Raw genomic sequence first — 54,316 nt, 5'->3', positions numbered from 1 at the left:
AGAAGCGCGTGCCCACTACGGTCACGCGGGTATTGGCAGTCAACACATCGAAGGGATGCTGCGCGTCGTGATGCACGGCGAAGAACACCTGCCCGGTGGAGAGGCGCACTTCGCGCCGCGTGCGGTACAGGCTCACATCGGCACGGGTCGCGGTATCCAGCCACAGCATGCTGCCATCGGGCAGCAGCACCTGGCGCTGCTCGCCGCGCACCGTAGCGAATGACTGCTCGAACGTTGGCTGGCGTTGCCAACTGTTCCAGGCGAACCAGGCACCCCCCAACGCAACGAAGGCCACAAAGGCAGCAGCGGCGCGCGGGAACAGGCGGCTGAGGGCTGGCGACCGGGCGTGGCGTGCTGACGATGCAGCCGACGCGCGCCTGCGCGGACGCGGCACAGCGGACGCGGATGATGGCGGTGCGGGCAGGCTTGCCTTCAGCGCCTCCACGGCTGCAGCGGGCAGCTGCGCCAGGCTGTCCCAGGTGCCCTGCAGCCGTGCAAGCGCCGGCGCGTTCGCCGGGTCTTCGGCCAGCCATTGCTCGAACTCGTCCTGCTCCGCGGCGGTCAGCCCATCCTGCAGTCGCACCATCCAGGCGGCCGCCGCTACATCGAGCGGATCTTCATCCTGCAGGGCGCCAGCCATTTCGCGCGCATCGGCCTCCTCCTGCTGGCGAGGCGGTGCATCAGGGCGATCGACGGCGTGGCGGGAATCAGGCTGGCTCATGGGGCGGGATGCAGGCTCTTGTCTGGGTAGACGCACGTAAGCGCGATCAGTGTAGGTCGGACGGTGACAGCGTCCTGCCCTACCCGCTCCGCTTCGTCGTCTCCTGGCAGTGGTCTTCGCAGGCCTTGCAGGCCAGTACAGCGCGGATCACGTGCTGGGCCACCATGTTGCGCGAAATGCCCATGCGCTCGGCGACCTGTTGGTGCGACAAGCCCTCGAAGCGATTGAGCACGAACGCCTCACGGCAACGCGGCGGGAGGCTTTCGATGGTGGCCTGCAGCGCCTGCGCGTACTGGCATGCACCAAGCACTTCGTCGGGCTGCAGGTGCGCGGGCGCTGCGGGTTGCTCCTCCTCCGGCAGCGCCTCCAGGCTGGCGTGGCCGCGCACTTCGTTGCGCCGGTACTGGTCCGTAAGCAGGTTGCGGGTGGTCCGGTACAACAAGGCGCGGGGGTTCTCGACAGCGGCACCGGACTGCTGCGCACCCAGCAGGCGCGCATAGGCCTCCTGCACCAGATCGGCTGCCGCCGCCCTGTCCCGCAGGTTGCGGGCGCAGAAGTTCAGAAGTTCCTTGTAGTAGTGCGCTGCCAAAGCAGAGTCGCTCCAGACCCGTCTGTCGTTGTTGTCGACGACGCACGATTCTAAATGAGACGTACTCGCGTTTATAGCGTTGTGTTGATGATCTGCCCGCCTGCCGTTCCGTAAGCGAGAACTGCGCATCGTGATCCGGATGGGTAGCAATGGTGTGCTGATTGATCAAACACATGTGCACGGGCACGTCGTGACATGCACGCGCGGCATCTTTCTGGAAGCGCGTCATCACTGCGGTGTACGGCGCGACAGATACCTGCGCGGAGAAAATACGCGCACAACGAAAAACGCCCGCAGATCGAAGATCTACGGGCGCTTTCTTGTATCTGGCGGAGCGAGAGGGATTCGAACCCTCGATAGAGCTTTTGACCCTATACTCCCTTAGCAGGGGAGCCCCTTCAGCCACTCGGGCATCGCTCCGGGGTTTTCTCCGCGTCTGGTGCGGTGCACCTCAGCGGGGCGTGAATCATAACGTTAATCAGACGCGAAGGTAAAGCTTTTATTCGCCGGAATTTTCGCTTCCGGTGCTGCCGGCTTCGTCACCACGCTGGATGCGCTGGTAGATCTCTTCGCGATGCACAGCAACGTCCTTCGGCGCGGTGATACCGATACGCACCTGGTTGCCCTTGACGCCGAGCACGGTGACGCTCACCGAGTCTCCGATCATCAGGGTTTCGCCGACGCGGCGAGTCAAGATCAACATTTTTGCAAGTCTCCATGGAACCGTGTGGAAGGGTATCCCCCACCGGCTTGACGCTCCGTCAAGAAGCGTCCCCACGACAAAGGGAAAAGATTTCGCAATGGTACCGTCAGCCGTCCCGCTCCTACAAGGAGGGGGACGGCAGGGGTTCACATCACAGGCGGGGGCTGACCCATTCGACGACCGCGGCCAGAGCGGTAGCAAGGGCGGGCCCGTCCTCGCCACCACCCTGGGCGAGGTCCGGGCGTCCGCCGCCCTTGCCCCCGATCTGACTGGCGATGTGGGACAACAGTTCCCCGGCTTTGACCTTGCCCATTGCACTGCCGTTCACACCCGCGACCAGGGCAGCCTTGCCGTCCTGGGTACCGGCCAGCACGATCACGGCGTTGCCCAGCTGCTGCTTCAGGCGGTCCATGGCGTCACGCAGGGCCTTGGCATCAAAGCCTTCCAGGCGTGCGGCCAGCACCTTCACACCGGCAACCTCGACGGCCTGGCCGGAAAGGTCCGCAGTGGCGCCGGCGGCGACCTTGGCCTTCACAGCTTCCAGTTCGCGTTCCAGCTGCTTCTGGCGCAGGCCGAGGGCACGGATCTTCTCGACCACGTCGGCGGCGCTGCCGCCGAGCAGTTCGGCCGCTTCGGCCAGGCGGGCTTCCTCGGCGTCCACGTAATCCAGGGCACCCTGGCCGGTGACGGCCTCGATGCGGCGCACGCCCGCCGAGACACCGCCTTCGGAGGTGATCTTGAACAGACCGATGTCACCGGTGCGGCTGACGTGGGTACCGCCACACAGTTCGGTGGAGTAATCGCCCATCTTCAGCACACGGACGTTCTCGCCGTACTTCTCGCCAAACAGGGCCATCGCGCCGAAGTCCAGCGCTTCCTGCATGCCCATGTTGTGCACTTCAGCGGCGTTGTTGGCGCGCACCTGCTGGTTGACCTTGCGTTCGATCACGGCCAGCTCTTCGACACTGATCGGCTGGAAATGCGAGAAGTCGAAACGCAGGCGGTCCGGTGCGACCAGCGAACCCTTCTGCTGCACGTGGGTGCCCAGCACTTCGCGCAGGGCGGCATGCAGCAGGTGGGTGGCCGAATGGTTGAGGATGGTGGCGCCACGGCGCTCGCCATCGACCTGGCCGGACAGCACGTCGCCGACCTTCAGGCCGCCCTCGGACAGGGTGCCGACGTGGCCATGGAACTGGCCCGCGAACTTCTGGGTGTCGCTCACCACCAGGCGCACACCGTTGCCGGTCAGCACGCCGGTGTCACCCACCTGGCCGCCGGATTCGGCGTAGAACGGCGTCTGGTTGGTGATGACGATCACCGCGTCGCCGGCATCTGCCGACTGCGCCGGGCGGCCGTCCTTGAGCAGGGCCAGCACGGTCAGGCCATCGGCCTGCAGGCGGTCGTAGCCCAGGAACAGGGTCGGGGTCAGCGTCGCCACCAGCTCGGCCGGCAGCGTCACGCCGCCACCGAACTTGCCGGCGGCACGCGCGGTCTCGCGCTGCTGCTCCATCGCCGCGTCGAAGCCGTCGGTATCGACCGTCAGCTCGCGCTCGCGGGCGATGTCCTGGGTCAGGTCCAGCGGGAAGCCGTAGGTGTCGTACAGGCGGAAGGCGTCAACGCCGGGGATCACGCCGTTGCTTGCCTTGGCCGCCACGTCCTCGAAGATCTTCATGCCGGCATCGAGGGTTTCGGCGAAACGCTCTTCCTCGGCCTGCAGCGCACGGACGACGGTGTCGGCCTGGGCCGGCAGTTCCGGGTACGCCTCACCCATCAGCTCGACCAGGGTCGGCACCAGCTTGCTGAAGAACGGCTGGCGCACGCCCAGCATCCAGCCGTGGCGCAGGGCGCGGCGGATGATGCGGCGCAGGACATAGCCGCGGCCTTCGTTGGACGGCAGCACGCCGTCGACGATCAGGAACGAGCAGGCGCGGATGTGATCGGCGATCACGCGCAGCGACTTGTTCTCCAGGTCGGCCATGCCGGTCAGCTCGGACGCCTTGCGGATCAGCGCCTGGAACAGGTCGATCTCGTAGTTGGTGTGCACGTGCTGCAGGATCGCCGCCAGGCGCTCCAGGCCCATGCCGGTATCCACGCAGGGTGCCGGCAGCGGCACCAGCGTGCCGTCGCTCTGGCGGTCGAACTGCATGAACACCAGGTTCCAGATCTCGATGAAGCGGTCACCATCTTCATCCGGCGAGCCCGGTGGGCCGCCCGCGATGTGGTCGCCGTGGTCGTAGAAGATCTCGGTGCACGGGCCGCAGGGGCCGGTGTCGGCCATCTGCCAGAAGTTGTCCGACGCGTACGGGGCGCCCTTGTTGTCGCCGATGCGCACGATGCGCTCTTCCGGGATGCCGACCATGTCGCGCCAGAGCGCGTAGGCCTCATCGTCGGTCTGGTAGACGGTGACCAGCAGGCGCTCGGCCGGCAGCTTCCAGACCTGGGTCAGCAGTTCCCATGCCCAGGCGATGGCGTCCTTCTTGAAGTAATCACCGAAGGACCAGTTGCCCAGCATTTCGAAGAAGGTGTGGTGACGCGCGGTATAGCCGACCTGGTCGAGATCGTTGTGCTTGCCACCGGCGCGCAGGCAGCGCTGGACGTCGGCCGCGCGCACGTAGCTGCGCTTTTCCGCGCCCAGGAACACGTCCTTGAACTGGACCATGCCGGAGTTGGTGAACAGCAGGGTCGGATCATTGCCCGGCACCAGCGGCGCCGACGGCACGATGGTGTGGCCTTTGCCCTTGAAGAACTCAAGGAAGTCGCTGCGGATCTGGGAGGTCGTGAATTTGGCGGGTGCGTTCATTGAGGGGGCTGGCAGTGTGCGGGCCGGCAGCCCCGAACCGCCGGCCTCACTGGCCAGGGTCGTAACGGACCGCCGAAAACCTAAAGGGTATCAGGCCCGGCGCCGCCAGTCTCAGTCATCCGGGTCGAAGCGGGTCGCACGGCGGATACTGTCCCCGTCGAAGCCCCGCCGGGCCAGCAGATCGGCGGCCTTGCGCCGCTGCGCCAGATCCTGCGGGCCATCCTCGCCAAAGCGGCGGCGAACCAGATCGCGGGCATTTTCCTGCCAGTCGCCCTCGTAGGTCTCCATCGCGGCGGCGATCGCCGCGCTGTCCAGGCCATGGGTCCCCAGCTCGGCACGGACGTGGATGGGCCCATAGCCGGTATTGGCGCGCATCCGGACGAGATTTTCCGCAAAGCGGGTGTCGTCCTGCCAGCCGGCCTCGGTCAGTTTGGCAACGGCAGCCTCGGCGGCCTCGCCTTCAATACCGCGTGCGGTCAGCTTGCGGGTCAGCTCCTTGCGCGAATGCTCACGCCGTACCAGCAGGCCCAAGGCACGCTGTACGGGGGTCTGTTCGCGCGGCCGGCGCTTGCGGCCGGTGGGGGCGTCGGCATCGGACATCTGCTACTCCAAGGGTGGCGCCGTCCCTGGCACCCTGCCCGTCCGTGGGCGGTTCGAACCTGCGGGACAGGGCGACGTCACTGACGGCGCCGCCCTGCCCCACAGCAAGTCTTACTCGTCGTCGCCCTCGTCGTCGCCTTCCTCGCGGGCGGCTTCGGACGGCTGGAACTTCTCGCGCAGCTCGGCCTCGAGCTTGGCGGCGACGGTCGGGTTGTCACGCAGGTAGCCGCGGGCGTTGTCCTTGCCCTGGCCGATGCGCTCTTCACCGTAGCTGTACCAGGCACCGGCCTTCTCGACCAACTTGGCATCCACGCCCATGTCGATCAGCTCGCCCTCGCGGCTGATGCCTTCCCCGTACAGGATCTCGGTGATGACCTGCTTGAACGGGGGCGCCAGCTTGTTCTTGACGACCTTGATCTTGGTCTGGTTGCCGATGATCTCGTCGCCCTTCTTGATCGCGCCGATACGGCGGATGTCCAGGCGCACCGAGGCATAGAACTTCAGCGCGTTGCCGCCGGTGGTCACTTCCGGGCTCTGGCCCGGCATCATCACGCCGATCTTCATGCGCAGCTGGTTGATGAAGACCACCAGGGTGTTGGAGCGCTTGATGTTGCCGGTCAGCTTGCGCAGCGCCTGGCTCATCAGGCGGGCCTGCAGGCCCGGCAGCTGGTCACCCATTTCGCCTTCGATTTCGGCCTTGGGGGTCAGCGCGGCAACCGAGTCGACCACCAGGATGTCCACCGAGCCCGAGCGGACCAGCATGTCGGCGATTTCCAGCGCCTGCTCACCGGTATCCGGCTGCGACAGCAACAGGTCGTCCACGTTCACGCCCAGCTTGGCGGCGTAGATCGGGTCCAGTGCGTGCTCGGCGTCGATGAACGCGGCAGTGCCGCCCATCTTCTGGCATTCGGCGATGGCCTGCAGGGTCAGGGTGGTCTTGCCCGACGACTCCGGACCGTAGATTTCAACGACACGACCCTTCGGCAGGCCACCGATGCCCAGTGCGATGTCGAGCATCAGCGAGCCGGTCGGGATCGCTTCAACGGGTTCGACCACGCGGTCGCCCATGCGCATCACCGAGCCCTTGCCGAACTGCTTCTCGATCTGGCCCAGAGCAGCAGCCAATGCGCGCTTTTTGTTCTCGTCCATCGTGTTGCTCCTAGCAGAGGTCATGTCGTTGGGGGTGCTGTCTTTCGGGGTCTTCTTTGCCATGGGTTCACTTTAAGTCGGATGTATCGCACAGGCTGAGATTCTGCCCGGCGCTCAGAAAAGAATTATCGGACATCCGTACCAACCTCAGTGGAACCAGAGAATCGCCACAAAAGACCGCGGGGTAATGCTGGTGGAACGGTGCTGCCGCAGCAGGCTCAGCGGTTGGGACGCAGCAGGCCGCAGTACAGCCCCTCGATCGCGAAATCCTGGTCGGGCAGGACGTCGATCGGCTTGTAGTCGGGGTTGCGCGGCAGCAGGCGGATGCGATCCTTGGCGATCTTCAGCAGCTTCACGGTGATCTCGTCGTCGATGCGGGCCACCACGATCTGCCCGGAATGCGCGTCGCGGGTGCGATGCACGCCGATCAGGTCGCCGTCGAAGATGCCCTCGTCGATCATCGAATCGCCCTGCACCTTCAGCAGGTAATCCGGGGCCGGCGAGAAGAACACCCGGTCCAGCACCACGAAATCGTCCGAACCGATGTCGGCGCCGATCGGCAGGCCGGCGGCGACCCGGCCCAGCACCGGCAGGCGCAGGACGCTGTCGGGCAACCCGGGTTCGGCCAGCTTCTCGATCGGCGGCGCCTGTACCAGGCGGATGCCGCGGGCCTGGCCGGGGATGCGACGGATCGCACCGGCCTGCTCCAGGGCCTCCAGGTGGTACTGGGCTGCGCGTACGCCCTTGAAGCCGAATGCACGTGCGATTTCAGTCTGCGACGGCGGTGCGCCTTCGCTCTCGATACGCTCGGCGATCAACTGCAGGATCGCCTGCTGGGTGTCGGTCAGGTCCATGGTTAGTAGTATTACTACTAACTGATGGGTGTGCAAGTGCCTGGGGCGACACGGGGCTTCGGGAACGGCCGCCGGGCATGGCATGGCGCTACCGGCTGTAGTGCCGAGCCTATGCTCGGCAATCGCGGTAGAAGCTCAGGAGCAAGAGCAGCCGACCAGCGGTCGGCTCTACAGGAATCGCGCCGCGATTCCGCGGTTCCCGGGGGGAACCGCTGCGGTAAGCACGCTACGCGTGCTTACCGCTTCTCCATATCGAGAACAGGATCCAGACCCCGCAGAAACCGGCACCGACGAAGCCGCAGACGCCCAGGGCCAGCAGCCAGCGGCTGGAGATGCCGCCCACGCTGTGCATCACGATGGACGAGCCGATGATCAGCGCGGCGGTGACGATGCCCATCACCAGGCGGTTGGCGGCGCGGTTCACCTGGTCGCCGAAGCCCTGCAGCGCGCTGGTTTCCACCTTCAGCTGCAGGCGCCCACGGCGCGCGGCCTGGACCAGCTTGCGCAGGTCGCGTGGCAGTTCGCCGGCGAAATCGATCATTCCCAGCAGGCTGCGCCGTCCGCGCTTGAGCAGGGCCCGCGGTGCGTAGCGCTGCAATACCACCCGCTCCAGGAACGGGCGCGCGGCGCTGGCCATGTCGAAATCCGGGTCAAGCTGGCGACCCATGCCTTCCAGTGTCAGGAAGGCCTTGATCATCAGCGCCAGGTCGGCTGGCAGGGTCAGGCTGTAGCTGCGCAGCAACTGGGTGATGTCGCCCAGCATCAGGCCGATGCGCAGGTCCTTCAGCGGCACGCCGCGGTACTGGTCGACGAACTGGCTGATGTCGTGCTGCAGCCGGTTCTCGTCCACCTCCACCCCACCGGCCCAGTCCAGCAACACGTCGGCCACGCCCTGCGGGTCCTGCTCGACCAGGCCGTGCAGCAACTGCGCGACCTGGAACCGGCGCACCTCGGAGAGCGCGCCGACCATGCCGAAATCGATCACCCCGATGCGGCCGTCGCGCAGGTAGATGATGTTGCCGGGGTGCGGGTCGGCGTGGAAGCTGCCGTCCTCCAGCACCATCTTCAGCACGATGTCGGCACCGCGCCGGGCCAGCTCACGGCGGTCCAGCCCCGCCGCATCCACGCCGGCCAGGTCACGGCCGGGAATGCCATCGACGAAATCCTGGACGTTCAGGCTCTCGCAGGTCCACTGCCAGTGCACCTCGGGAATCAGGATGTCGTCGCGGCCGTGGAAGTTGCGGGCGATGCGCTCGGCATTGCGGCACTCGGCGGCGAAATCCAGCTCGCGGCGCAGCGATACGGTGAACTGCTGGACCACTTCGGCCGGGCGATAGCGACGCAGGTCGGGCAGGCGCGCCTCGACGATCTCCGCCAGGCGCGCCAGCAGGCGCAGGTCGGCTTCCACCACATCGCGGATGCCGGGCCGGCGCACCTTCAACACGACTTCCCGGCCATCGTGCAGGCGCGCGCGGTGGGCCTGGGCCAGCGACGCCGCGGCCATCGGCGTTTCATCGAGGAAGGCGAACACCTGGGACGGCGATGCCCCCAGGTCGGACTCCAACTGTTCGCGGATGGCGGCATACGGCAGCGCCGGCACCGCGTTCTGCAGTTCGGAAAGCTCGGCGATCCATTCCGGCGGCAGCAGGTCGACACGGGTGGCCAGCACCTGGCCCAGCTTGACGAAGGTCGGGCCGAGATCCTGCAGTGCGCTGCGCACCCGCACCGGCGCGGTCATGCGCAGCATCTGCTGGCTTTCCTCGTTCCAGTGCAGCAGCCGGCCGGCGCGCTCCAGCACGGTGGCCAGGCCGATGCGCCGGACCACGTCGCCGAAGCCGTAACGGATCAGGACGGCCGCGATTTCCTGCAACCGGCCAAGGTCACGGACGGTACCCAGCGTCTCCCACATCGATGCCTACTCCGGTTCGATACCGGGCCAGCATGTCACAGCTGGGCGTCGATACCGTGCAGGGCGGCTGCGACGGTCTGCCGCCGTATGGCTTCGCGGTCGCCGTCGAACTGGAACAGCTCGGCGCGTGCGTAACCGCCGCGGCGCTTCCAGCCGATCCAGACACTGCCGACCGGCTTGTCCGGGCTGCCGCCGCCCGGGCCGGCGATGCCGGTCACGGCCACGGCGATACCGGCACCGGAATTGATCAGCGCGCCGGACACCATTTCCAGCACGGCCTCGCGGCTGACCGCGCCGAACTGCTCCAGGGTCTGCGCGCGCACGCCCAGCAGGCGCTGCTTGGCTTCATAGCTGTAGACCACCATGCCGCAGTCGAAGAACGCCGAGGAACCGGCGATATCGGTCATGCACTTGGCGATCCAGCCACCGCTGCAGCTTTCAGCGGTGACCAGTTGCAGCGAGGCCTGCTGCAGGCGCTGCCCAAGCGCGGCGGCCTGGGCATGGAGATCGGCGTCGGAGGGGAAGGACATCGGCATGGATCGAGGTAGCAACGGTCATCTTGTACCGCAGAACGGCGGCGCTGTCCTCCCCTGCCCCTCAGTGGTCGTGGTGCAGGTAGCGGGCCTGGCGCGGCAGGCGCAGGCTGACCAGGAACGCCACCACCATCATCACCGTGACGTACCAGAAGAACAGCTGTTCATGGCCCAGGCTCTTCAGGCCCAGCGCGGCGTACTCGGCGCTGCCGCCGAAGATCGCGTTGCCGATGGCGTAGGCCAGGCCGACGCCGAGCGCGCGCACCTGCGGCGGGAACATCTCGGCCTTCACGATGCCGGAAATCGACGTGTAGAAGCTGACGATGGCCAGCGCCAGCACGATCAGCCCGAAGGCCGCCCACGGGCTGGTGACGTGCTGCAGGGTGATCAGGATCGGCACGGTGGTGAGCGCGCCCAGCGCACCGAACAGCATCATGCTGGTGCGGCGGCCGATGCGGTCGGACAGCATGCCGAACAGCGGCTGCATGCACATGTACAGGAACAGCGCGCCGGTCATCACGTAACTGGCGGTCTTGATGGGCAGGTGCACCGTGTTGACCAGGAACTTCTGCATGTAGGTGGTGAAGGTGTAGAAGATCAGCGAGCCGCCAGCGGTATAGCCGAGCACGGTGAAGAAGGCGGCCTTGTGGTCACGGAACAGCGCCGACAGGCTGCCGGCATCCTTGTCGCCACGGTCGGCCTCGCTCTGCGTTTCATGCAGGGTACGGCGCAGCAGCAGCGCGACCACGGCGGCGACGGCGCCAAGCACGAACGGGATGCGCCAGCCCCAGGCGCGGATCTCTGCTTCGCTCAGCAGGGCTTCCATGATGACGATGACCAGCACCGCCAGCAGCTGGCCACCGATGAGGGTGACGTACTGGAACGAGGAGAAGAAGCCGCGCTGGCCGCGCAGGGCAACCTCGCTCATGTAGGTGGCCGTGGTGCCGTACTCGCCACCGACCGACAGGCCCTGGATCAGGCGCGCGACCAGCAGCAGGACCGGCGCCATCGCACCGATGCTGGCGTAGGTCGGCAGGCAGGCGACCATCAGCGAGCCGCCGCACATCATGCTGACCGAGATCAGCAGGGACTTCTTGCGGCCGAGGCGATCGGCGATGCGGCCGAACAGCCAGCCACCGATGGGCCGCATCAGGAAGCCGGCGGCGAACACGCCGGCGGTGTTGAGCAGCTGCACGGTCGGGTTGGACGCCGGGAAGAAGGCGCCGGCGAAGTAGATGGCGCAGAACGCGTAGACGTAGAAGTCGAACCACTCCACCAGGTTGCCGGACGAGGCCGACATGATGGCGAACACGCGGTGGCGTTTCTCCGCCGCGGTGTACTGGGGGAGTGCGTCGGTGCTGACGTGGGACATGGAAGGGACTCCGGGGGTGCCGTGGGGGCAGACCCTCGGATCATCCGCCCGGCGGGCGTGAGCGGATGTGCACTATCGGGCGGCTGGAGTGCGGTAATCGGCCGGTAGTGCGGGATGGAGTGTTCCAGCAGGGCTTGCAGCCCTGCACCTGCCGCAATCAACGGCAACGGCAACGTCAAATGCTGGTATCCGTGGGATGGCGGGGCACTGTGGGTTTGCGGGGACGCCGTGAACCCGTCCATGGGGGCTTGGTCGCCGCATCCATGCGGCTCACACCCCGCAAACCCACAGTGCCCCGCCTTCGACAGTTTTCCGCGATCTGTCGGAACGGAGATCTGCTTTGGTAGGTGCCGACCGTTGGTCGGCACGGGGTCAGATCCCTTTGCGCAGCAAAGGGCTCTGACCCCACCCGTCGTGGTTCACCACTCCGGCAGTTTTTCCGGCAGCAGGGCGCGGATCGGGCCGCCGTCGGCGCTGGCAGCCAGCTTTTCAGCTTCGGCGATCGGGATGTCCACCTGCAGCAGCCAGCCGTCTTCGTCAGCCGTCTCGCTGCGGATCACTTCCAGCTGGTGCAGGCGCGCGCGCAGGCGGCCGGCGCTGGGCGGCAGGCGCAGCTCGCCGGTGACGTGCTGCAGGCCCAGGCGCTTGCCCAGCACGCTCTGCAGCAGCTCCAGGCCCTGCCCGTCGCGGGCGGAAATCCAGACCCGCTCGCGGCGCGAAGGATCGGGAATGCCGTCCTGGCCGTCGTGGCGGACCTCGCCGCCCTCGATGCGGTCGATCTTGTTGAACACCAGCAGCTGCGGCAGGTCGCCGGCGCCGACCGCAGTCAGCACTTCGTCGACCTGGGCGATGCGCTCCTCGCGGTGCGGATCGGCGGCGTCGACCAGGTGCAGCAGGAAGTCGGCCTCGCGCGCCTCGGACAGGGTCGAGCGGAACGCGGCGACCAGGTCATGCGGCAGGTCGCGCACGAAGCCCACCGTATCGGCCAGCACGACGCTGCCGCCGGGTACGGCGATGCGACGCACGGTCGGGTCCAGGGTGGCAAACAGCTGGTCGGCCGCGTACGCCTCGGCGCCGGTCAGGGCATTGAACAGCGTCGACTTGCCGGCATTGGTGTAGCCGACCAGGGCGACGCGCGGCAGTTCACTGCGCAGGCGCGCGCGGCGCATCTGGGTGCGCTGCACCTCGACCTTCTCCAGCCGCTTCTGCAGCTGCTCCACCCGCTTCTGCAACAGGCGGCGGTCGGTTTCCAGCTGGGTTTCACCCGGGCCCCGCAGGCCGATGGAACCGCCGCGCTGGCGCTCCAGGTGGGTCCAGCCGCGCACCAGCCGCGTGGCAAGGTGGCGCAGCTGCGCCAGCTCCACCTGCAGCTTGCCTTCGTGGCTGTGCGCACGCTGGGCGAAGATGTCCAGGATCAGGCCGGTACGGTCGATCACCCGGCGCTCCAGGAAACGTTCCAGGTTGCGTTCCTGGCCCGGACTCAGCGAGTGGTTGACCAGGATCAGGTCGGCGCCGGTTGCATCGGCCGCCGCCTTGATCTCGTCCAGCTTGCCGCTGCCGATCAGGGTCGACGGGTTGGGACGGTCAAGGCGCGCGGTGATGGTGGCGGCAATGCTGGCCCCTGCCGAGCGGGCCAGATCACCGAACTCTTCCAGCACGTCGTCTTCCAGCTTGCCGAAGTGGGGCTGGATCAACAGGGCGTTTTCGCCCTTTTTCGAGCGGTCAAACATTCACCGCTCCAGAATTACTCGTCTGCTTCATCACCCGCCTGACCGTTTTCACCCGACTGCACATAGCCACCACCCGGCCCGACCTTCACGTTACGCGCCGGCACGACGGTGGAAATGGCGTGCTTGTAGACCATCTGGCTGACGGTGTTGCGCAGCAGGACCACGAACTGATCGAACGATTCGATCGTGCCCTGCAGCTTGATGCCGTTGACCAGGTACACCGAAACCGGCACGCGTTCGCGCCGCAGTGCATTCAAGAAAGGATCCTGCAGCGATTGCCCCTTGGACATTGCTAACTCCTGATTATTGTTCTTATTGGGTTGCCGGCGGTTGCCACGGCCCCCGAGCCGCCCGCCGGCCCATGATGTTACACGGCCAGCGGCGGTTCAGCGTGCGACGAAGGTCGACACTGCGCTTGCCAGGCGCTCCTGGTCGATATGGGGATCGAACCAGCGCGCATCAAGCTCGCCACGCAGCCAGGTCAGCTGGCGCTTGGCCAGCTGACGGGTGGCGAAGATCGCCTTGTCGCGGAAGCGGGCGGCGTCGCCCTGCCCGTCCAGGAATTCCCAGGCCTGGCGATAGCCGACCGCACGCACCGCCGGCAGGTCCAGCGGCGCGGCCACGGCCGCCATCTGCGGCAGGGCCCGCAGGGCACGCACCTCGTCGAGGAAGCCCTCGCCCAGCATCGCATCGAAGCGGGCCTCGATGCGCTGGTGCAGCACGGCGCGGTCGCGCGGGGCCAGGATCAGCTTCAGGGTGCGCACCGGCAGCGGCGCCACGCCGGGGCGGCGCTGCCATTCACTGATCGGCGTGCCGGTCAGGCGGTAGACCTCCAGCGCACGCTGGATGCGCTGGGGATCGGTGGCGTGGATGCGCGCGGCAGCGGCCGGATCGACCTGCGCCAGTTCAGCATGCAGGGCGGCCCAGCCGCGCTCTGTAGCCTCGGCGCTCAGCACCTCGCGCATCGCCGGGTCGGCCTCGGGCATGGGCGACAGCCCCTGCAGCAGGGCGCGGAAATACAGGCCGGTGCCACCGGCCAGGATCGGGGTCTTGCCGCGGGCGATAATGTCGGCCACCACGCGGCCGGCGTCAGCGGCGAACTCGGCCGCCGAATAGGTCTGCCACGGGTCGCGCAGGTCCAGCAGGTGGTGCGGTGCCTGCGCCCGCTCGGCGGCATCGGGCTTGGCCGAACCGATATCGAGGCCGCGGTAGACCAGCGCCGAATCGACACTGACGATCTCACCGTCCAGCTGACGGGCCAGGGCGATCGCCGTGGCGGTCTTGCCACTGGCGGTCGGGCCCATCACCGCGATCGCCAGCGGACGCTGGTCGACGGCCATCACTCGTCGTCCGGCCAGCGGATCGACGGCGCGGCATCGGCGCGGGGCGTCGGGACCGCATCCACGGCCTCCCAGATCTTCAATGCATCCACCGTGGCGGCCACGTCGTGCACGCGCACGATGCGGGCGCCGCGCTGGACCGCGATCAGATGTGCAGCCACCGACGACGCCACGCGCTCGGTCGCCACCGCACGGCCGGTCAGCTCGCCCAGGCTGCGCTTGCGCGACAGGCCGGCCAGCATCGGCACGCCCAGTTCCAGGAAACGCTCGGACCGGGCCAGCAGGGTCATGTTGTGGGCCGTGGTCTTGCCGAAACCAAAGCCCAGGTCGATCAGCAGATTCTTCCTGGCAATGCCGGCCATTTCGGCGGCGAACAGGCGCTGCACGAGGAAGCCATGGACCTCGGCCACCACGTCGTCGTAATGCGGGTCGGCCTGCATGTGGCCGGGTTCGCCCTGCATGTGCATCAGCACCACCGGCACGCCGGTGTCGGCAGCCGCGTCGAGCGCGCCGTCCTGGCGCAGGCCGAAGATGTCGTTGATCATGCCGGCGCCGGCCGCCACGGCCGCGCGCATCACCTCCGGCTTGAAGGTGTCGATGCTGATCGGCACGGTGGTGCGGGCAGCGAGCTGTTCGATCACCGGCAGCACGCGCTGCAGTTCTTCTTCCACCGACACCGGCGCGGCGCCCGGGCGGGTGGACTCGCCACCGATGTCGAGCAGGTCGGCGCCCTCCTCCACCAGCTTCAGGCCATGGGCCACGGCCGCGTCGGTGCTGTCATGGGCGCCACCATCGGAGAACGAATCCGGGGTGACATTGACGATGCCCATGACCCGGGCACGGTCCAGGCGCAGGATGCGGCCGGCGCAGTCGAGCTGGGGGGAGATATCGAACATGGGTGATCCTGCGGGCAACGGTGGTTAGTTTAAGTCCGCAGGGCCGCACGCTGCATCCGGGGGTGGTGCCGGCTGGGCGCCGGCACCGAAACCGGATACGGCAGTTCCGCCCCGATCAGAAGTCGCCCAGGCGCGCGTTGTCCGTCGGTGCAGCCAGCCAGGCCGCCAGATCTTCGCCGATCGCATTGACGGTGCGGTCGAGCACCGTGCAGGAGCCCTTGAAGCCAGCAAAGGCGCCCCCGCGGGAGATTCGCCTTGCGGTGACCGTCGCGACCTGGTGGCCATCCTCGAACAGGACACCACGCACCGCGGCAGACTTGAAATGCCCGACAAAGGCGTTGCCTGCGCTCTGCGCTTCGACCAGCTCCAGCCTCAACGAGCGCCCATTGCCGCTGTCGGCACCCACCGGCCCGGACACCAGGGTGTTGCCGTGGCGGACGGCATTGCTGGCGAGCGACTGCGCCAATGTGGCACCGATGGTGCACTCGCTCCTGATGGCGTCGGCAATGATCGCCGAATCAGCGAAAGGCACCGGCTGCACGACGCGTATCTCAGCGGCCGCAGCGGGCAGGACAACGGTCGCCAGCCCTGCGAGGGCAAGCGGAAGCAGCAGTTTCATGGTGATCCCCTGTAAACCCGGCCTCCCCCTATGGCGGCCGTGGTGGCGCATCCTGACGCGCAGCAGAGGTACCGCGCAAGGCCTGATCCACGCATGGCGTGGATCTACCGTGCCGACCAACGGTCGGCACCCACCAACAGTTGCAGGAATCTGTCAGAGGCAGGGCGCAGCCCTGCCGGGAAAATACTCAACGCGGCCGGCGGCGCTTCCGATCCACGTACAGGGTCTTGATGATGCTCAGCAGGATGCCGACGGCGATGCCGACGCCGCAGCCCAGCAGCAGGTTGTCCACGGTCAGGCCCACGGCAACGCCGACGATGGTGGCGATGACCATTTCGACGGTATGGGAAATCGGTTGCGGCGGGGGAACGGACATGCGGGCTCCAGCGTAAGGCGGTGAATTCGGTCGGGCGGCGGGCCCGGAAACAACGAGGCCGGGTTTCCCCGGCCTCGTCTGCAATCAGCAATGGCGGGCCGTCAGTGCGACTCGGCCGGGCCGGCGATCGGCGGCAGCGGACGGGCGTCGCCGCCCTTGTCGTTGCCACCACCGTCCTTGTTGGACTTGTTCCAGCCTGCCGGCGGCGGCGGATCGCGGCCTTCCATGATGGCGTCGATCTGCGGCGCGTCGATGGTCTCGTACTGCAGCAGCAGCTGCGACATCGCATGCAGCTTGTCGATGTTGGCGGTCATCAGCTCGGTGGTGCGTGCATAGGCTTCGTCGAGGATGTTGCGCACTTCCTCGTCGATGCGGCGCGCGGTGTCGTTGGACACGCTCTTGTGCTGGGTGACCGAACGGCCCAGGAACACCTCGTCGTCCTCTTCGCCATAGGCGATCGGGCCGAGCTGGTCGGACAGGCCCCACTTGGTGACCATGTTGCGGGCCATCTTGGTGGCTCGTTCGATGTCGTTGGAGGCACCGGTGGTGACCTTGTCGGCACCGAAGATCAGTTCCTCGGCCACGCGGCCACCGTACAGCGAGCACAGCTGCGACTTGATCGCCACGCGGTTCATCGAGTACTTGTCGCCTTCCGGCAGGTACATGGTCACGCCCAGCGCACGGCCGCGCGGGATGATGGTGACCTTGTAGACCGGGTCATGCTCGGGCACGAGGCGGCCGACGATGGCGTGGCCGGCTTCGTGGTAAGCGGTCAGGGTCTTCTCGTCCTCGCTCATGGCCATCGAGCGGCGCTCGGCACCCATCAGGATCTTGTCGCGGGCACGGTCGAAGTGGTCCATGCGGACCTCCTTCTCGTTGCCACGCGCGGCGAACAGGGCCGCCTCGTTGCAGAGGTTGGCCAGGTCGGCACCGGAGAAGCCCGGGGTACCACGCGCGATCACCATCGGCTCGACATCGTCGGCCAGCGGCAGCTTGCGCATGTGCACCTTCAGGATGTGCTCGCGGCCCTTCACGTCCGGCAGGCCGACCACAACCTGGCGGTCGAAGCGGCCCGGGCGCAGCAGCGCCGGGTCCAGCACGTCCGGACGGTTGGTCGCGGCGATGACGATCACGCCTTCACCACCCTCGAAGCCGTCCATCTCGACCAGCAGCTGGTTCAGGGTCTGCTCGCGCTCGTCGTGACCGCCGCCCAGGCCGGCACCACGATGGCGGCCGACGGCGTCGATTTCGTCGATGAAGATGATGCACGGCGCGTGCTTCTTGGCCTGCTCGAACATGTCGCGCACGCGGCTGGCGCCGACGCCGACGAACATTTCGACGAAGTCAGAACCGGAGATCGAGAAGAACGGCACCTTGGCTTCGCCGGCGATGGCCTTGGCCAGCAGCGTCTTGCCGGTACCCGGCGGGCCCACCATCAGCACGCCGCGCGGAATCTTGCCGCCCAGCTTGGTGAACTTGGACGGGTCGCGCAGGAAATCGACCAGTTCGCCCACTTCTTCCTTGGCCTCGTCGCAGCCGGCGACGTCGGCGAAGGTCACCTTGATCTGGTCTTCGCCCTGCAGCTTGGCGCGCGACTTGCCGAAGGACATCGCGCCCTTGGCACCGCCGCCACCGCCCTGCATCTGGCGCATGATGAACAGCCAGAAGCCGATGATCAGGATGACCGGCAGGAAGTTCATCAGGATGGCCGCGAAGGAAATGCCGCTGGACGGCTCTTCCTGCACGATGTCCACGTTCTTGGTGCGCAGCACGTTGATCAGGTCGCGATCAGCCGGCGCGGCGATGGTGGCCGTCTGGCCGCCACGGGTGGTGTAGGTGATCTGGTTGGTCAGGCCGCGCGAATCGCCACCGAAGGTGACCTTCTGCACGTTGCCGCTGTCCACCTGGTCCAGGAACTGCGAATACGTCGCGCCCTGCGCCCCGGCCCCGGAGGACTTGGGCGAGAAGCTCTGGAAGACCACCATCAGCACGACGGCGACGACCACCCATAGCAGGAGGTTCTTGGTCAAGTCGTTCATCCTCATTGGCTCCGGCGTTCCTCTTAGTGCGGGTCTTGCGTTGGGGTCGAGCGTACTCGGCGAGCTTACTTCATGTGGGCGCGTTTTCCCTGTCCCAAGGCATACACCTCGGGCGAGCGCTTGCGCGAGGCTTCCGGCTTGCGGATGGAGACCTTGTCGTACCGGCGGCGCATCTCGCGCACATAGTCGTCAAAGCCTTCGCCCTGGAACAGCTTGATCAGGAACGCCCCACCGGTCTTGAGGTGGTTGTCGGCAAAGTCCAGCGCAAGCTCGGCCAGGTGCATCATCCGCGGCTGGTCGACCGCGCCCACACCACTCTTATTGGGGGCCATGTCCGACAGCACAAGGTCTACCGGCTGATCCCCGAGCATGGCTTCAAACTGCGATAGGACGGTTTCTTCCCTGAAGTCACCGTGAAGGAACTCCACACCGGCCAGCGGCGGCATGTCCAGGATGTCCAGCGCCAGCACGCGGCCGGTATCGCCAATCTGTCTCCGGACCTGCTGAGACCAGCCGCCCGGAGCCGCACCAAGGTCGACCACCACCATGTGCGGCTTCAGCAACCGGTCACGTTCGAGCAGCTCCTCGAGCTTGTAGGCTGCGCGCGAGCGCATGCCTTCGGCCTGCGCCTTCTTCACGAAGGGGTCGGAGAAGTGTTCCTTGAGCCAGCGCTGGCTGCTTTTGCTACGGGTGGCCATTGGAAATAGGGGCTGATGGGGTCGTCATGATACCCTGATCGTCCCATTCAACCCCCTTTTCCTGCATGTCCATCGCACTGACCGCCTCCCAGACCCGTTTCCTGCGCGGCCACGCCCACGACCTCAAGGCCCTGCTGCAGACCGGCGGCAAAGGCATCACCCCGGCCTTCATCGCCGAGCTGAACGAAGTCCTGGAACGCCACGAACTGGTCAAGGTGAAGGTTGCCGCCGAGGACCGTGACGCCCGTGACGCGATGATCGCCGAGATCGTCGAAGCCACCGAGGCGGCACTGGTGCAGCGCATCGGCCACGTCGCCGTGCTGTACCGCCCGAGCAAGGAACAGCGCCAGATCGTGCTGCCGCGCGGCTGATCGCCCTGCCCCCATGCAGCTGAACCACGAACCGCCCGATTACGCCTACAGCCTGCGCGCCGCCGACGGCCGCTCGGCCAGGGTCAACGACCTGGTGCTGGGGCAAAGCTTCTTCCTGACCCCCGACCAGCTGGTCGCGGAGTGGCCGGTGCGCCAGGCGTCCGACCTGCAGCCGGCCGATATCGAAGCGATTCTTGCGCTGAACCCGGCGCTGATCGTGCTGGGCACCGGCGACCGCCAGGTATTTCCGCCGGCGGCCGTGATGGCGGCCTGCCTGTCGCGCGGCATCGGCCTGGAAGTGATGAACAATCCGGCCGCCGCGCGCACGTTCAACATCCTTGCCGGCGAAGGCCGCAAGGTGGCCGCCGCCTTCATTCTGGAAGGTTGAGGCCGGAGCCGCCGGGCGTGGCCCGGCGCTACCCTGGATTGCAGGTTGTCTGTAGCGCCCGAGCCGATGCTCGGGCGTTTTTGTTTGGTCGCGAAAAGCCGCCGGGCGTGGCCCGGCGCTACCCTGGATTACAGGTTGTCTGTAGCGCCCGAGCCGATGCTCGGGCGTTTTTGTTTGGTCGCGAAGAGCCGCCGGGCGTGGCCCGGCGCTACCCGTATCTGCCTGCGCTAGCGCGCCGGCAGATACTGCTGCGGGTCGACCGGCTTGCCGTTGTAGCGGATCTCGAAGTGCAGCATGTCGCGATTGGCCCCGGTGCGGCCCATCTCGGCGATCTGTTCACCCGCCTTGACGCTCTGCCCTTCGTTGACCAGGCGCTTGCGGTTGTGGCCATAGGCCGACAGCCACTGGTCACTGTGCTTGATGATGATCAGCTCGCCGTAGCCGACCAGGCCGGCACCGGAATACACCACCACGCCATTGGCGGTGGCGCGCACGGCCGCGCCGCTGGAGCCGGCGATGTCCACGCCCTGCTTGGTCGCATCACCCGCCACGTAACGACCGACGATCGCGCCGTCGGCCGGCCAGCGCCAGTCGATGTTGCTCTTCACCGGCCCGACCGGGGCCGTCGCGACCGGCGTCGGCGTCGTCGTGCCTGCGGTGCCGCGCGGCGGGGTCACCACCGTGGTCGGCGCGCGGCCACCGGTGGCGCCGGCCGGATACAGGCGGATGACCTGCCCCGGGTAGATCTGCGAGGGATTGTCCAGCCGGTTCCAGGCGATCAGGTCGGCCGGCGTGATGTCATGGATGCGGGCCAGCGCGTAGATCGTGTCGCCCTTGCGCACGACCACGGTCTGCCCGGGCTTGGCGACCGAAGTCTTCGGCGTGCTGACAGTGGTGCCACCGCTGCTGCCGCCGGGGCGGACGACGGTGGCGGTGCCACAGGCGGCCAGGGTGGATACCAGCAACGCCAGCGCGCCGATGCGCACTCCCTTGCTCAGACAATCTGCACTCATGCGAACTTCGACCTCCATACAAGCCAGGCAACCAGCCCCACCACCAGCGCGGTGGCGATCCAGCCCAGCGGTTCAATCCAGCGGCGCAGCGCCGCTTCGGCACGCGCACCACCGATGCGGATGACCGCGGCCAGCACGTACACGCGCTTGCCGCGGCCGATCAACATGCTCAGCAGGTACTGTGGCATGGGCACGCCGACGATACCCGAAGCCCATGTGAAGACCTTCATCGGGATGGGCATGAAGCCCCCCAGCACCAGGAAGGTGAACACCGCCCACGGCGACTCGGCCATCTTGGCCTGCACGGTGGCGATGCCCTGCTCGATGGCCGGCAGCATGCCCAGCGCCTCGAACACCGGCTTGATCGCCTCGAAGGCGAAATGCCCCAGTGCATAGCCGACCACCGCGCCGACCATGGAGCCGGCCAGGCTGAGCGTGGCGAACCACCAGCCGCGCTTGGGCTGGGCTACGCACATCGGCGCCAGCATCACTTCCGGCATGACCGGGAAAATGATGGCTTCAAAGAAACTCAACACCGTCAGGTAGGTCGGCGCGCGTTCGTGCGCCGCCCACTTCATCGCCCGCTCGTACAGCGGCCCGAAAATCTTCATGCAACCCTGCTCCGTGGATTCAATCGAGCATGCCAGACAGCAGCGGCACGAACGTGACCGGTGCCAGCACGCGTTGTTCAATGCTGCCGTCTTCCCTGCGGTCCAGCTGCACCAGTGACTGGCCACCCGGGCCACCCACCGGCGCCACCAGGCGCCCACCCACAGCCAGCTGCTCGACCAGGGCATCGACCAGGGCCGGCGCGGCCGCGGTGACCACCACCGCATCGTAGGGGCCGTGCTCGGCCCAGCCGACGCGGCCGTCATCATGCTTGGTACGGATGTTCATGCCCAGTGCGCGGAAACGCTTGCGGGCCTGCCGCAGCAGATCGCCGATGCGCTCGACGGTGTAGACCTCCAGGCCCACGGCGCCGAGCACGGCGGCCTGGTAGCCCGAGCCGGTGCCTACTTCCAGCACCGTCTGCGGCGCGACCTGCAGCACTGCCTCGGTCATGCGGGCCACGACCCACGGCTGCGAGATGGTCTGCCCATGGCCGATCGGCAGCGCGGTGTCTTCGTAGGCACGCGAGGCCAGGGCCTCGTCGATGAACAGATGGCGCGGCACCACCCGGATCGCGTTCAGCGTGGACTCGTCGACGATGCCGGCTTCGCGCAGGCGATCGACCAGGCGGTCGCGCACGCGCTGCGAGGTCATGCCGATGCCAACCGCTTCCGGCTGCAGGCGCAGGCGCGGGCTCATGCCGGCTGGTCCAGCGCGGCGCTGAGGCCGCCGACCCAGCTGGCCACCTTCTCAAGTGCCTGGTAGCGGGTCAGGTCGACCTGGATGGGCGTGATCGAGATGTGGCCGGTGCGCACGGCATTGAAATCGGTGCCGGGGCCGGAATCCTGTTCACGACCGGCCGGGCCGATCCAGTACACGTCGTTGCCGCGCGGGTCCTTCTGCGCGATGCAGCCTTCGGCGCGATGACGGTTGCCCAGCCGGGTCACTTCGAAACCCTTGACCTCGCTCCACGGCAGGTCGGGCACGTTGACGTTGAGGATGGTGTCGGCCGGCAGCGGATCGGCCTTCAGGCGGGCGACGATCTCCACCGCGGCACGCGCGGCGGTCTCGAAGTGCTTCGGGTCGTGGTTGCGGGTGACCAGGGAAACAGCCACCGCCGGCAGGCCGAGGAAGCGACCTTCCATCGCCGCCGAGACGGTGCCCGAATAGATGACGTCGTCGCCGAGGTTGGCGGCGTTGTTGATGCCGGAAACGACAATGTCGGGTTCGAATTCGAGCAGGCCGGTCAGCGCCAGGTGCACGCAGTCGGTCGGGGTCCCTGCCACCGAGACGGTGTAATGGTCGATGCGCTTGAGCCGGATCGGCAGGTCCAGCGTCAGCGAATTGCTGGCACCGGAACGATCACGGTCGGGGGCGACCACCGTCACTTCATGGCCGGCCTCGCGCAGCACGGCGGCAAGCATCCGGATGCCTGCGGCGTCGACGCCATCATCGTTACTGACCAGGATGCGCATCTTCGATTTAACCGCTTGATTTTCCAAGAATTCGATTCCGTCACCTTGTCGCGTGGGCGGGACCGCCCGCGCCCCTGTCGGGGACCGGCGATCGCGCAAGTGCGTCGGGTATTGTGCCGCAAGCGGGCCGCCGGTCCTACCCTGCCGGTGGTGATGCGCGTCATCGAATCGACATAGGCAGACCCGCGCGGGCGGTTTACCCTGTGCGCATGTCGCACCCTGAAGATGAAGATCCGGCCGCCCTGTTCCGTGCGGCCATCGGCGAAGTGAAGCCGCTGCGCAAGGAGGTCGAGCCGGCGCCTGCGGCGCCGCGACCGAAGCCGCGCGCGCGCATGGCCGAACGCGACGAAGCCGAGGCGGCGGGTGAGTTCGCCCGCCTGCTGCGCGACAACAGCCCGCTGGAAGCCGGCGACACCGCCAGCTACCGCCGCGACAACCTGCCGCCGCGGATGTTCCAGCGCCTGAAGCGCGGCCAGTATTCGGTGCAGGACGAACTGGACCTGCACGGCGCGACCGCCGCGCAGGCCGAGATGCTGCTGCGCCAGTTCCTGCTGGAAGCGCACGCGCACGAGTACGGCTGCGTGCGCATCATCCATGGCAAGGGCCTGCAGTCCGATGGTGGCGCCCCGGTGTTGAAGAACCTGGTGGACCGACTGCTGCGGCTGCGCAACGACGTGCTTGCGTTCCACTCGGCGCCGACCGGCCAGGGTGGCACCGGTGCGGTGCTGGTGTTGCTGGCGCGGCGTTGATCCCCGCATCCACGCATGGCGTGGTTCCATGCGATGCCAGTAGATCCACGCCATGCGTGGATATCCCGACCCCGCCCCGCGATCAGCCCTGCGAGGCGTCTTCCACCGGGCCCAGTTCGTGCAGCACCGCGGTGGCATAGCAGCCCGGCGGCAACGCAAACGACAGCTCCAGCACGTCATCGGCCAGCCACTGGTGCTGCAGCAGGGCAGGACGCAGGCGCAGCGCGCGACGCTCCTGCTTCAGGCGGGCGCCTTCCAGGCCGGCACGCAGGGCCTGCGACTCCTCATCGTCCAGCGCGGCCAGTTCCAGCGTGCGGGCAGCCTCGGTGCTGCGCAGCTCACCCTCGCCCCACAGCGGTGCGCTGGGGTGGATGTCGAACCGCGCCAGGCGCTCGGCCAGCACATCGGTGTACGGCTCCGGGCCGAACACGCTGCGGCTGCCATCGAGCATCCACACTTCGCCGTCCAGCGGCTGGTCCCAGCTGCCCTGCTCCACGCGCGCGGCCAGCACGCGGTTGAAGAGGGCCGAGCGGGCCGCCGACAGCAGCAGCGAACGCTGGTCCTGGCGCATGCGCCGGCCACCGAACATCGCCAGCGCGGCCGGAACATTGCCACCGTCGCGACCAAAACGCTGCTCGCCGAACCAGTTCGGCAGGCCACGCGCGGCAATCTGCTGCAGGCGCTCATCGATGGCCGCGGCGTCGCCCTGCACGTCGCGCAGCACCAGCTTGAAGCGGTTGCCGGCCAGCGCCCCGCGCTGCAGCTTGCGGTTGTGCCAGGTGGCCTCGAGCACTTCGATCTCGTCGCTGGCCAGGCTGGCCAGGTCCGGGGCGACGCGCTTGGGCAGGTGCACGCTGAAGCGCTGGGTGGTGACCGCGTTGCGGTCCTTCATGCCCGCATAGCTGACCGCCATCTCCGGCAGGCCCGCCCACTTCGCCAGCACCTTGGCCACGTGCACCGTGTTGGCGCCGCGCTTGCGGATGTGCAGCAGCAGGTGCTCACCTTCGCCGGTGGCCTCGAAGGACGGCAGTTCGTCCACCTGGAAGTCGTCCGGCGTGGTGCGGATGCGCGCGCTCAGCAGCGGCGCACCAAAGGCCAGCGGCAACGGAATCATGCCGCCACCAGCAGGACGACGGCCTGCGCGGCAATGCCTTCGCCACGGCCGGTGAAGCCGAGCTTCTCCGAGGTGGTGGCCTTGACGCTGACCGCGTCCAGCGGCAACTGCAGCAGGCCGCCGATGCGTTCACGCATGGCCAGCGCATGCGGGCCGACCTTGGGCCGCTCGCAGATGACCGTGATGTCGGTATTGCCGACGCGCCAGCCACGCTCGCGCAGCAGACTGTCGCAATGGCGGACGAAATCACTGCTGTCCGCACCCTTCCAGCGGTCGTCGCTGGGCGGGAAATGCTGGCCGATGTCGCCCAGCGCGATCGCACCGAGCATGGCATCGCACAGCGCGTGCAGGATGACGTCGCCATCGCTGTGGGCCAGCACGCCGCAGCTGTGCGCCACGCGGATGCCGCCCAGCATGATGTGGTCGCCTTCACCGAAGGCATGGACGTCGTAGCCCTGGCCGATACGGACGGGCGGGAACGGAGCTGTGCTCATGGATGCAACCCTTGCAGCAGGGCCGCGCGGGCGATCAGCCGGCGCGGCGGGAAAGTACGAATTCGAAACGGTCGAGGTCGGCCGGGGTGGTGACCTTGAAATTGTCCTCGCTGCCTTCCACCAGCAGCGGTCGCTGGCCCTGGCGCTCCATGGCCATGGCTTCGTCGGTGACCTCGACGCCGCTGGCGGCCGCACCGGCCAGCGCGCGGACCAGCTGGTGGCGGCGGAACAGCTGCGGGGTCAACGCACGCCAGAGGCGCTCGCGCGGCTCGGTGCCATCAATGCCACCATCGTCACCGGCCCGCTTGAGGGTGTCGCGCACGGGCGCGGCGAGAATCGCGCCGACCGGGTCGGCACGCCCCACTTCCAGCAGGCGGCCCAGATCGGCCAGCGACAGGTTGGGCCGCGCGGCATCGTGCACCAGCACGAACTCGTCGGCGCGCACACTGTCGGGCAGGGCCTGCAGTCCCGCCAGCACCGAAGCGGCCCGGGTGGCGCCGCCGATGCAGGTCAGCACCGGCTTGCCGGACCACTCGGTCCAGCCCGGCCAATCGGCATCGTCCTGGCCGATCACCACCATCGCCCCGGCCACGGCCGGGTGCGCCAGCAGTGCATCCAGGGTGTGGGCGAGCAGGATCTGCCCGCCCGCCTGCAGGTACTGCTTGGGCAACGGCGCGCCGAAACGGGTACCCCGCCCGGCGGCCGGAACGACCGCCCAGATGGCCGCGCTCACGGCACGTCCGCCGGATGGTCGCCGACCTGCGCCGAGACCGGTGCAGCCTGCGCCGGGCGAACCGGCGCATCCTCCACCACGCGGTAGAACTTCTCGCCGGGCTTGATCATGCCCAGCTCGCTGCGCGCGCGTTCTTCGATGGCGGCCTGGCCTTCCTTGAGGTCCTTCACTTCGGCAGCCAGCGCATCGTTGCGCTGCTGCAGACCTTCATTGTCCCGCTCCTGGTTGGCGACCTGGGCTTCGAGCATCATCACTTCACCCGAATTGCCCGGGCCGAACCAGAAACGGTACTGCAGCCATGCCAGCAGCAGGGCCAGCAGCAACAGCAGCCAGCGCCAGTCGCGCATGGGCTCAGCGCTTCAGCGACACGAACGCGTCACGACCGGCGTAACGCGCGCTGGCGCCGAGGGCTTCCTCGATGCGCAGCAGCTGGTTGTACTTGGCCACGCGATCGCTGCGGCACAGCGAGCCGGTCTTGATCTGGGTGGCGGTGGTGGCCACCGAGATGTCGGCGATGGTGGTGTCTTCGGTTTCGCCCGAGCGGTGCGAGACCACGGCGGCGTAGCCGGCACGGTCGGCCATGGCGATCGCTTCCAGGGTTTCGCTGAGGGTACCGATCTGGTTGACCTTGATCAGGATCGCGTTGGCGGTGCCCGAGTCGATGCCTTCCTGGAAGATCTTCGGGTTGGTGACGAACAGGTCGTCGCCCACCAGCTGCACCTTCTTGCCGATGCGGTCGGTCAGCAGCTTCCAGCCGGCCCAGTCGTTCTCGGCCAGGCCGTCTTCGATCGTGATGATCGGGTACTGCGCGGCCCAGTCGGCCAGGAAGTCGACGAACTGCTCGGAGGTCAGGCGCTTGTTCTCGCCCACCAGGTTGTACTTGCCGTTCTCGAAGAACTCGCTGGAGGCCACGTCCAGGCCCAGCAGCACGTCTTCACCGGCGGTGTAGCCGGCCTTGCCGATGGCTTCCAGGATGGTGTCCAGCGCTTCGACGTTGCTGCGGAAGTCCGGCGCGAAGCCGCCTTCGTCGCCCACGGCGGTGCTCAGGCCGTGGCTCTTCAGCACGGACTTCAGCGAATGGAAGATTTCGGTACCGGCGCGCAGCGCTTCGGAGAACGAGGTGAAGCCCACCGGCAGCACCATGAATTCCTGGAAGTCGACGTTGTTGTCGGCGTGGGCGCCGCCGTTGATGATGTTCATCATCGGCACCGGCAGCGACGGGGTCGCACCGGTCTTGGTGGCCAGGTACTGCCACAGGGCCTGCTTGCTGGACGCAGCGGCGGCATGCGCGGCCGCCATCGACACCGCCAGCAGCGCGTTGGCGCCCAGGCGGCCCTTGTTCTCGGTGCCATCCAGGTCGATCAGGCGACGGTCCAGGCCAGCCTGGTCGACGGCTTCGAAGCCCTTCAGTGCATTGGCGATGGCGCCGTTGACGTTCTCGACGGCCTTGCGCACGCCCTTGCCCAGGTAACGGGACTTGTCGCCGTCACGCAGCTCGACCGCTTCCTTGGTACCGGTCGAGGCGCCGGAGGGAACCGCGGCGCGACCGAACGAACCGTCCTCCAGGATGACTTCGGCTTCCAGCGTGGGGTTGCCACGGCTGTCGAGGATTTCACGGGCGTGGATGCTGCGGATCGTACTCATGAGCGGACCGGTTACCTGTCTGGAGGAGGGAATGCGACAAATGTGAAATGCCGCGTGATTATCCCCGGCTGCCCGTCGCTTGCCAAATGGTGTCGTCGGCCACGACCGGATCCGCGCCCTGCACCAGCAGCGGCACCGCAATCAGCAGGCCCAGCAGCGCCAGCAGCAGTGCCGCCACCGCAGCCGGGCCACGGCCACGCTTCGTGCGCCAGGCCAGCACCGAGGCCACCCCACTGCCGAGCGCGGACAGCGCAAGCACGGCCACCGCCAGCATCAGGATCCACTGCTTGGAGGCCAGCGCATGGCTGCCATCCCCCGGCATGCCGATCGCAGACAGGAACACCACCACCCCGGCGGCGAGGGCGGCCCAGGCAAGCACGGCAAGGCCAAGCGCGCACGCGCCCCAGGGCCACGGTCGGCGCGGCACGCGCGCGGAAGATGTCGGGTTCATCGTATGAATGGGTACTGCATGAAGGGGGCCAATGCCCGCAGGTGAACCATCACAGCTGGGCAAGGATGGCCCAGGCCAGCAGCGCCGACGGCACGGCCAGCAGCAGCGCGGCCAGCCCAGCGGCACCGCGTGCGCGCTGCAGGCGCCAGCCCAGCACCGTGCTTGCAAGGCTCGCCGCATACAGCACGGCGGCCGCGGCAAGGGAAACCTTGAACATCGTGGCCTGCCAGTGCGGGGCCGCACCATCGCCGGGCATGCGGGTACCGGCAGCGCCCAGCAGCACCATGTAACCGAACGCGACCCACGCCAGCACGCACAGCGCCAGCGCCATCCAGCCCCACGGCCAGCTGCGCCAATGCCGCCGGCGACGCTGGGCTTCCAGCGCCGCCCACGGGTCAAGACTCACGCGAAGCGCGAGAAGCCGTGCTTCTTGGTCACCGCGTCGAGCTCCATCAGGGTCTCGAGCAGGGCTTCCATCTGGTCCAGCGGCCACGCATTGGGGCCATCGGACAGGGCCTTGGACGGATCCGGGTGGGTCTCGGCGAACAGGCCGGAGATGCCCACCGCCACCGCGGCACGCGCCAGCACCGGCACGTGTTCGCGCTGGCCGCCGGAACTGGTGCCCTGCCCGCCCGGCAGCTGCACAGAATGGGTGGCGTCGAACACCACCGGGCACCCGGTGTCACGCATCACCGCCAGCGAACGCATGTCGCTGACCAGGTTGTTGTAGCCGAAGCTGGCGCCACGCTCGCAGACCATGATCTGCTCGTTGCCGGTGGACTTGGCCTTCTCGACGACCGGCTTCATGTCCCACGGCGCCAGGAACTGGCCCTTCTTGATGTTGACCGGCTTGCCGGCCGCACACACCTTGCGGATGAAGTCGGTCTGGCGGACCAGGAACGCCGGCGTCTGCAGCACGTCCACCACCGAGGCCACTTCGTCCATCGGGGTGTATTCATGCACGTCGGTCAGCACCGGCACGCCGATCTGCTTCTTCACTTCGGCCAGCACCTTCAGGCCTTCTTCCATGCCCGGGCCGCGGAAAGCGGTGCCCGAGGTACGGTTGGCCTTGTCGAAGCTCGACTTGAAGATGAAGTTGACGCCGAGGCGGTCGGTGATCTCCTTCAGCTTGCCGGCGGTATCGAGCTGCAGCTGCATCGACTCGATCACGCAGGGGCCGGCGATCAGGAACAGGGGCTGGTCCAGCCCGACCTCGAATCCACACAGTTTCATGGCGTTTCCTTGTTGTCCGCTACGCCGGCAGGGCCGGCGCGCTGGGGTTGAAGCATGCAGGATGGGGGCCGAAGCCCCCCTTCACAAGTCAGGCGCGGGCTTCGGCCAGCAGCGCGCCACCGGCCTTGCGCTCGCGCGCGGCACGGATGAAGCCGATGAACAGCGGATGGCCATCGCGCGGGGTGGACAGGAATTCCGGGTGCGCCTGGCAGGCCAGGAACCACGGGTGCGCGTCACGCGGCAGCTCGACCACTTCCACCAGGGTGTCGTCCATCGACTTGCCCGAGATCACCAGGCCGGCATCTTCCAGCTGGGTGCGGTAGCGGTTGTTGAACTCGTAGCGGTGGCGGTGACGCTCGGAGACCACGTCCTTGCCGTACAGCTCGCGGGCCAGCGTGCCCGGCTTCAGGCGCTGTTCCTGCAGGCCCAGGCGCATGGTGCCGCCGAGGTCGCTCTTGTCATCGCGCTTTTCGACATCGCCGGTGGCGGTGCGCCATTCGGTGATCAGGCCGATCACCGGGTCCGGCGACTGGCGGTCGTTCTCGGTGCTGTTGGCGTTTTCCAGGCCCAGCACGTGGCGCGCGTAGTCCACCACCGCCGCCTGCATGCCGTAGCAGATGCCGAAGTACGGCACGCTGTTCTGGCGGGCGAACTGCGAGGTCAGCACCTTGCCCTCGAAACCGCGGTCACCGAAGCCGCCCGGCACCAGGATGCCGTCGACGTCGGCCAGCGCGGCCATGTCGGTACCTTCCAGGTCCTGCGCTTCCAGCCACTTCAGGTTGACCTTGGTGCGCTGGCGCAGGCCGCCGTGCTTGAGGGCTTCGCCGACCGACTTGTACGCGTCCTGATGGTCGACGTACTTGCCGACCACGGCGATGGTCACTTCGTCCAGCGGGTGCAGGGTCGCGTCGACCGCGTCCTCCCACATCGACAGGTCAACCGGCCCGACCTTGTCGGCCAGCTTCAGCTGGTTGACCACGATCTCGTCCAGGCCCTGCGCATGCAGGCCCGACGGGATGCGGTACAGCACGTCCACGTCCGGCACGCTGATGACGGCGCGTTCGGAGACGTTGGTGAACTGGGCGATCTTGCGGCGCTCCGAATCCGGCACAGCCTGCTCGGAACGGCACAGCAGCACGTCCGGCTGGATGCCGATCGAGCGCAGTTCCTTCACCGAGTGCTGGGTCGGCTTGGTCTTCAGCTCACCGGCAGCGCCGATGTACGGCACCAGGGTGAGGTGCATGAACAGCGCCTTCTCCGGGCCGCGCTCGGTGCGCACCTGGCGGATCGCTTCCAGGAACGGCAGCGACTCGATGTCGCCCACGGTGCCGCCGATCTCGACCAGGGCCACGTCGTAGCCTTCGGTGGCTTCGTCGATGCAGCGGCGGATCTCATCGGTGATGTGCGGGATGACCTGCACGGTCGCGCCCAGGTAGTCGCCGCGGCGCTCCTTGCGGATGACGTTCTCGTAGATGCGGCCGGTGGTGACCGAGTTCTTGCGGCTCAGGCGGGTACGCACGAAGCGCTCGTAGTGGCCCAGGTCGAGGTCGGTCTCGGCGCCGTCGTCGGTGACGTAGACCTCACCGTGCTGGAACGGGCTCATGGTGCCCGGGTCGACGTTGATGTACGGGTCGAGCTTCATCATCGTGACCTTCAGGCCACGCGCTTCGAGGATGGCGGCCAGTGACGCAGCGGCAATACCTTTGCCGAGCGAGGACACCACGCCGCCGGTTACGAAAATCAAGGGAGTCATGGCTGCAAGCATCCTGTCTGGAAATGGAAAACGGCAGCGCCACGCCTGCCCGAGGGGCGGGCGTGGAGCAGAAAGGGGGTTTTCCGGTTCGCTGGGGCAGCGAGGGAGGCGCGGGACCGGTCGGCGGCAGGCGCCGGACGGGGACCATCGTGCGAGGTCGGGGCGGCCGTGCCGGTCAATTCGACCGTCACCTGCGACCCGCATTGCTGGAGGCCACGCATGGCCGGTCCAGCCCATTCGCAAATGGTGGACACGCACTACTCCCGGAAAGCCATAGTTTACAGATAGATGGCCGCCAACCCAAGGGGCAGATAGCGTCATCGGCAAAAGAAAACGCCCCGCAGTGCGGGGCGTTCAGGGGCCAGCGCCTTGCGGCAGCGGCCTTGGCGGCGGAAGCCTTACTTCTTCTTCCGCGCCTCTTCCTCTTCTTCCTGCTGCGGGACCGGCTGGCCCTTGGCCTTCATTTCGGCATTGGCCTGGGCGCGGCGCTTGGCCTTGGCATCCGCTTCGGACTGCGCGGCCTTGTCGGCCTGGTCGCCCTGCTGCGGGGCCGTCTGGCCTGCGTTCTGCGCCATCACCAGCGGCACTGCAACGGCGGCAGCGGCCAGGATCGCAATGGTCAGCAACTTCTTCATGGAGTCCTCCTCGCGTATGGCTTGGACATGGGGGCGCCGGCGTTCAGATTCCAGCGGCTGTCATTTTACCCCCTCCCCGGCGCCGAGGCTGAACCGCAGGCGTGCAAATTCCCCGTCCACACCGCACACTTGCGCGTCGCTCCGCGCTTTGAAGATAGATGAACGCACGCTATAACGCCGCCGATATTGAAGTCCTGTCCGGCCTTGACCCGGTCAAGCGCCGTCCTGGCATGTACACCGACACCGCGCGCCCGAACCACCTGGCGCAGGAAGTGATCGACAACTCGGTGGACGAGGCCCTCGCCGGCCACGCCCGCTCGATCGAGATCACCCTGTACAAGGACGGCAGCGTGGAAGTCAGCGATGACGGCCGCGGCATGCCGGTCGACATCCATCCGGAAGAGAAGATTCCGGGCGTCGAGCTGATCCTGACCCGCCTGCACGCGGGCGGCAAGTTCAACAACAACAACTACACCTTCTCCGGCGGCCTGCACGGCGTCGGCGTCAGCGTGGTCAACGCGCTGTCCACCCTGGTCGAGATCCACATCAAGCGCGACGGTGCCGAGCATCGCATCACCTTCCGCGATGGCGACCGCGCCTCGCCGCTGGAAGTGGTCGGCACGGTCGGCAAGAAGAACACCGGTACGCGGCTGCGCTTCTGGCCGGACCCGAAGTACTTCGATACGCCCAAGTTCGCCGTGCGCGCGCTCAAGCACCTGCTGCGCGCCAAGGCCGTGCTGTGCCCGGGCCTGACCGTGAAGCTGACCGACGAAGCCACCGGCGAAGTCGACACCTGGTACTACGAAGACGGCCTGCGCGACTACCTGAAGATGGAGCTGGGCGACCGCGAGTCGCTGCCGGCCGATCTGTTCGTCGGAAACCTGAAGAAGGATACCGAGATCGTTGACTGGGCCGTGGCCTGGCTGCCGGAAGGCGAGCTGGTCCAGGAAAGCTACGTCAACCTGATTCCCACCGCCCAGCACGGCACCCACGCCAACGGCCTGCGTACCGGCCTGACCGAGGCGCTGCGCGAGTTCTGCGACTTCCGCAACCTGCTGCCGCGCGGCGTAAAGCTGGCCCCGGAAGACGTGTGGGACCGCGTGTCGTTCGTGCTGTCGCTGAAGATGACCGACCCGCAGTTCAGCGGCCAGACCAAGGAACGCCTGTCCTCGCGCCAGGCCGCCGGTTTCGTCGAAGGCGCCGCGCACGACGCCTTCAGCCTGCTGCTGAACCAGAACGTGGAGCTGGGCGAGAAGATCGCGCAGATCGCCATCGAACGCGCCAGCGCGCGCCTGAAGACCGAGAAGCTGGTCGTCCGCAAGAAGGTCACCCAGGGCCCGGCCCTGCCCGGCAAGCTGGCCGACTGCATCAGCCAGGACCTGTCGCGCACCGAACTGTTCCTGGTGGAAGGTGACTCGGCAGGCGGCAGCGCCAAGCAGGCGCGCGACAAGGACTTCCAGGCGATCCTGCCGCTGCGCGGCAAGATCCTCAACACCTGGGAAGTGTCGTCCAACAGCGTGCTGGCCTCCGAAGAAGTGCACAACCTCGCCGTGGCCATCGGCTGCGACCCGGGCAAGGAAGACATCGCCGGCCTGCGCTACGGCAAGGTGGTCATCCTCGCCGACGCGGACTCGGACGGCCTGCACATCGCCACCCTGCTGACCGCGCTGTTCCTGAAGCACTTCCCGGCGCTGGTCGATGCCGGCCATGTGTTCGTGGCGATGCCGCCGCTGTTCCGCGTCGACGTGGGCAAGCAGGTGTTCTACGCCCTGGACGAGGAAGAGAAGCGCTCGATCCTGGACAAGATCGAACGCGAGAAGATCAAGGGCGCCGTCAATGTCACCCGCTTCAAGGGCCTGGGCGAGATGAATCCGCCGCAGCTGCGCGAGTCAACCATCCACCCCGATACGCGCCGCCTGGTGCAGCTGACGGTGGATGACGGCGAGCAGACCCGTTCGCTGATGGACATGCTGCTGGCCAAGAAGCGTGCGTCTGACCGCAAGGGCTGGCTGGAGAGCAAGGGCGACCTGGCTTCCCTGGAAGCCTGACGCCATCCTCTGGTAGTGCCGGCCGCTGGCCGGCAGTCGAGGTTGCCGGCCAGCGGCCGGCACTACCGGTTGATGCCCCCCCCCGGACATCACGCCCCCATCGGCAAACCCAGCGGCGCCATAATGCGCATCTCTCTGCGTGGACCCTCGTATTGGCCAGCCATTCGCTGCTGTTCCCGGGACTGCCGTTGCACAGCGCGCGCCTGGTCCTGAGCCCGATCCGCCGTGACGATGCGGCCGCCCTGTTCGCCCTGCAGTCCGACCCGGACGTGATGCGCTTCTGGAATCATCCGGCGTGGACGCGACCGACCGAAGCCCGCGCGCAGATCGACGACGACCTCGCCGCGCACACCACCGGCACCCAGCTCAAGCTGGCCGTGCGCGAATCGCTGGAAGGCCCGTTGCTGGGCATCTGCGTGGTGTTCGCACTGGACCGTGACGCCGCACGCGCCGAGATCGGCTACCTGCTGGCCCCCGGCAAGCAGGGCCAGGGCTACATGCACGAAGCGCTGCAGCACCTGCTTGCCTATCTGTTCGACACGCTGGGCCTGCATCGTGTGGAAGCGGAGATCGACCCGCGCAACCAGCCCTCCGCACACGTGCTTGATCGCCTGGGCTTCCACCTGGAAGGCGTGCTGCGCCAGCGCTGGCGCATCCAGGGCGAGTTGTCCGATTCGGCCGTGTACGGTCTGCTGGCCGACGACAACGCGCGAAACGCCCTGCCCGCTTGACCGAATCTGGCCGCAACGGGCCAGCACCGGCGGCCATGCCTTTGGACACATACGGTGCGCCGGGCGGCGGCCTAGCATCGGGATCCTCTTCCGCTATCGTCCTGGTGCCATGAAGTCCCTGCTGCACATCGCCGCGCTCTGCGCCGGCCTGCTCGTTGCCCCTGCCTGCGCCTTCACCGCATCGGCCGCCGAATCCAAGCCCGACACCAAGGAGGAAAAGACCGAAGCGCCCGCGCTGCCGGCCGATGCCTCCGCCCGCCAGAGCATGCGCCTGGCCGGCCGCACCCTCGACTACACCGCCACCGTCGGCACCCTGCCGGTGCGCGACGAGAAGGGCAAGGTGATCGCCGATGTGGTGTTCACCGCCTACACGATGCCCGGCAAGGACCGCCCGGTGACCTTCGCTCTCAATGGCGGCCCCGGCGCATCGTCGGTCTACCTCAACATGGGCGCGATCGGGCCCAAGGTGGTCACCTTCGGCTCGGAAGGCGACAGTGCCTCGGCACCGGCCACCCTGCACGACAACCCTGGCACCTGGCTGGATTTCACCGACCTGGTGTTCATCGATCCGGTCGGCACGGGTTTCAGCCGCGCGCGCATCAGCGATGATGAAGCGAAGAAGCAGCTGTACAACCCCAGCGCCGACATCGAGTACCTGTCACGTTCGATCTACGACTGGCTGCTGCGCAACCAGCGCATGGGCGCGCGCAAGTACCTGACCGGCGAAAGCTACGGCGGCTACCGTGGCCCGCGCATCACCCATTACCTGCAGACGCGCCTGGGCGTGGCGATGAACGGCCTGGTGCTGGTATCGCCGTACCTGAGCCCGACCCTGGAAGACAACGCCGATGTTTCGCCGATGGCGTGGATGCAGACGTTGCCGTCCATCGCGGCGGCGCACCTGGAGCGCCAGGGCAAGCTGACCGATGCCGCAATGCGCGAGGTGGTGGAATACACGCGCGGTGACTACGCCACCGCGCTGATGAAGGGCCGCAGCGATCCGCAGGCGACCGAGGCGATGCTGCGCCGGGTGACCGAGCTGACCGGGCTGGACCCGCAGTTCGTGCGCCGCGCCGGTGGCCGCCTGGAAACCCAGGCTTACCTGCGCGAGGTGTTCCGCGACAAGGGCACGCTGGGCAGTCGCTACGACTCCAACGTGACCGCGTTCGACCCGTTCCCGAACGATCCGGAACAGCGCGCCAATGATCCCCTGTTGGACAGCATCATCGCGCCGACCACCACGGCGATGGTCGACTTCGTGACGCGCGTGGTCGGCTGGAAGGTCGATGCGCGCTACCAGGCGCTGAACTACGACGTGAACCGGCTGTGGGACCGCGGTGGCGAGCTGCGCCAGGGGGCGGTGACCCAGCTGCGCCAGGCGGTGGCGATCGATCCGCACCTGCAGGTGCTGATCGTGCATGGCTGGAACGACCTGTCGTGTCCGTTCATGGGTTCGATCCTCACGGTGGACCAGATGCCGGCGATGGGCAGCAACCCGGACCGGGTGCAGGTGCGCAGCTATCCGGGCGGGCACATGTTCTACAGCCGCGCGGACAGCCAGGCGGCGTTCCGCAGGGATGTGCAGGCGCTGTTCCAGCGTAACTGAGGGGTGGTGGTGGTGGCCGGGCCTGCGGCCCGGCACTCGCCGTGGATCAACTGCAACTGCAGCGGCAACGGCAACGGCAAGAGCTGGCATTCCGTGGGTTGGCGAGGTGGGGTGGGTATGCAGGACACGCCGTAAACCCATCCATGGGGGCTCGATGGCGCCATCCATGGCGCCAACGGTCCTGCATACCCACCCCACCCCGCCACTGACAGTTTCCGGGCGCTGGCTGGTGGTGGGTGCCGACCGTTGGTCGGCACGGCATTCGTCCCTGGTTCTGCTCTGGTAGGTGTCGACCTTGGTCGACACGATGGGTACGGAAGAATCCCTTGCCCATGAAAAAAGCCCGCCGGAATCCGGCGGGCTTTTTCGTTTATCGGGCCGCTGGCCTCAGGTCCAGCCGAACAGCTCGAACAGCTTCAGGATCAGGTACGCGCAGCCGCCGGCGGCGGGGATCGTGAGGATCCAGGCCCAGACAATGCGCTCGATCACGCCGAACTTCAGCGAACGCGGATTCTTGGCGAAGCCGACGCCCATGATGGCGGTGGAGATGCTGTGGGTGGTCGAGACCGGCATGCCGAAGTGGGCGGCCATGGTCAGGATGGTGGCCGAGCTGGTCTCCGCAGCGAAGCCGTGGATCGGGTGCAGCTTGACCATCTTGTGGCCCAGCGTCTTGATGATCTTCCAGCCGCCCGAGGCGGTACCGGCAGCCATCACCACCGCGCAGGTCAGCACGATCCACATCGCGATGCCGTCACCGGCGTGCGCGTCCGGGTGCATGAAGGCCAGCCACGACGGCAGGTCGTTCAACGCACCGGTGGCTTCGGCACCGATCAGCGTCATGGCAATGATGCCCATGGTCTTCTGCGCATCGTTGTGGCCGTGGGCAAAGCCCATGTAGGCCGCCGAGGCGATCTGGGCCTTGCCGAAGAACGCGTTGACGATGCGCGGGCGGGCCAGGCGGCCGATGGCACCACCGATCTTGGCCAGGCCGGCGATCAGGCCCCACAGCAGCACCATCACCACGATGCCGAGCAGGAAACCGGCGATCGGCGAGGTGATCATCGGCACGAACACCTTCCACAGCAGGCCCTTGTTCTGCGCCCAGCTGCCCAGGCGCTCGGACCAGATCAGCGCATCCCAGTTGTTGTGGGCCGCGGCCAGGCCGGCGCCGCACAGGCCGCCGATCAGGGCGTGCGAGGAGGAGGACGGCAGGCCCTTCCACCACGTGATCAGGTTCCAGATGATGCCGCCCAGCAGCGCGCACAGGATCACCTGCGGGGTGACCTCCACGACGTTGGTGTTGAGCAGGCCGGAGGCGATGGTCAGCGCGACCGCGGTGCCGGTCAGCGCGCCGATCAGGTTCATGACCGCGGCCAGCATCACCGCCCAGCCGGGCGAGAGCACCTTGGTCGCCACCACGGTGGCAATGGAATTGGCGGTGTCGTGGAAGCCGTTGATGAACTCGAAGACGAGCGCGGCCAGGATCACCACCAGGACAAGGGTCAACATGCGGCGGCGTCCGTCAGCTGTTCTTCAACACGATCTGGTACGCCACCACGCCGGCCTCGCGGCAGCGGTCGATGGCCTTTTCCAGGATCTCGAAGAATTCCTTCAGCAGGAACATCTGCAGGTTGTCCAGGCGGCCCGAATAGATGTCGCGGTACAGCTCGAGCATCAGGCGGTCAGCCTCGTTTTCCAGCGAACGCAGCTTCTCGTTGAGCGCGGTCATCCGGTCCAGGTTCATGTGGCGCAGGTCGGCCACCATCTCCACCACCACGCCGGCAGCCTGTTCCAGCATCGCCGCGCGCGGCGCGAAGTCGATGTGCTCCAGGTGGGTCGTGGCCAGCGAATAGCGATCGGCGAACTTCTCGATCTGCTTCGGGATCTTGTACAGCGCCGAACCCAGCGCTTCGATGTCCTCGCGCTCGATCGGGGTCATGAAGCTGTCCACCAGCGCCTGGCTGATCTTGTCAGAGGCGGCGCGCTCGCGCAGGCGGGCGAGCTTGAAGGCGTCCAGCGCGGGCTGGCGGTCGGCCTCGCGCAGCATCGAATGCAGCGCCTTGGCGGCGTCGGAAGCCGCGACGGCAGCCTCATCAAGCAGGGTGTAGAACTGTTTGCCGGAACCGAAAATGGTCTGCAGAGAGAACATTGAGAAACCTGTCAGCCGTCGCGGGAAGGACGGCACCAGGACGAATTATGACGGCTAGATGACCATTCCGGGTATCCCCGCCCCCGACAAGGGGGTGGAAACCCTCAACCTGAACAGGCAGTTGCCACCCAGCCATGGCCGTTTGCTAAGATGCCAGCGCGCCCCCGGGCGCACCTTATGGACGACGACCCTTACCCCCCTGCGCCGCGCCGGACCCTGTTCCTGAGCGCCTGCCGCCACTGCAAGCACCCGCCCTCCCTGCCACCAACCGGGGACGACGCCCGTGTTTGAAATGATCCTGATTGTTTTCGCGCTTGTTCTGCTGAACGGCTTCTTCGCCATGTCTGAGATGTCGGTCATGACCTCGCGCAAGAGCCGCCTGAAGCAGATGGCCGCCACCTCCAAGCGCGCCGCCAAGGCGCTGGAGCTCTCCGAGAAGCCGGAAAGCTTCCTGTCCACCGTGCAGATCGGCATCACCGTCATCGGCGTCCTGACCGGCTATCTGGGCGGTGAAGCGCTGGGCGAAGCCTTCGGCGGATGGATCGAGGGGCTGATGCCCGGCTTCGCCTATGCCGGCAAGATCGGCACCGTGCTGGCCGTCAGCCTGATCACCTTCATCACCCTGATCTTCGGCGAGCTGGTGCCCAAGCGCCTGGCGCTGACCCGGTCGGAAGCCATCGCCGGCCTGGTGGCCATGCCGATGAGCTGGCTGGCCAAGCTGGCCCTGCCCTTCGTCTGGCTGCTGTCCAAGACCACCCAGCTGATGCTGAAGGTGATGGGCCTGGGCCAGGACGAAGCCGCCCAGGTGACCGAAGAAGAGATCCGCATGCTGGTGGCCGAGAGCCACGAGGCCGGCGTGATCGATACCCACGAGCGCGACATGATGAACCGCGTCATGCGCCTGGGCGACCGTACCGCCGACAGCCTGATGACCCCGCGCAACCGGATCGCCTGGCTCGACACCCAGGCCGGCCTGGAGCGCAACCTGGAAATCATGGCCGAGCACGAGTTCTCGCGGTACCCGGTCCTGCGCGACAACGACATGGACGTGGTCGGCATCCTGGAGCTGAAATCACTGGCCACGCGCATGGCGCGCGGTGACAACGCGCTGTTCCAGACCCTGCGCGAGCCGCTGTACGTTTCCGAATCCACCCACGCGATGAAGCTGCTGGAGATCTTCCGCGAGGAACAGCAGTCGATGGCGCTGGTGGTGGACGAGTACGGCGAGATCCAGGGCCTGGTGACCATCAGCGACCTGATGGGGGCAGTGGTCGGCCGCCTGCAGGCGGTGGAAAACGCCGACGAGGACGCCCTGGTGGTGACCCGCGAGGACGGCTCGCTGCTGGTGGACGGCTCGCTGCCGATCGAGGACCTGCGCGAGCTGATCGGCAGCAACGAGCTGCCCGATGCCGAGGACGGCGACTACTACACGCTGGCCGGCATGTGCATCCACTACTTCGGCCGCATCCCGCATGCGGGCGAGTATTTCGACTGGGCCGGCTGGCGCTTCGAGGTGGTCGATCTGGACGGTGCGCGCGTGGACAAGCTGCTGCTGCGCACCCTGTCCGACGAGCAGGCCGATGAGCTCACCGCCTGATCCGAACCACGTGCCGGATGACGGATCGAGCGAGCAGCGCCCGATCTACCGCAACGAGGGCATCCGTACCCTGCTGGCGATGTTCGCTTCCGGTGACCCGGCCGAGCACATGCCCCTCGGGCAGATTCTCAAGGACCTGCAGCAGAGCGCCTTCGGCGTGTTCCTGTTCGTGGCCATCCTGCCCTCCTTCATCCCGATCCCGGGCATGGGCGGCGCGGTCAGCGGGCCGCTGGTGGTTCTGATCGGCCTGCAGATGCTGTTCTGCCGCCGCAAGCCCTGGCTGCCGGGCTTCATCGCCCGGCGTGGGCCGAAGCGCGGGACCATGCACACCTTCCTGGACCGCATCGACCGGCCGCTGCGGCGGCTGGACCGCATGCTCTCGCCGCGCATGCCGCAACTGCTGGTTCCGCTGCCGGCGCATGCATTCACCGGCCTGCTGCTGGTCCTGCTGGGCGTGCTGCTGTCGCTGCCGATCCCGTTCACCAACTTCCTGTTCGGCTTCCAGCTGCTGCTGTTCGCACTGGCGCTGCTGGAACGCGATGGCGCGCTGATGCTGTTCAACTGGATTGCCGGCGTGGTGGCCATCGCCTTCTTCGGCTTCAGTTCGGGGCAGCTGGTGGGCTATACGGTGGAGCTGTTCCAGCGCTGGTTCTGAGTACTGCCATCCACGCATGGCGTGGATCTACTTCATCGCCCCGGTAGAGCCGGCCGCTGGCCGGCTGCCAGGAATGCCGCAATGCCCGGCCAGCGGCCGGCACTACAGTCCACGCACGGCGTGGATGAGACCCTCACCGCAGGTCGATGAACCCGTTGTCGCCCAGCTGCGCCGGTTCGTCCTGCACCGCCGACAGCACGAAGCTCAGCGCCTTGCCCAGCAGCGTGCCGGGGCCATCCCAGTATTCGGCCGAATCGGCGCGCACGTGGATCAGCCGCAGGTTCGGGTCATCCTTGCCGCCCGGGAAGAACAACTTCATCGGCGGCGACCACAGCTCCTCGATCTTCGCCCGGTCATCGACGATGCGCGCGCGCCCGGCCACCGACACGTAGGTGTTCTTCGACGCCGAGGCATAGGCCACGTTGACCCGGGGATTGAGCGCGATCTCGGCCACCTTCGGGCTGTCGGCGGCGGTGGCGAACCAGAGGTCGCCATCGAAGGCGACCTGCTGGGTGCCCAGCGGGCGGCTGTACAGGCGGCCATCGACGCCGACGGTGGTGAACATCGCCACCTCCACGTCCTTGATCAGTTCGGCCAGCTGGGCAATGTGTTCGGCGCGGGTATCGGCCATGGTGGGGGCTCCGGAATGAGGAGCCTCCATCAGACCCGGCGCGGGTGCAATGCGCCGTGATGCAGATGTTCAGCCTGCGTGGCGGGCATGCCAGGCCTGCATGGCCAGCTCGAACGAGCGCAGGCGCGCGCGGTGGTCGTACAGGTTGGCGGTCAGCATCAGTTCGTCGGGCGTGTGGCGATCAACGAACGCGGCGATGCCCTCGGCCACCTGCTGCGGATCGCCCAGCACGGTGCAGGCCAACGCGCGTTCCACGCCCAGCTTCTCGTGCGGTTCCCAGAAGGTTTCGATATCGTCGATCGGCGCCGGGATCCTGCCCGGGCGGCCGCGGCGCAGGTTGACGAAGCTCTGCTGCTGGCTGGTGAACAAGCGGCGCGATTCGGCCTCACTGTCACTGGCCACGACATTCAACGCCAGCATCGCGTGCGGCTGCTTGAGCGTGGCCGAGGGGCGGAATTCGCGGCGATAGACCGCCAGCGCTTCGTCCATCGAGTCGGGCGCGAAATGCGAGGCAAAGGCATACGGCAGGCCCATCGAGGCGGCCATGCGCGCACCGAACAGACTGGAACCGAGGATCCAGGTCGGCACCCGCAGGCCACCACCGGGCACGGCCTGCACGGCCTGGCCGGGCTGCACCGGTTCAAAGTAATGCAGCAGCTCGCGCACGTCCTGCGGGAACTGGTCGGCGCTGTCGAAGTAGCGGCGCAGGGCGCGCGCAGTGGGCTGGTCGGTGCCGGGTGCACGGCCCAGGCCCAGGTCGATGCGGTCGGGGTACAGCGAGGCCAGCGTGCCGAACTGCTCGGCCACCTGCAGCGGCGCGTGGTTGGGCAGCATGATGCCGCCGGAGCCGACGCGGATGCGCTTCGTGCCGCCGGCCACGTGGCCGATCAGCACGGCGGTGGCCGCGCTGGCGATGCCGGGCATGTTGTGGTGTTCGGCCAGCCAGTAGCGGCGGTAGCCCAGCGCATCGGCGTGCTGGGCCAGTTCCAGCATGTTGGCGAAGGCGGCGGTGGTATCGCTGCCCTCGCAGACCGGGGCCAGGTCGAGGATCGACAACGGGATCATCAGGCGTATTTCCGTCACAGGATGTCCCCATGCATGGGGTCGGGACGGGGCCACGGCCAGTGACGGTGGCAGGATGCTGATTCCTGCGGGATGGGTCCAGGGCCCGCCGGGCCGCGCCAAGCAGGGCTGGTAGTGCCGGCCGCTGGCCGGCAGCCAGAGAGCCTCCGCAGCCGGCCAGCGGCCGGCTCTACCGAAGCGCGGTCAGCCGAAGCGCGATCAGAACGCGCTCGGGCGCGGCTCGGCCAGCGGCTCGTCCACCATCGGCTGCAGCGCGGCATCCAGCGCCACGCGCTCATCGAACACGAAACAGCGGCCCTCGTAGCCCTCGCCGCCGACCTCCTCGAAGTAACCAAGGATGCCGCCGTCAAGCTGCAGCACGTTGTCCATGCCGTCGTTGAGCATCCACAGGGCGGCCTTCTCGCAGCGGATGCCACCGGTGCAGAAGCTGACCACGGTGCTGTCCTTCAGCGCCTCGCGGTGTGGCGCCAGGGCCTCCGGCAGATCGGTGAATTTGTGGATGGGCAGCACCAGCGCGTCCTTGAACGTGCCGTACTCCACTTCCTGCAGGTTGCGGGTGTCGAGCATCACCACCGGCTTGCCTGCATCATCGTGGCCCTGGCGCAGCCAGCGCTGCACGGTGGCCGGGTCCACGGCCGGCGCCCGCGGGTACTCCAGCGGCTGGCCGTCATCGCGGCGGAAGCTGATGATCTCGTCCTTCACCTTCGCCTTCAGGCGCGCGAACGGCTGGTGCTCGCTGATGCTGGTCTTGACCCGCATGCCGGCAAAACGCGCATCGGCATGCAGGGCGGCGTAGAAACCCTCGATCGCCTCCGGCGCCCCGGCCAGGAACAGGTTCAGGCCCTCGCCCGCCACCAGGATGGTTCCGCGCAGCTCCGCCGCCTCGGCGCGCGCCAGCAGCTGGTCGCACAGGGCCTGGGGGGCGTCGATGACGGCGAAGTGGTAGGCAGCGGTATTGGCGATCATCCCGCCATTTTAGCGCCTGTCGGCCGCATGGACAGATTCAGGGGTCAGAGCGCTCCGCACGGCGGAGGGATCCGACCCCGGCAGATACCCAGAACCTGTCAGGGGCGGGGCGGTGTGGGCTGGCGGGGGCGCAGAGCGCCATGGATGGCGCTCTACGAGGCACGCAGGAGCAGCTTTTGCCGTCCCCCGCCTGCCCACACCGCCCCGCCCTCCCACTGGAGCTGGGCTTTTGACGTTGCCGTTGACCTTGCTTCGGCGGGTGCCGGGTGCAACCCGGCAGGAAAGCCCCTACCCCCGCAACAGCACGAACGGCAGCAGCACCAGCGCCGCCGCCACGATCATGCCCAGCAACACCAGCACCACGAACACCGGACGACGCCGCAGCAGGCTGCCGAACGTCTCGGCCGTGCCCTCGCGCAGTGCCTGCTCACGCTCGGCGCGCACGCGCACCCCGCGCGCCGCCTGGTACTCGGCCATCAGCGCCTTCGCCCGCGGCTGGTCGCCGTCCTCGCTCAGCCACAGGCCGCCGTTGGAAATGCCCCACGGGCTGGGTTCGGTGCGGTACCAGGCGATGCCATGCTGGTCCAGCAGCGTGCATACATCGGCGTATTCGTCGTCACCGACGTTGCGGAGATTGAGCAGGAGTTTGGCCATGCCCCCATGATACCCGGCGCTGATGCGCTACCCTTGCCGCCCCCGACACCGCCCATCCCGGAGACGCCGATGCGCCGCCTGCTGCTTCCCCTGCTGCTGTCCCTTGTCGCCGCCGGCTGTGCCCGCGAACCGTCCGGTCCGCCGCCGGGTGGCACCCTGGCTACCTTCGAGCGCATCGATACCCAGGTTGGCACCGGCGCCGAAGCCGTGCCCGGGCAGAAGGTGAGCGTGCACTACACCGGCTGGATCTACGACCAGCGCACCGAAAGCAAGCACGGCAAGACCCTCGACAGCTCGGTCGGCCGCGGCGAACCGTTCACCTTCACCCTCGGCGCCGGCCAGGTCATCCGTGGCTGGGATGAAGGCGTGGCCGGCATGAAGGTGGGCGGCAAGCGCACCCTGATGATCCCGCCGGCCTATGGCTATGGCGACCGCGGCGTCGGCCCGATCCCGGCCGGTTCCTCGCTGGTGTTCGATGTCGAGCTGCTCGATGTCAAACCGTAATGCCGCACCGCCGCGCCAGGTCGCCGTCATCGGTGGCGGCCCGGCCGGCCTGTTCGCCGCCGAGCGCCTGCGCGCGGCGGGGCTGGACGTGGACCTGTACGAAGCCAAGGGCTCGCCCGGCCGCAAGTTCCTGATTGCCGGCAAGGGCGGCCTCAACCTGACCCATTCCGACCCGCGCCCGTTGTTCGACAGCCGCTACCGCGAGCAGTCCGCCGCGGTCGGCCGCTGGCTGGACGGCTTCGACGCGCAGGCGCTGCGTGACTGGGCGGCCGGCTTCGGCGTGGAGACCTATGTGGGCAGTTCCGGCCGCGTGTTCCCGGTCGACCGCAAGGCGGCGCCGCTGCTGCGCGGCTGGGTACGGCGGCTGAAGGATCAGGGCGTGCGCCTGCACGCCAACCACCGCTGGATGGGCTGGAGCGATGATGGCGCGTTGTGCTTCAGCACCGCCGACGGCCCGCTGGACGTGCACGCCGACGCCACCGTGCTGGCGCTGGGCGGCGGCAGCTGGCCGCAACTGGGCAGCGATGGCGCCTGGGTCGCGCCGTTGCAGGCGCGCGGCGTGGACATCGCCCCGCTGCAATCGGCCAACTGCGGCTTCGACGTGGACTGGACCCCGTTCTTTGCCCAACGCAATGCCGGTGCACCGCTGAAGGCGGTGGTTGCGCACTGGATCGACCTGCAGGGCCAACCGCAGTCGCTGCAGGGCGAATGCGTGGCCAGCGAATACGGCATCGAAGGCAGCCTGGTCTACGCCCTGGCCGCGGACCTGCGCGAGACCATCAACCGCGAGGGCCACGCCACCCTGTGGCTCGATCTGGTGCCGGGCCGCGATGAAGCGCGCCTGCTGGCCGACCTGTCGCGCCCGCGCAAGGGCCGCAGCTTCGGCGAGCACCTGCGCCGCCAGGCCGGGCTGGATGCGGTGAAAGCCGCATTGGTGTTCGAGCTCCTGGGCAAGGAGGCCGGCAACGATCTGCCGGCCGTGGCAACCACGCTGAAGCGCTTGCCCTTGCGCCTGCAGCGCCCGCGGCCGATGGCCGAGGTGATCAGCACCGCCGGCGGCGTGCGCCTGCAGGCGCTGGATGATGGCCTGATGGTGCGCACCCTGCCCGGCGTGTTCTGTGCCGGCGAGATGCTGGACTGGGAAGCGCCGACCGGCGGTTACCTGCTGACGGCGTGCTATGCCAGTGGCCTGCGCGCGGCCGAAGGCGTCATCGAATGGCTGGCGGGGCGCTGACCCGGGTTTTGTAGAGCCGAGCGTGGGCTCGGCTCTACAGTTTCCGGTGCATGCGCACCGAGGCCAGGGCCACGCCGCTGGGGTGTGGATAGGCCTCCTCGTTTCCGGCGATGAACCCCTGGCGCTGGTAGAACGGCACCGCATTGAGCGATGCCGACAGCACCACGTCGCGCGCGGGGTCGGCCAGCGCCAGCAAGCGCTGCATCAGCGCCTGGCCGATGCCCTGCCCGCCCCTGTCCGGATCGACGAACAGCGCATCGACCTCGTTGCCTTCGGCATCGAACACGCCAAAACCCAGCAGGCCGCCCTGGCTGTCCTCGGCCACCACACAGCCGCCCTGCGCCAGCAGGCGCGCGTACTGCGCCGGCGGCGGCGAGGCCGACCAGGGTGCAATCACGTCGGGTGGGTAATGGCTGCTGCAGGTTTCGCGCACGCAGCGCGTGCGCAGTGCCCACAGCCTCGCTACGTCATCGGCCGTGCCGGTCCTGAACTGCATGATGCATCTCCGTAGAGTCGAGCTTGCTCGACTGCTTTTGTTGATCGAGAAGCAGTCGAGCAAGCTCGACTCTACACAACCGTTACCGTGATTTGCTCGCGCGCAACGCCTGGATGCGCGGCGGCGGCTGGAACGAATCACTGCGCGCTTCAGCCCAGAACGAGTGGAACACTGCGTGGTCCGGCACTTTGTGCAGCAGTTCGCCCGGTTCCAGATAGCGGTACAGCGAGGCCAGCGAACGGATCTCGACAGGCGAAACGCGACGCAGGATGTGCTCCGGGCCAAGCTCGGCCGGGTCGTTGAGGCCGGCGGCGCACAGCAGCTCCTTCAGCGCATGCAGCGTGTGCTCGTGGTAACTGTGCACGCGCGTGGCCTTGTCCGGCGCATCCAGGTGCTTCCAGCGCGCCGGGTTCTGGGTGGCGATGCCGGTCGGGCACTTGTCGGTGTGGCAGCTCAACGACTGGATGCAGCCCAGGGCGAACATGAAGCCGCGGCCGGCGTTGCACCAGTCCGCACCGAGCGCGATGGTGCGGGCGATTTCAAACGCGCTGGTGATCTTGCCGGCCGCACCGATGCGGATGCGCTCACGCAGGTCCAGGCCGACCAGGGTGTTGTGCACCAGCAGCAACGCCTCGTGCATCGGCACGCCCACATGGTCGACGAACTCGGCCGGGGCCGCGCCGGTGCCACCTTCGGCGCCATCGACCACGATGAAATCAGGCAGCAGGCCGGTTTCCTGCATGGCCTTGGCGATGCCGAACCATTCCCACGGATGGCCGATGGCCAGCTTGAAGCCGACCGGCTTGCCACCGGACAGCTCGCGCAGGCGGGCCACGAACTGCAGCAGCTCCACCGGCGTGGAGAACGCCGAATGGCGCGAGGGCGACACGCAGTCCACGCCCATCGGCACGCCGCGGGTGGCAGAGATCTCGGCGGTCACCTTCGGTGCCGGCAGCACGCCGCCGTGGCCGGGCTTGGCGCCCTGCGACAGCTTGATCTCGATCATCCTGACCTGATCCTGGGTGGCATTGGCGATGAAGCGTTCTTCGCTGAAACCGCCCTTCTCGTCGCGGCAGCCGAAGTAGCCCGAGCCGATTTCCCAGACCAGGTCGCCGCCCATCTCGCGGTGGTAGGGCGAAATCGAGCCCTCGCCGGTGTCATGGTAGAAGCCGCCGCGGCGCGCGCCCTCGTTCAGTGCGCGGATCGCGTTGGCCGACAGCGAACCAAAGCTCATCGCCGAGATGTTGAACACGCTGGCCGAATAGGGCTTGGCGCAGGTGGGACCGATCAGCACGCGGAAATCATGCGCGGCGATGGTGGTGGGTGCCAGCGAATGGTTGATCCACTCGTAATCCACCGCATAGGTGCTGCGCAGGGTGCCGAAGGGCACCGTGTCCATTTCGTTCTTGGAGCGCTGGTAGATCAGCGCACGCTGCTGCCGCGAGAACGGCACGTCCTCCAGGTCGCTCTGCACGAAGTACTGGCGGATTTCCGGGCCGATCGATTCCAGGCCGTAGCGGAAGTGCGCCATCACCGGATAGTTGCGGCGCAGGGTGCTGCGCTTCTGCAGCAGGTCCCAGGTGCCCAGCGCCACCATCGCGGCGGTCAGGCCGACGCCCCAGTACCAGGCCGGCCAGATCGTGGCCAGCCACAGGCACAGGGGAAACAGCAGGATGGCGAGCAGGTAGACGATATACCGGTGCATGGCGTTCCTCGGTTGCAACCGCCACAGTCTACCGCGCAGGTGTCTACAGGCGGTCGTCGACCACGCTGCGGGGCCAGGCCGACTTCACGTCGTAGACCAGCCCGCCCGGCGCCAGCAGGGCACGGATGCGCGCTTCATCCAGCGTCTTGAAGCTGGCATGGGCCACCGCCAGCACCACCGCGTCGTAAAGCCCGGCCTGCGGTTCGGCCACCCAGTGCACGTCCGCATCGGCCAGCGCGGCCGGCCCGACCCACGGATCGCTGACCTGCACCTGTGCACCGGCAGACTGCAGGCGCTGGGCCAGTTCCAGCGCACGGCTGTTGCGCAGGTCCGGGCAGTCTTCCTTGAAGGTCACGCCCAGCACCAGGATGCGCGACTGCGCCGCTTCGCGGCCACGCTCGGCCAGCATCGCCAGCACGCGCGTGGCCACGTGTTCGCCGACACGGTTGTTGACCTGCCGCGCGGTGTGGATCAGGTCCGGGTGGTAACCCACGCTCTCGGATTTATGCAGCAGGTAGTACGGGTCCACGCCGATGCAGTGGCCACCGACCAGGCCGGGGCGGAACGGCAGGAAATTCCACTTGCTGCCAGCAGCGTCCAGCACGTCCTGGGTGTCGATGCCAAGGCGATCGAAGATCAGCGCCAGCTCGTTGACCAGGGCGATGTTGACGTCACGCTGGATGTTCTCGACCACCTTGGCCGCTTCGGCCACGCGCATCGACGGCGCCGGGAAGGTGCCGGCGGCGATGATGCGCTGGTACAGGCCATCCACCACCGCGGCCACCGCCGGGGTCGAACCCGAGGTGATCTTGCGGATGTCGGCCAGGCGCCGCTGGCGATCACCGGGGCTGACCCGTTCCGGACTGTAGCCGCAGTAGAAATCTTCGTTGAAGCGCAGCCCCGAGCCCTCTTCCAGCAGCGGCACGCACACTTCCTCGGTGGTGCCGGGGTAGACGGTGGATTCGTAGATGACCAGGTCACCGGCGCGCAGGTGGCCGGCCACCAGCCGCGTGGCCGAGCGCAGCGGCTCCAGGTCCGGCTGCTCGTAGGCATCGATCGGCGTCGGCACGGTGACGATGTAGACGTTGCAGGCATCCAGCTGCGCGGGGTCGCTGCTGTAACGCAGCTGCGTGGCCTCGGCCAGCTCCTCCGCCTCCATCTCCAGGGTGTGGTCCTGGCCACTGCCCAGTTCGGCGATGCGCGCCGCGTCGATGTCGTAGCCGAGGGTGGGAATGTGCCGGCCGAAGGCTACCGCCAGCGGCAGGCCGACGTAGCCCAGCCCGATCACGGCCGGCAGCGGCCGCTGTGCAGCACCGATGGGTGCGCTCATGCGCGATGCCTCGCAGGCAGCGACAGGGTCTGGGTCATCCGGATTTCCGAAGGCAGGCAAGCAGGCCGCCAAGGTTAACCGCTCCGGCGGCGGCGGGCCACGCCCCGCTCAGGAGCCCAGGCTGACGGCAGCCGGCTCCAGTTCTCCATGGCCGCCGGTCCAGGCCTGCAGCAGCAGCGCGAAACCGTGGCTGCACGATGCCGGCGCGTTGTCGAAGCCCTGCCAGGGCGCGGTCACGATGCTGTCCAGGGTGGCCGCATCGATCATGCGGTTGGCCATGGTCCAGCGCGGGAACCAGCGCGACTGCAGGTCGCCGGAGGCCAGTTCGCTGATGCTGCCATGGCGGCGCGCGTTGAGGATGCGCGCATGCACCGATGCCACGCCATCGCGCGGACCTTCGATGTACTGCAGGAAGCGGCTGCCATCGAACATCAGGACACCGGTCACGCCGGCCATGCGGTTGAAGGGCGTCGCGTCGGCCAGCAGCGCATCGAGATCGGGCACTTCCAGCCCTTCCCTGGCCGTACTGACATAGGCAAACGCATGCAACGCCATTTCCCGCTCCCCTTCCCCTGATACGGAGGAATATGACAGGAAGCACGGGGACTTCAAGCGTGGGCTATTCCGGCGGGGCCTCGATCACGTAGCCACGCTGCGTCAGCTCTTCCAGATAGCCCTCACCCAGCAGCTGGCTGACTGGCATCGTCGCAAACGTGGCGGCATGTTTTACCAGCGCTGCGTCGGCTGCCTGCAGCCACCGCGCACGCACCTGCTGCGGCAGGTTGCTCCAGCCGCGGCGGCGCACGAACTCCGAGTCCTGCAGCATCTCGCGGCAGCTCTGCGCCATCGCGGACAAGGGCAGCCGCTTCAGCGCGGCGACATCGCCCAGCGCCCAGGCATTGGCACGCTCGCGCAGCACCGGCGCCTGGAATTCCACCGTGTCGAGCGTCCGTTCGAAGCACGCACGATCATCCACTTCCGAGGCCTGCAGTTCCTTCAGCGCACCACGCAGGTCATCGATCTTCAGCTTGACCTGCACGTCCTCCGGTTCCAGGTCGCGGGCCTTGTAGGCCCGCTTGAGCGCCTCCTTGACCTGCTTGCTGTCGCGCAGGCCATTGCGCTTGAGGAACGCCTGGTAAAGCCGGCCGGAGGCCACCAGCGGGCGATCCTTCTCCACGCCACGATCGTTGCCCAGGTAGGTCTGCTTCAGCCCCGACCAGCGTGCATAGGTCGGTGCAGGCAGCACCTGGTCCAGCGTGCGTCCCTGCGGGTCACGCGCGGTCTTCTTCGCCAGCGGCAGCAACGTCAGCCCCTTGAAGAAGCCGATCTTCGCGTCCAGGCCGAAGCCCGGATCGCCCAGCACATGATCGACGCCGGCGATGGTGCGTTCGACCTCGTCCGATCGCCATTCCATGCGCGCCGGCAGCGGCGACACCGTGCCGAGGATCCACAGCACGTGACCCTGCGGGCCGGTCACTTTCCACAGGCCCGGGCCGGGTTGTTCGCCGGTCACCTGCACCGTGTCGAGGTCGACCACCGCTTCAGCCGGTGGCGGCGCCGGCTGTGCCGACAGCGGGCCAGCCACCAGACACGCGGCCAACATCAGCGCGCACCGCATCCATCGCCTGCCACGTCCGTGCATGTCGCCATTCCTGGGAGAGTTGGCGGACTGTACCCAGCGCTGCAGCCGGTTGCGTAAAGGCGGTGTTATCCGCCGGCATGGGCAGCGATTCCGTTACAATCGGCGCGCGCTGCAAGGCCCGGATGGCGAAACTGGTAGACGCATCGGACTTAAAATCCGCCGGGGGCAACCCCATGCCGGTTCGATTCCGGCTCCGGGCACCACTCCAGTCAAGGACCGACAACGATGCGAGCACTCCGCCCCTGGCTGGCGCTGCTGGCGGCTACGGCTGCCCTGGGCGCTACGGCCGCCCCACCCGCGCCGCTGCCGGTACTGAAAGTCGCTCCAGCAAGCGCACGCACCCTCTCGCCGCAGCTCAGCGCTTCGCGCATTACCGGGGTGCGCCGGCTGCACACGGCCGCCCTGCTGCAGCGCCAGTGCGACCCTGACGACAGCCTGGTGCGCCAGCACGACCAGGCCTTCGCGCTCGATGCGCATCGCGAGCTGGTCTTCATCGGCTGTCAGGCGGGTGCCTACAACGCCAACGTGGTGGTGTTCGTGGTGGACCATGGCAACCTCGCCACCGCCCACGCCCTGCACTTCGCCGTGGCCGGCGCACCAGCCATCGCCGACGACGCGCCAGCGTTCGAACTGCAGCGCCTCGGCTGGCCGCGCTTCGATCCGGTCAGCCAGCGATTGACCGAAACCACCTTCTACCGGGGCATCGGCGATTGCGGGCACGCGGCGAGCTGGCGATGGGACGGCGCCGTGTTCCAGCCCGAGACCGTGCAGCTGCAGGCCGACTGCAATGGCGGCCCGTCCGGTGACTGGCCTACCGTGTGGCGCACGGCCAGCAGCCCTGGGAACGTGGCGCGCGACTTCGGCCCGGCGCGCGGCGATTCCGGGCCGCGCTGACAACCAATCTTCAGATCGCCCGCGAATAGCGCGGTTGCTCCTGCGCTGCGCGCAGATACGGATCGAAGCACATCGCCAGCAGGCGCAGCAGCGGCCGCCCGGGCTCACTGGTGCGCACCACGCCCTCGCTGTATTCGGCCAGGCCGTCCTGCTGCAGGCGCTGCACGGCCTGCAGGTCCTGCGCGAAGTACTCCTCGAACTGCACGCCATGGCGCCGGCCCAGCGCGCGCCCATCCACCTCGCCCTGGCACATCAGCTGCTGGATCAGCTCGGCGCGCAGCTGGTCATCCTCGCTGAGCGCGACGCCGCGCCAGACCGGCAGCTGGCCCTGGTCCACCGCCGCCTCCCACGATGGCAGGTCACGCGGGTTCTGGCTGTAGGTCGCGCCCACGTGGCTGATGGCGCTGACGCCCAGGCCCAGCAGGTCGGTGTCGGCATGGGTGGTATAGCCCATGAAGTTGCGATGCAGCTGGCCGGCACGCTGCGCGCGCGACAGGTCTTCCTCGGGCAGCGCGAAGTGGTCCATGCCGATGTACTGGTAGCCGGCTGCCGAGAGGCGCTGCACCGCCAGCCCGAGCAGGGCCAGCTTGTCTTCCGGTGAAGGCAGCCGGCGTTCGTCGATCTGCCGCTGCGCGCGGAACAGGTGCGGCAGATGCGCGTAGCCATACACCGCCAGGCGGTCCGGGCGCAGGGCCAGCACCAGTTCCAGGGTGCGGCCGAAGCCTTCCAGGTTCTGTCCGGGCAGGCCGTAGATCAGATCCACGTTGACCGAGCGCATGCCGCTGTCCCGGCAGGCACGCAGGATGTCCAGCGTCTGCCGCACGCCCTGCACGCGGTTGATCGATTCCTGCACCTGCGGGTCGAAATCCTGCACGCCCAGGCTGGCACGGTTGAAACCCAGCCGTGCCAGCATCGCCACGTCACCGGCGTCGATGAAACGCGGGTCCAGTTCGATGGAGAAATCGCGCTGTGACAAGTCACTGAAATCGAAGCGCCTGCGCAGCCCTTCCACCAGCGTGGTCATTGCCTCGGCGTCGAGGAAATTGGGCGTGCCGCCGCCCAGGTGCAGCTGGATCACTTCGCGCCCGTCATCGAACTGCGGTGCCAGCAGGTCGGCTTCGGCCAGGACCCGCGCCACATAGCTGTGGCCGCGGCCGCGATCCCGGGTGATCACCCGGTTGCAGCCGCAGTAGAAACATGGGCTGGAACAGAACGGCACATGCACGTACAGCGACAGCGCGCGCGCCTGCTGGTTGCTGTCGGCGATCGCCTGGCGCAGGGCCGACGCATCGAACCCATCGTGGAAGTGCGGCGCGGTCGGGTAGGAGGTGTAGCGCGGTCCCGGCCGGTCATGCCGGCGCAGCAGATCGGGGTCGAAGGTCCAGGCCAGGCCACCAGCAGCGGGAGAGTACGTGTCCATGGCGCCAGCATCGCGCTGGCGCGACGCGACCGCCTTGACCTGGATCAATCCTGGCCGCGAACGCCCAGCACCGGCAGGCCCACCTGCGGCCAGCGCAGCATCTGGTACCGGCGCCAGAAGGTTTCGGCGATGCGCTTGGCGACATCGTCGGCCAGGGCCTGCATCGGCGGGTTGCCGCACTCGGCGGTGGTGATGTGGAACAGCACCAGCCAGCGGTCGAACAGGTCCTTGTCCAGCGCGATGGCCATGTGCTTGGACATCGGCGAACCACTGAAACGGCGGGTGCCGCGCAGCATCGCCGACCAGAAATCGACCAGCTGGGCCAGGTGCGAAGGCCAGTCATGCACATGCCCCTCGAACACCGGCCCCAGCCGCTCCTCCTCGCGCACCCGCGCATAGAAGTCGTGGACCAGGCGAGTCACCTCCTCCTCGCTGCACAGCTCAAGGGAGGCAACGGGAAGTTCGGTCGGGGTTGCTGCGTTCATCGGGTTACCCAGTACGGATCGGCAGTGTGCCGAAGGCGGCGGCTGCCGCTGTTGATCCAGATCAATGTCGAGGCGGGCAGGCACGCCTAGGCTGGCGCGCTTGCAGGACGCACGCCCTGCGGATGCTGCGCCGCCCAGCGCGAAGTATACGCGCCGCCCTCTTCCTCAGACCTGGGACCGCATGAACACACCGTCTTCCAGCCGCCGCCAGCGGCTGATCCAGCACTGGGGCGCGATCCTCTGGCCCAGCTTCATCGCCGCCGGCGTGGCCAGCGTTGTGTTCTTCGCCTTCGTCGATCCCCTGCAACTGCAGGCCATCAGCTTCCCCGCCAGCGTGATCAGCCGCGAGCTGGGCTACACCGCGGGCTTCTTCATGTTCTGGGCGGTCACGGCGCTGTCCAGCGCGGTGACCGGCTACCTGCTGCGGCCGATGGGCGACGGCGACGACGACGAGCTGCCCCTGGGATGAGCTGCGCCGCGCCCTCCCTGCCCCGTCCCTGGCGCTGGCGTGGCGCCCTCAGCGCCGTCCTGCTGGCGCTGTTCCATCTGCTGCCCTGGCTGCGCTGGAACGGGCGCCAGGCGTTGCTGCTGGACCTTGCCGCGCGCCGCTTCGACCTGTTTGGCTGGACCCTGTGGCCCGATGACGTCGGCGTGCTGCTGGGCCTGCTGGCGGTGCTTGCGGTGAGCCTGGCGCTGCTGACCCACCTCGCCGGGCGGGTCTGGTGTGGCCATGCCTGCCCGCAGACGCTGTGGATGCGGGCCTTCGATGGCATCGCCCGCGCGCTGTCGCGACAGCTGCCCCCGCGCGTGGCCACGGTCGCGACCCGGCTGTGCTGGGTCCTGCTCTCGCTGTGGACCGGCATCACCTTCGTCGGCCTGTTCAGCCCCATCCACGG

58 protein-coding genes and 2 tRNA genes (2 of these 60 running past the window's edge) are annotated in these 54,316 nt (G+C 67.6%); 14 read left to right on the top strand and 46 right to left on the bottom strand.

All coding sequences use genetic code 11. The annotated features are described in order from the left end of the window. From C1927_RS08570 to rlmE, 19 genes are all read right to left on the bottom strand, one after another. Positions 1 to 721: the 5' portion of a FecR domain-containing protein gene (locus C1927_RS08570; RefSeq protein WP_108746446.1), read on the bottom strand. It extends 434 nt beyond the left edge of the window; the window shows 721 of its 1,155 coding nt (coding positions 1-721); the start codon lies at positions 719 to 721; its stop codon lies off the left edge, out of view. A 79-nt stretch (positions 722 to 800) separates the two neighbouring features. Beyond that, entirely contained in the window at positions 801 to 1,310 is a 510-nt protein-coding gene (locus C1927_RS08565; RefSeq protein WP_108746445.1) for a sigma-70 family RNA polymerase sigma factor, read from the bottom strand. A 327-nt stretch (positions 1,311 to 1,637) separates the two neighbouring features. Then, positions 1,638 to 1,730, bottom strand: a tRNA-Ser gene (locus C1927_RS08560). A gap of 79 nt (positions 1,731 to 1,809) precedes the next feature. Beyond that, the gene (gene csrA, locus C1927_RS08555; RefSeq protein ID WP_079221459.1) at positions 1,810 to 2,013 is read right to left on the bottom strand and encodes a carbon storage regulator CsrA; all 204 of its coding nucleotides are present in this window, start codon (positions 2,011 to 2,013) and stop codon (positions 1,810 to 1,812) included. A gap of 151 nt (positions 2,014 to 2,164) precedes the next feature. Continuing rightward, positions 2,165 to 4,813 carry an alanine--tRNA ligase gene (gene alaS, locus C1927_RS08550; RefSeq protein ID WP_108746444.1) on the bottom strand — a complete coding sequence of 883 codons (2,649 nt, stop codon included), beginning with the start codon at positions 4,811 to 4,813 and terminating at the stop codon, positions 2,165 to 2,167. A gap of 111 nt (positions 4,814 to 4,924) precedes the next feature. Next, positions 4,925 to 5,413, bottom strand: coding sequence for a recombination regulator RecX (gene recX / locus C1927_RS08545; protein WP_079221457.1), 489 nt, complete (start codon positions 5,411 to 5,413; stop codon positions 4,925 to 4,927). Between the two features lie 111 nt (positions 5,414 to 5,524). After that, positions 5,525 to 6,562 (bottom strand): recombinase RecA, encoded by a 1,038-nt coding sequence (recA, locus tag C1927_RS08540; RefSeq protein WP_108746443.1) that lies wholly within the window; start codon positions 6,560 to 6,562, stop codon positions 5,525 to 5,527. Positions 6,563 to 6,780: 218 nt separating this feature from the next. Beyond that, positions 6,781 to 7,416, bottom strand: a complete 636-nt coding sequence (lexA, locus tag C1927_RS08535; protein ID WP_108746442.1) for a transcriptional repressor LexA — start codon at positions 7,414 to 7,416, stop codon at positions 6,781 to 6,783. Positions 7,417 to 7,642: 226 nt separating this feature from the next. After that, the gene (gene ubiB / locus C1927_RS08530; RefSeq protein ID WP_108746441.1) at positions 7,643 to 9,325 is read right to left on the bottom strand and encodes a 2-polyprenylphenol 6-hydroxylase; all 1,683 of its coding nucleotides are present in this window, start codon (positions 9,323 to 9,325) and stop codon (positions 7,643 to 7,645) included. A gap of 35 nt (positions 9,326 to 9,360) precedes the next feature. Next, complete coding sequence (locus C1927_RS08525) at positions 9,361 to 9,861, bottom strand: CinA family protein (protein ID WP_174208681.1); 501 nt, start codon at positions 9,859 to 9,861, stop codon at positions 9,361 to 9,363. A gap of 61 nt (positions 9,862 to 9,922) precedes the next feature. Continuing rightward, positions 9,923 to 11,230 (bottom strand): MFS family transporter, encoded by a 1,308-nt coding sequence (locus tag C1927_RS08520; RefSeq protein WP_108746439.1) that lies wholly within the window; start codon positions 11,228 to 11,230, stop codon positions 9,923 to 9,925. A gap of 419 nt (positions 11,231 to 11,649) precedes the next feature. Next, entirely contained in the window at positions 11,650 to 12,960 is a 1,311-nt protein-coding gene (gene hflX, locus C1927_RS08515; protein ID WP_079221451.1) for a ribosome rescue GTPase HflX, read from the bottom strand. A 14-nt stretch (positions 12,961 to 12,974) separates the two neighbouring features. Further along, a complete protein-coding gene (gene hfq / locus C1927_RS08510) occupies positions 12,975 to 13,250 on the bottom strand; it encodes an RNA chaperone Hfq (RefSeq protein WP_079221450.1) in 276 nt (91 codons plus the stop codon). A 96-nt stretch (positions 13,251 to 13,346) separates the two neighbouring features. After that, on the bottom strand, positions 13,347 to 14,300 hold the full coding sequence (gene miaA / locus C1927_RS08505; RefSeq protein WP_108746438.1) for a tRNA (adenosine(37)-N6)-dimethylallyltransferase MiaA: 954 nt from the start codon (positions 14,298 to 14,300) through the stop codon (positions 13,347 to 13,349). Further along, positions 14,300 to 15,196 (bottom strand): dihydropteroate synthase, encoded by an 897-nt coding sequence (folP, locus tag C1927_RS08500; RefSeq protein ID WP_079221448.1) that lies wholly within the window; start codon positions 15,194 to 15,196, stop codon positions 14,300 to 14,302. Before folP ends, miaA begins: the two co-directional genes overlap by 1 nt. 115 nt (positions 15,197 to 15,311) lie before the next feature. Continuing rightward, the gene (locus tag C1927_RS08495) at positions 15,312 to 15,815 is read right to left on the bottom strand and encodes a hypothetical protein (RefSeq protein WP_108746437.1); all 504 of its coding nucleotides are present in this window, start codon (positions 15,813 to 15,815) and stop codon (positions 15,312 to 15,314) included. A gap of 187 nt (positions 15,816 to 16,002) precedes the next feature. Continuing rightward, positions 16,003 to 16,191 (bottom strand): hypothetical protein, encoded by a 189-nt coding sequence (locus C1927_RS08490; protein ID WP_079221446.1) that lies wholly within the window; start codon positions 16,189 to 16,191, stop codon positions 16,003 to 16,005. Positions 16,192 to 16,292: 101 nt separating this feature from the next. Beyond that, on the bottom strand, positions 16,293 to 18,230 hold the full coding sequence (ftsH, locus tag C1927_RS08485) for an ATP-dependent zinc metalloprotease FtsH (RefSeq protein WP_079221445.1): 1,938 nt from the start codon (positions 18,228 to 18,230) through the stop codon (positions 16,293 to 16,295). Positions 18,231 to 18,295: 65 nt separating this feature from the next. Further along, the gene (rlmE, locus tag C1927_RS08480) at positions 18,296 to 18,928 is read right to left on the bottom strand and encodes a 23S rRNA (uridine(2552)-2'-O)-methyltransferase RlmE (protein ID WP_008265654.1); all 633 of its coding nucleotides are present in this window, start codon (positions 18,926 to 18,928) and stop codon (positions 18,296 to 18,298) included. 65 nt (positions 18,929 to 18,993) lie between these two features. Between rlmE and yhbY the strand changes: the two genes are divergently transcribed. Both yhbY and C1927_RS08470 read left to right on the top strand, forming a co-directional pair. Beyond that, a complete protein-coding gene (gene yhbY / locus C1927_RS08475; RefSeq protein ID WP_079221444.1) occupies positions 18,994 to 19,299 on the top strand; it encodes a ribosome assembly RNA-binding protein YhbY in 306 nt (101 codons plus the stop codon). Between the two features lie 13 nt (positions 19,300 to 19,312). Next, positions 19,313 to 19,687 carry an Mth938-like domain-containing protein gene (locus C1927_RS08470; RefSeq protein WP_079221443.1) on the top strand — a complete coding sequence of 125 codons (375 nt, stop codon included), beginning with the start codon at positions 19,313 to 19,315 and terminating at the stop codon, positions 19,685 to 19,687. 227 nt (positions 19,688 to 19,914) lie between these two features. Here the strand turns inward: C1927_RS08470 and C1927_RS08465 are convergent, their stop codons facing one another. The 4 genes from C1927_RS08465 to surE are packed head-to-tail and all read right to left on the bottom strand — an operon-like array spanning position 19,915 to position 22,784. Beyond that, on the bottom strand, positions 19,915 to 20,700 hold the full coding sequence (locus C1927_RS08465; RefSeq protein WP_079221442.1) for a peptidoglycan DD-metalloendopeptidase family protein: 786 nt from the start codon (positions 20,698 to 20,700) through the stop codon (positions 19,915 to 19,917). Continuing rightward, positions 20,697 to 21,311, bottom strand: coding sequence for a YqaA family protein (locus C1927_RS08460; protein WP_079221441.1), 615 nt, complete (start codon positions 21,309 to 21,311; stop codon positions 20,697 to 20,699). The genes C1927_RS08465 and C1927_RS08460 overlap by 4 nt, the downstream gene beginning before the upstream one ends. A gap of 19 nt (positions 21,312 to 21,330) precedes the next feature. Next, positions 21,331 to 22,008, bottom strand: a complete 678-nt coding sequence (locus tag C1927_RS08455; RefSeq protein WP_108746435.1) for a protein-L-isoaspartate(D-aspartate) O-methyltransferase — start codon at positions 22,006 to 22,008, stop codon at positions 21,331 to 21,333. Next, positions 22,005 to 22,784, bottom strand: coding sequence for a 5'/3'-nucleotidase SurE (gene surE, locus C1927_RS08450; RefSeq protein ID WP_079221439.1), 780 nt, complete (start codon positions 22,782 to 22,784; stop codon positions 22,005 to 22,007). The genes C1927_RS08455 and surE overlap by 4 nt, the downstream gene beginning before the upstream one ends. Before the next feature lie 209 nt (positions 22,785 to 22,993). On the opposite strand from surE, the gene C1927_RS08445 reads away from it, so the two are divergent. Beyond that, complete coding sequence (locus tag C1927_RS08445; RefSeq protein WP_108746434.1) at positions 22,994 to 23,533, top strand: Smr/MutS family protein; 540 nt, start codon at positions 22,994 to 22,996, stop codon at positions 23,531 to 23,533. 82 nt (positions 23,534 to 23,615) lie between these two features. Here the strand turns inward: C1927_RS08445 and truD are convergent, their stop codons facing one another. The 10 genes from truD to C1927_RS08395 all read right to left on the bottom strand — a co-directional run bounded on the left by truD (position 23,616) and on the right by C1927_RS08395 (position 31,590). Continuing rightward, positions 23,616 to 24,647 (bottom strand): tRNA pseudouridine(13) synthase TruD, encoded by a 1,032-nt coding sequence (gene truD, locus C1927_RS08440; RefSeq protein ID WP_108746433.1) that lies wholly within the window; start codon positions 24,645 to 24,647, stop codon positions 23,616 to 23,618. Further along, positions 24,644 to 25,141, bottom strand: a complete 498-nt coding sequence (gene ispF / locus C1927_RS08435) for a 2-C-methyl-D-erythritol 2,4-cyclodiphosphate synthase (RefSeq protein ID WP_079221436.1) — start codon at positions 25,139 to 25,141, stop codon at positions 24,644 to 24,646. Before ispF ends, truD begins: the two co-directional genes overlap by 4 nt. Before the next feature lie 34 nt (positions 25,142 to 25,175). Then, a complete protein-coding gene (gene ispD / locus C1927_RS08430) occupies positions 25,176 to 25,874 on the bottom strand; it encodes a 2-C-methyl-D-erythritol 4-phosphate cytidylyltransferase (protein WP_079221435.1) in 699 nt (232 codons plus the stop codon). Next, positions 25,871 to 26,221, bottom strand: coding sequence for a cell division protein FtsB (gene ftsB / locus C1927_RS08425; RefSeq protein ID WP_108746432.1), 351 nt, complete (start codon positions 26,219 to 26,221; stop codon positions 25,871 to 25,873). Before ftsB ends, ispD begins: the two co-directional genes overlap by 4 nt. Before the next feature lie 4 nt (positions 26,222 to 26,225). Next, positions 26,226 to 27,518 carry a phosphopyruvate hydratase gene (eno, locus tag C1927_RS08420; RefSeq protein ID WP_108746431.1) on the bottom strand — a complete coding sequence of 431 codons (1,293 nt, stop codon included), beginning with the start codon at positions 27,516 to 27,518 and terminating at the stop codon, positions 26,226 to 26,228. A gap of 58 nt (positions 27,519 to 27,576) precedes the next feature. After that, positions 27,577 to 27,897 (bottom strand): hypothetical protein, encoded by a 321-nt coding sequence (locus C1927_RS08415; protein ID WP_254051560.1) that lies wholly within the window; start codon positions 27,895 to 27,897, stop codon positions 27,577 to 27,579. Positions 27,898 to 28,018: 121 nt separating this feature from the next. Next, positions 28,019 to 28,375: a hypothetical protein gene (locus tag C1927_RS08410; protein ID WP_152027065.1), complete on the bottom strand. Its 357-nt coding sequence runs from the start codon at positions 28,373 to 28,375 to the stop codon at positions 28,019 to 28,021. Next, positions 28,372 to 29,202: a 3-deoxy-8-phosphooctulonate synthase gene (gene kdsA / locus C1927_RS08405; RefSeq protein ID WP_079221430.1), complete on the bottom strand. Its 831-nt coding sequence runs from the start codon at positions 29,200 to 29,202 to the stop codon at positions 28,372 to 28,374. Before kdsA ends, C1927_RS08410 begins: the two co-directional genes overlap by 4 nt. Positions 29,203 to 29,290: 88 nt before the next feature. Next, positions 29,291 to 30,955, bottom strand: coding sequence for a CTP synthase (locus C1927_RS08400; protein WP_079221429.1), 1,665 nt, complete (start codon positions 30,953 to 30,955; stop codon positions 29,291 to 29,293). Between the two features lie 398 nt (positions 30,956 to 31,353). After that, positions 31,354 to 31,590, bottom strand: coding sequence for a hypothetical protein (locus C1927_RS08395; protein WP_079221428.1), 237 nt, complete (start codon positions 31,588 to 31,590; stop codon positions 31,354 to 31,356). A gap of 158 nt (positions 31,591 to 31,748) precedes the next feature. Between C1927_RS08395 and parE the strand changes: the two genes are divergently transcribed. The 3 genes from parE to C1927_RS08380 all read left to right on the top strand — a co-directional run bounded on the left by parE (position 31,749) and on the right by C1927_RS08380 (position 35,975). Beyond that, on the top strand, positions 31,749 to 33,638 hold the full coding sequence (gene parE / locus C1927_RS08390) for a DNA topoisomerase IV subunit B (protein ID WP_079221427.1): 1,890 nt from the start codon (positions 31,749 to 31,751) through the stop codon (positions 33,636 to 33,638). 152 nt (positions 33,639 to 33,790) lie between these two features. Next, on the top strand, positions 33,791 to 34,369 hold the full coding sequence (locus C1927_RS08385; protein WP_079221426.1) for a GNAT family protein: 579 nt from the start codon (positions 33,791 to 33,793) through the stop codon (positions 34,367 to 34,369). 109 nt (positions 34,370 to 34,478) lie between these two features. Further along, positions 34,479 to 35,975 (top strand): S10 family peptidase, encoded by a 1,497-nt coding sequence (locus C1927_RS08380; protein WP_079221425.1) that lies wholly within the window; start codon positions 34,479 to 34,481, stop codon positions 35,973 to 35,975. Positions 35,976 to 36,362: 387 nt separating this feature from the next. Here the strand turns inward: C1927_RS08380 and C1927_RS08375 are convergent, their stop codons facing one another. Beyond that, the gene (locus C1927_RS08375; RefSeq protein WP_079221424.1) at positions 36,363 to 37,484 is read right to left on the bottom strand and encodes an inorganic phosphate transporter; all 1,122 of its coding nucleotides are present in this window, start codon (positions 37,482 to 37,484) and stop codon (positions 36,363 to 36,365) included. 13 nt (positions 37,485 to 37,497) lie between these two features. Beyond that, a complete protein-coding gene (locus tag C1927_RS08370) occupies positions 37,498 to 38,124 on the bottom strand; it encodes a DUF47 family protein (protein WP_004152833.1) in 627 nt (208 codons plus the stop codon). Between the two features lie 292 nt (positions 38,125 to 38,416). Here C1927_RS08370 and C1927_RS08365 point away from each other — a divergent pair, with 292 nt between their 5' ends. Both C1927_RS08365 and C1927_RS08360 read left to right on the top strand, forming a co-directional pair. Next, positions 38,417 to 39,721 carry a hemolysin family protein gene (locus tag C1927_RS08365; RefSeq protein ID WP_079221422.1) on the top strand — a complete coding sequence of 435 codons (1,305 nt, stop codon included), beginning with the start codon at positions 38,417 to 38,419 and terminating at the stop codon, positions 39,719 to 39,721. Continuing rightward, positions 39,705 to 40,376: an exopolysaccharide biosynthesis protein gene (locus tag C1927_RS08360; protein ID WP_108746430.1), complete on the top strand. Its 672-nt coding sequence runs from the start codon at positions 39,705 to 39,707 to the stop codon at positions 40,374 to 40,376. The genes C1927_RS08365 and C1927_RS08360 overlap by 17 nt, the downstream gene beginning before the upstream one ends. 133 nt (positions 40,377 to 40,509) lie before the next feature. Here the strand turns inward: C1927_RS08360 and C1927_RS08355 are convergent, their stop codons facing one another. The 4 genes from C1927_RS08355 to C1927_RS08340 all read right to left on the bottom strand — a co-directional run bounded on the left by C1927_RS08355 (position 40,510) and on the right by C1927_RS08340 (position 43,710). Continuing rightward, on the bottom strand, positions 40,510 to 41,007 hold the full coding sequence (locus tag C1927_RS08355) for a pyridoxamine 5'-phosphate oxidase family protein (RefSeq protein WP_079221420.1): 498 nt from the start codon (positions 41,005 to 41,007) through the stop codon (positions 40,510 to 40,512). Positions 41,008 to 41,076: 69 nt separating this feature from the next. Further along, complete coding sequence (locus tag C1927_RS08350) at positions 41,077 to 42,072, bottom strand: LLM class flavin-dependent oxidoreductase (RefSeq protein WP_108746429.1); 996 nt, start codon at positions 42,070 to 42,072, stop codon at positions 41,077 to 41,079. Between the two features lie 216 nt (positions 42,073 to 42,288). Then, positions 42,289 to 43,056 carry a sulfurtransferase gene (locus C1927_RS08345; RefSeq protein ID WP_079221418.1) on the bottom strand — a complete coding sequence of 256 codons (768 nt, stop codon included), beginning with the start codon at positions 43,054 to 43,056 and terminating at the stop codon, positions 42,289 to 42,291. 288 nt (positions 43,057 to 43,344) lie between these two features. Next, positions 43,345 to 43,710 carry a DUF6164 family protein gene (locus C1927_RS08340; protein WP_079221417.1) on the bottom strand — a complete coding sequence of 122 codons (366 nt, stop codon included), beginning with the start codon at positions 43,708 to 43,710 and terminating at the stop codon, positions 43,345 to 43,347. Positions 43,711 to 43,779: 69 nt separating this feature from the next. Here C1927_RS08340 and C1927_RS08335 point away from each other — a divergent pair, with 69 nt between their 5' ends. Next, positions 43,780 to 44,214, top strand: a complete 435-nt coding sequence (locus C1927_RS08335; protein ID WP_108746428.1) for an FKBP-type peptidyl-prolyl cis-trans isomerase — start codon at positions 43,780 to 43,782, stop codon at positions 44,212 to 44,214. Further along, positions 44,201 to 45,448 carry a TIGR03862 family flavoprotein gene (locus C1927_RS08330; RefSeq protein WP_108746427.1) on the top strand — a complete coding sequence of 416 codons (1,248 nt, stop codon included), beginning with the start codon at positions 44,201 to 44,203 and terminating at the stop codon, positions 45,446 to 45,448. The genes C1927_RS08335 and C1927_RS08330 overlap by 14 nt, the downstream gene beginning before the upstream one ends. Positions 45,449 to 45,482: 34 nt before the next feature. Here the strand turns inward: C1927_RS08330 and C1927_RS08325 are convergent, their stop codons facing one another. From C1927_RS08325 to C1927_RS08305, 5 genes are all read right to left on the bottom strand, one after another. Continuing rightward, positions 45,483 to 45,944, bottom strand: a complete 462-nt coding sequence (locus tag C1927_RS08325) for a GNAT family N-acetyltransferase (protein ID WP_108746426.1) — start codon at positions 45,942 to 45,944, stop codon at positions 45,483 to 45,485. 82 nt (positions 45,945 to 46,026) lie between these two features. Next, positions 46,027 to 47,649: an FMN-binding glutamate synthase family protein gene (locus C1927_RS08320; protein WP_079221413.1), complete on the bottom strand. Its 1,623-nt coding sequence runs from the start codon at positions 47,647 to 47,649 to the stop codon at positions 46,027 to 46,029. A 43-nt stretch (positions 47,650 to 47,692) separates the two neighbouring features. Next, a complete protein-coding gene (locus C1927_RS08315; protein ID WP_079221412.1) occupies positions 47,693 to 48,979 on the bottom strand; it encodes a nucleotide sugar dehydrogenase in 1,287 nt (428 codons plus the stop codon). A 108-nt stretch (positions 48,980 to 49,087) separates the two neighbouring features. Then, positions 49,088 to 49,534 (bottom strand): BLUF domain-containing protein, encoded by a 447-nt coding sequence (locus tag C1927_RS08310; protein WP_079221411.1) that lies wholly within the window; start codon positions 49,532 to 49,534, stop codon positions 49,088 to 49,090. A 64-nt stretch (positions 49,535 to 49,598) separates the two neighbouring features. Further along, the gene (locus C1927_RS08305; RefSeq protein WP_159095334.1) at positions 49,599 to 50,582 is read right to left on the bottom strand and encodes a TraB/GumN family protein; all 984 of its coding nucleotides are present in this window, start codon (positions 50,580 to 50,582) and stop codon (positions 49,599 to 49,601) included. 155 nt (positions 50,583 to 50,737) lie between these two features. Here C1927_RS08305 and C1927_RS08300 point away from each other — a divergent pair. Together C1927_RS08300 and C1927_RS08295 are read left to right on the top strand one after the other, a co-directional pair. Then, positions 50,738 to 50,824 (top strand) — tRNA-Leu (locus C1927_RS08300). 22 nt (positions 50,825 to 50,846) lie between these two features. After that, positions 50,847 to 51,515, top strand: a complete 669-nt coding sequence (locus C1927_RS08295) for a DUF1176 domain-containing protein (RefSeq protein ID WP_108746424.1) — start codon at positions 50,847 to 50,849, stop codon at positions 51,513 to 51,515. A 10-nt stretch (positions 51,516 to 51,525) separates the two neighbouring features. Here C1927_RS08295 and hemN read toward each other — a convergent pair whose 3' ends face one another. Then, positions 51,526 to 52,935: an oxygen-independent coproporphyrinogen III oxidase gene (hemN, locus tag C1927_RS08290; RefSeq protein WP_108747801.1), complete on the bottom strand. Its 1,410-nt coding sequence runs from the start codon at positions 52,933 to 52,935 to the stop codon at positions 51,526 to 51,528. Positions 52,936 to 52,979: 44 nt separating this feature from the next. Next, positions 52,980 to 53,420 carry a group III truncated hemoglobin gene (locus tag C1927_RS08285; RefSeq protein ID WP_108746423.1) on the bottom strand — a complete coding sequence of 147 codons (441 nt, stop codon included), beginning with the start codon at positions 53,418 to 53,420 and terminating at the stop codon, positions 52,980 to 52,982. Between the two features lie 181 nt (positions 53,421 to 53,601). Between C1927_RS08285 and C1927_RS08280 the strand changes: the two genes are divergently transcribed. Continuing rightward, entirely contained in the window at positions 53,602 to 53,889 is a 288-nt protein-coding gene (locus C1927_RS08280) for a hypothetical protein (protein WP_108746422.1), read from the top strand. Further along, positions 53,886 to 54,316 carry the beginning of a 4Fe-4S dicluster domain-containing protein gene (locus C1927_RS08275; protein WP_108746421.1) on the top strand. 619 nt of this gene lie beyond the right edge of the window, so the window shows 431 of its 1,050 coding nt (coding positions 1-431); it begins with the start codon at positions 53,886 to 53,888; its stop codon lies off the right edge, out of view. Before C1927_RS08280 ends, C1927_RS08275 begins: the two co-directional genes overlap by 4 nt.

Origin of the sequence: Stenotrophomonas sp. ZAC14D1_NAIMI4_1 (assembly GCF_003086775.1) — a bacterium.
Classification (GTDB): Bacteria; Pseudomonadota; Gammaproteobacteria; order Xanthomonadales; family Xanthomonadaceae; genus Stenotrophomonas.
This window is presented reverse-complemented; position numbering and strand designations above follow the sequence as displayed.

What these genes read in the sequence shown, in the direction of transcription:
- csrA (WP_079221459.1), bottom strand. Translation starts at nt 2,013, where the DNA reads ATGTTGATCTTGACTCGCCGCGTCGGCGAAACCCTGATGATCGGAGAC.
- alaS (WP_108746444.1), bottom strand. Translation starts at nt 4,813, where the DNA reads ATGAACGCACCCGCCAAATTCACGACCTCCCAGATCCGCAGCGACTTC.
- recX (WP_079221457.1), bottom strand. Translation starts at nt 5,413, where the DNA reads ATGTCCGATGCCGACGCCCCCACCGGCCGCAAGCGCCGGCCGCGCGAA.
- recA (WP_108746443.1), bottom strand. Translation starts at nt 6,562, where the DNA reads ATGGACGAGAACAAAAAGCGCGCATTGGCTGCTGCTCTGGGCCAGATC.
- lexA (WP_108746442.1), bottom strand. Translation starts at nt 7,416, where the DNA reads ATGGACCTGACCGACACCCAGCAGGCGATCCTGCAGTTGATCGCCGAG.
- ubiB (WP_108746441.1), bottom strand. Translation starts at nt 9,325, where the DNA reads ATGTGGGAGACGCTGGGTACCGTCCGTGACCTTGGCCGGTTGCAGGAA.
- C1927_RS08525 (WP_174208681.1), bottom strand. Translation starts at nt 9,861, where the DNA reads ATGCCGATGTCCTTCCCCTCCGACGCCGATCTCCATGCCCAGGCCGCC.
- C1927_RS08520 (WP_108746439.1), bottom strand. Translation starts at nt 11,230, where the DNA reads ATGTCCCACGTCAGCACCGACGCACTCCCCCAGTACACCGCGGCGGAG.
- hflX (WP_079221451.1), bottom strand. Translation starts at nt 12,960, where the DNA reads ATGTTTGACCGCTCGAAAAAGGGCGAAAACGCCCTGTTGATCCAGCCC.
- hfq (WP_079221450.1), bottom strand. Translation starts at nt 13,250, where the DNA reads ATGTCCAAGGGGCAATCGCTGCAGGATCCTTTCTTGAATGCACTGCGG.
- miaA (WP_108746438.1), bottom strand. Translation starts at nt 14,300, where the DNA reads ATGGCCGTCGACCAGCGTCCGCTGGCGATCGCGGTGATGGGCCCGACC.
- folP (WP_079221448.1), bottom strand. Translation starts at nt 15,196, where the DNA reads ATGTTCGATATCTCCCCCCAGCTCGACTGCGCCGGCCGCATCCTGCGC.
- C1927_RS08495 (WP_108746437.1), bottom strand. Translation starts at nt 15,815, where the DNA reads ATGAAACTGCTGCTTCCGCTTGCCCTCGCAGGGCTGGCGACCGTTGTC.
- C1927_RS08490 (WP_079221446.1), bottom strand. Translation starts at nt 16,191, where the DNA reads ATGTCCGTTCCCCCGCCGCAACCGATTTCCCATACCGTCGAAATGGTC.
- ftsH (WP_079221445.1), bottom strand. Translation starts at nt 18,230, where the DNA reads ATGAACGACTTGACCAAGAACCTCCTGCTATGGGTGGTCGTCGCCGTC.
- rlmE (WP_008265654.1), bottom strand. Translation starts at nt 18,928, where the DNA reads ATGGCCACCCGTAGCAAAAGCAGCCAGCGCTGGCTCAAGGAACACTTC.
- yhbY (WP_079221444.1), top strand. Translation starts at nt 18,994, where the DNA reads ATGTCCATCGCACTGACCGCCTCCCAGACCCGTTTCCTGCGCGGCCAC.
- C1927_RS08470 (WP_079221443.1), top strand. Translation starts at nt 19,313, where the DNA reads ATGCAGCTGAACCACGAACCGCCCGATTACGCCTACAGCCTGCGCGCC.
- C1927_RS08465 (WP_079221442.1), bottom strand. Translation starts at nt 20,700, where the DNA reads ATGAGTGCAGATTGTCTGAGCAAGGGAGTGCGCATCGGCGCGCTGGCG.
- C1927_RS08460 (WP_079221441.1), bottom strand. Translation starts at nt 21,311, where the DNA reads ATGAAGATTTTCGGGCCGCTGTACGAGCGGGCGATGAAGTGGGCGGCG.
- C1927_RS08455 (WP_108746435.1), bottom strand. Translation starts at nt 22,008, where the DNA reads ATGAGCCCGCGCCTGCGCCTGCAGCCGGAAGCGGTTGGCATCGGCATG.
- surE (WP_079221439.1), bottom strand. Translation starts at nt 22,784, where the DNA reads ATGCGCATCCTGGTCAGTAACGATGATGGCGTCGACGCCGCAGGCATC.
- C1927_RS08445 (WP_108746434.1), top strand. Translation starts at nt 22,994, where the DNA reads ATGTCGCACCCTGAAGATGAAGATCCGGCCGCCCTGTTCCGTGCGGCC.
- truD (WP_108746433.1), bottom strand. Translation starts at nt 24,647, where the DNA reads ATGATTCCGTTGCCGCTGGCCTTTGGTGCGCCGCTGCTGAGCGCGCGC.
- ispF (WP_079221436.1), bottom strand. Translation starts at nt 25,141, where the DNA reads ATGAGCACAGCTCCGTTCCCGCCCGTCCGTATCGGCCAGGGCTACGAC.
- ftsB (WP_108746432.1), bottom strand. Translation starts at nt 26,221, where the DNA reads ATGCGCGACTGGCGCTGGCTGCTGTTGCTGCTGGCCCTGCTGCTGGCA.
- eno (WP_108746431.1), bottom strand. Translation starts at nt 27,518, where the DNA reads ATGAGTACGATCCGCAGCATCCACGCCCGTGAAATCCTCGACAGCCGT.
- kdsA (WP_079221430.1), bottom strand. Translation starts at nt 29,202, where the DNA reads ATGAAACTGTGTGGATTCGAGGTCGGGCTGGACCAGCCCCTGTTCCTG.
- C1927_RS08400 (WP_079221429.1), bottom strand. Translation starts at nt 30,955, where the DNA reads ATGACTCCCTTGATTTTCGTAACCGGCGGCGTGGTGTCCTCGCTCGGC.
- C1927_RS08395 (WP_079221428.1), bottom strand. Translation starts at nt 31,590, where the DNA reads ATGAAGAAGTTGCTGACCATTGCGATCCTGGCCGCTGCCGCCGTTGCA.
- parE (WP_079221427.1), top strand. Translation starts at nt 31,749, where the DNA reads ATGAACGCACGCTATAACGCCGCCGATATTGAAGTCCTGTCCGGCCTT.
- C1927_RS08380 (WP_079221425.1), top strand. Translation starts at nt 34,479, where the DNA reads ATGAAGTCCCTGCTGCACATCGCCGCGCTCTGCGCCGGCCTGCTCGTT.
- C1927_RS08375 (WP_079221424.1), bottom strand. Translation starts at nt 37,484, where the DNA reads ATGTTGACCCTTGTCCTGGTGGTGATCCTGGCCGCGCTCGTCTTCGAG.
- C1927_RS08370 (WP_004152833.1), bottom strand. Translation starts at nt 38,124, where the DNA reads ATGTTCTCTCTGCAGACCATTTTCGGTTCCGGCAAACAGTTCTACACC.
- C1927_RS08365 (WP_079221422.1), top strand. Translation starts at nt 38,417, where the DNA reads ATGATCCTGATTGTTTTCGCGCTTGTTCTGCTGAACGGCTTCTTCGCC.
- C1927_RS08360 (WP_108746430.1), top strand. Translation starts at nt 39,705, where the DNA reads ATGAGCTCACCGCCTGATCCGAACCACGTGCCGGATGACGGATCGAGC.
- C1927_RS08355 (WP_079221420.1), bottom strand. Translation starts at nt 41,007, where the DNA reads ATGGCCGATACCCGCGCCGAACACATTGCCCAGCTGGCCGAACTGATC.
- C1927_RS08350 (WP_108746429.1), bottom strand. Translation starts at nt 42,072, where the DNA reads ATGATCCCGTTGTCGATCCTCGACCTGGCCCCGGTCTGCGAGGGCAGC.
- C1927_RS08345 (WP_079221418.1), bottom strand. Translation starts at nt 43,056, where the DNA reads ATGATCGCCAATACCGCTGCCTACCACTTCGCCGTCATCGACGCCCCC.
- C1927_RS08340 (WP_079221417.1), bottom strand. Translation starts at nt 43,710, where the DNA reads ATGGCCAAACTCCTGCTCAATCTCCGCAACGTCGGTGACGACGAATAC.
- C1927_RS08335 (WP_108746428.1), top strand. Translation starts at nt 43,780, where the DNA reads ATGCGCCGCCTGCTGCTTCCCCTGCTGCTGTCCCTTGTCGCCGCCGGC.
- C1927_RS08330 (WP_108746427.1), top strand. Translation starts at nt 44,201, where the DNA reads ATGTCAAACCGTAATGCCGCACCGCCGCGCCAGGTCGCCGTCATCGGT.
- C1927_RS08325 (WP_108746426.1), bottom strand. Translation starts at nt 45,944, where the DNA reads ATGCAGTTCAGGACCGGCACGGCCGATGACGTAGCGAGGCTGTGGGCA.
- C1927_RS08320 (WP_079221413.1), bottom strand. Translation starts at nt 47,649, where the DNA reads ATGCACCGGTATATCGTCTACCTGCTCGCCATCCTGCTGTTTCCCCTG.
- C1927_RS08315 (WP_079221412.1), bottom strand. Translation starts at nt 48,979, where the DNA reads ATGAGCGCACCCATCGGTGCTGCACAGCGGCCGCTGCCGGCCGTGATC.
- C1927_RS08310 (WP_079221411.1), bottom strand. Translation starts at nt 49,534, where the DNA reads ATGGCGTTGCATGCGTTTGCCTATGTCAGTACGGCCAGGGAAGGGCTG.
- C1927_RS08305 (WP_159095334.1), bottom strand. Translation starts at nt 50,582, where the DNA reads ATGTTGGCCGCGTGTCTGGTGGCTGGCCCGCTGTCGGCACAGCCGGCG.
- C1927_RS08295 (WP_108746424.1), top strand. Translation starts at nt 50,847, where the DNA reads ATGCGAGCACTCCGCCCCTGGCTGGCGCTGCTGGCGGCTACGGCTGCC.
- hemN (WP_108747801.1), bottom strand. Translation starts at nt 52,935, where the DNA reads ATGGACACGTACTCTCCCGCTGCTGGTGGCCTGGCCTGGACCTTCGAC.
- C1927_RS08285 (WP_108746423.1), bottom strand. Translation starts at nt 53,420, where the DNA reads ATGAACGCAGCAACCCCGACCGAACTTCCCGTTGCCTCCCTTGAGCTG.
- C1927_RS08280 (WP_108746422.1), top strand. Translation starts at nt 53,602, where the DNA reads ATGAACACACCGTCTTCCAGCCGCCGCCAGCGGCTGATCCAGCACTGG.